38 protein-coding genes are annotated in these 45601 nt (G+C 74.2%); 19 read left to right on the forward strand and 19 right to left on the reverse strand.

Annotation, left to right across the window (positions count from 1 at the left end; all coding sequences use genetic code 11):
• The first annotated feature begins 466 nt into the window (after positions 1 to 466).
• Positions 467 to 916, forward strand: coding sequence for a PTS sugar transporter subunit IIA (locus tag IF89_RS0129615; protein WP_030774641.1), 450 nt, complete (start codon positions 467 to 469; stop codon positions 914 to 916).
• Between the two features lie 81 nt (positions 917 to 997).
• Positions 998 to 2668, forward strand: a complete 1671-nt coding sequence (gene ptsP / locus IF89_RS0129620) for a phosphoenolpyruvate--protein phosphotransferase (RefSeq protein ID WP_030774643.1) — start codon at positions 998 to 1000, stop codon at positions 2666 to 2668.
• A 75-nt stretch (positions 2669 to 2743) separates the two neighbouring features.
• Here the strand turns inward: ptsP and IF89_RS0129625 are convergent, their stop codons facing one another.
• On the reverse strand, positions 2744 to 3676 hold the full coding sequence (locus IF89_RS0129625) for a hypothetical protein (protein WP_030774645.1): 933 nt from the start codon (positions 3674 to 3676) through the stop codon (positions 2744 to 2746).
• A 64-nt stretch (positions 3677 to 3740) separates the two neighbouring features.
• Positions 3741 to 5732 (reverse strand): acetoacetate--CoA ligase, encoded by a 1992-nt coding sequence (locus IF89_RS0129630; protein WP_030774646.1) that lies wholly within the window; start codon positions 5730 to 5732, stop codon positions 3741 to 3743.
• 308 nt (positions 5733 to 6040) lie between these two features.
• Between IF89_RS0129630 and IF89_RS0129635 the strand changes: the two genes are divergently transcribed.
• Complete coding sequence (locus IF89_RS0129635; protein WP_030774648.1) at positions 6041 to 8620, forward strand: glycoside hydrolase family 31 protein; 2580 nt, start codon at positions 6041 to 6043, stop codon at positions 8618 to 8620.
• 129 nt (positions 8621 to 8749) lie between these two features.
• Here IF89_RS0129635 and IF89_RS0129640 read toward each other — a convergent pair whose 3' ends face one another.
• Positions 8750 to 9259 carry an NUDIX domain-containing protein gene (locus IF89_RS0129640; RefSeq protein WP_030774650.1) on the reverse strand — a complete coding sequence of 170 codons (510 nt, stop codon included), beginning with the start codon at positions 9257 to 9259 and terminating at the stop codon, positions 8750 to 8752.
• Positions 9260 to 9282: 23 nt separating this feature from the next.
• Here IF89_RS0129640 and IF89_RS0129645 point away from each other — a divergent pair, with 23 nt between their 5' ends.
• From IF89_RS0129645 to IF89_RS0129660, 4 genes are all read left to right on the forward strand, one after another.
• Positions 9283 to 9975, forward strand: coding sequence for a M15 family metallopeptidase (locus IF89_RS0129645; protein WP_051807814.1), 693 nt, complete (start codon positions 9283 to 9285; stop codon positions 9973 to 9975).
• A gap of 13 nt (positions 9976 to 9988) precedes the next feature.
• Positions 9989 to 10327, forward strand: coding sequence for a DUF962 domain-containing protein (locus IF89_RS0129650; protein WP_030774654.1), 339 nt, complete (start codon positions 9989 to 9991; stop codon positions 10325 to 10327).
• Positions 10328 to 10397: 70 nt separating this feature from the next.
• The gene (locus tag IF89_RS0129655) at positions 10398 to 10856 is read left to right on the forward strand and encodes a Zn-ribbon domain-containing OB-fold protein (RefSeq protein ID WP_030774656.1); all 459 of its coding nucleotides are present in this window, start codon (positions 10398 to 10400) and stop codon (positions 10854 to 10856) included.
• Entirely contained in the window at positions 10853 to 12043 is a 1191-nt protein-coding gene (locus tag IF89_RS0129660) for a lipid-transfer protein (RefSeq protein ID WP_030774657.1), read from the forward strand. The genes IF89_RS0129655 and IF89_RS0129660 overlap by 4 nt, the downstream gene beginning before the upstream one ends.
• Before the next feature lie 167 nt (positions 12044 to 12210).
• Here the strand turns inward: IF89_RS0129660 and IF89_RS0129665 are convergent, their stop codons facing one another.
• The 4 genes from IF89_RS0129665 to IF89_RS0129680 are packed head-to-tail and all read right to left on the reverse strand — an operon-like array spanning position 12211 to position 16528.
• The gene (locus IF89_RS0129665) at positions 12211 to 12837 is read right to left on the reverse strand and encodes an ATP/GTP-binding protein (protein ID WP_030774659.1); all 627 of its coding nucleotides are present in this window, start codon (positions 12835 to 12837) and stop codon (positions 12211 to 12213) included.
• Positions 12818 to 13219, reverse strand: a complete 402-nt coding sequence (locus IF89_RS0129670) for a DUF742 domain-containing protein (RefSeq protein ID WP_030774661.1) — start codon at positions 13217 to 13219, stop codon at positions 12818 to 12820. The genes IF89_RS0129665 and IF89_RS0129670 overlap by 20 nt, the downstream gene beginning before the upstream one ends.
• Positions 13220 to 13274: 55 nt before the next feature.
• Entirely contained in the window at positions 13275 to 13712 is a 438-nt protein-coding gene (locus IF89_RS0129675; protein WP_030774663.1) for a roadblock/LC7 domain-containing protein, read from the reverse strand.
• The gene (locus IF89_RS0129680) at positions 13709 to 16528 is read right to left on the reverse strand and encodes a nitrate- and nitrite sensing domain-containing protein (RefSeq protein ID WP_030774668.1); all 2820 of its coding nucleotides are present in this window, start codon (positions 16526 to 16528) and stop codon (positions 13709 to 13711) included. The genes IF89_RS0129675 and IF89_RS0129680 overlap by 4 nt, the downstream gene beginning before the upstream one ends.
• A gap of 385 nt (positions 16529 to 16913) precedes the next feature.
• Between IF89_RS0129680 and IF89_RS0129685 the strand changes: the two genes are divergently transcribed.
• Complete coding sequence (locus IF89_RS0129685) at positions 16914 to 17348, forward strand: hypothetical protein (RefSeq protein WP_030774670.1); 435 nt, start codon at positions 16914 to 16916, stop codon at positions 17346 to 17348.
• Between the two features lie 146 nt (positions 17349 to 17494).
• Here IF89_RS0129685 and IF89_RS0129690 read toward each other — a convergent pair whose 3' ends face one another.
• The 3 genes from IF89_RS0129690 to IF89_RS0129700 all read right to left on the reverse strand — a co-directional run bounded on the left by IF89_RS0129690 (position 17495) and on the right by IF89_RS0129700 (position 25102).
• Positions 17495 to 22189 carry a hypothetical protein gene (locus tag IF89_RS0129690; RefSeq protein WP_030774672.1) on the reverse strand — a complete coding sequence of 1565 codons (4695 nt, stop codon included), beginning with the start codon at positions 22187 to 22189 and terminating at the stop codon, positions 17495 to 17497.
• A 53-nt stretch (positions 22190 to 22242) separates the two neighbouring features.
• The gene (locus IF89_RS0129695; RefSeq protein ID WP_030774674.1) at positions 22243 to 23145 is read right to left on the reverse strand and encodes a hypothetical protein; all 903 of its coding nucleotides are present in this window, start codon (positions 23143 to 23145) and stop codon (positions 22243 to 22245) included.
• A gap of 454 nt (positions 23146 to 23599) precedes the next feature.
• Entirely contained in the window at positions 23600 to 25102 is a 1503-nt protein-coding gene (locus tag IF89_RS0129700) for a hypothetical protein (RefSeq protein WP_030774676.1), read from the reverse strand.
• 211 nt (positions 25103 to 25313) lie between these two features.
• Between IF89_RS0129700 and IF89_RS0129705 the strand changes: the two genes are divergently transcribed.
• From IF89_RS0129705 to IF89_RS0129725, 5 genes are all read left to right on the forward strand, one after another.
• On the forward strand, positions 25314 to 26081 hold the full coding sequence (locus IF89_RS0129705; protein ID WP_030774677.1) for a LamB/YcsF family protein: 768 nt from the start codon (positions 25314 to 25316) through the stop codon (positions 26079 to 26081).
• Positions 26078 to 26698, forward strand: a complete 621-nt coding sequence (locus tag IF89_RS0129710; RefSeq protein ID WP_030774678.1) for a 5-oxoprolinase subunit B family protein — start codon at positions 26078 to 26080, stop codon at positions 26696 to 26698. Before IF89_RS0129705 ends, IF89_RS0129710 begins: the two co-directional genes overlap by 4 nt.
• A 1-nt stretch (position 26699) precedes the next feature.
• Positions 26700 to 27557 carry a biotin-dependent carboxyltransferase family protein gene (locus tag IF89_RS0129715; protein ID WP_030774680.1) on the forward strand — a complete coding sequence of 286 codons (858 nt, stop codon included), beginning with the start codon at positions 26700 to 26702 and terminating at the stop codon, positions 27555 to 27557.
• A gap of 92 nt (positions 27558 to 27649) precedes the next feature.
• Positions 27650 to 28222, forward strand: a complete 573-nt coding sequence (locus IF89_RS49120) for an RNA polymerase sigma factor (RefSeq protein ID WP_051807819.1) — start codon at positions 27650 to 27652, stop codon at positions 28220 to 28222.
• A complete protein-coding gene (locus IF89_RS0129725) occupies positions 28219 to 28902 on the forward strand; it encodes a hypothetical protein (protein WP_030774684.1) in 684 nt (227 codons plus the stop codon). The genes IF89_RS49120 and IF89_RS0129725 overlap by 4 nt, the downstream gene beginning before the upstream one ends.
• A gap of 97 nt (positions 28903 to 28999) precedes the next feature.
• Here the strand turns inward: IF89_RS0129725 and IF89_RS0129730 are convergent, their stop codons facing one another.
• Together IF89_RS0129730 and IF89_RS0129735 are read right to left on the reverse strand one after the other, a co-directional pair.
• A complete protein-coding gene (locus tag IF89_RS0129730; protein ID WP_030774686.1) occupies positions 29000 to 30397 on the reverse strand; it encodes a hypothetical protein in 1398 nt (465 codons plus the stop codon).
• Positions 30398 to 30718: 321 nt separating this feature from the next.
• Complete coding sequence (locus IF89_RS0129735) at positions 30719 to 31135, reverse strand: ankyrin repeat domain-containing protein (protein ID WP_030774688.1); 417 nt, start codon at positions 31133 to 31135, stop codon at positions 30719 to 30721.
• 303 nt (positions 31136 to 31438) lie between these two features.
• Here IF89_RS0129735 and IF89_RS0129740 point away from each other — a divergent pair, with 303 nt between their 5' ends.
• Together IF89_RS0129740 and IF89_RS0129745 are read left to right on the forward strand one after the other, a co-directional pair.
• Complete coding sequence (locus IF89_RS0129740) at positions 31439 to 31633, forward strand: hypothetical protein (protein ID WP_030031218.1); 195 nt, start codon at positions 31439 to 31441, stop codon at positions 31631 to 31633.
• Positions 31634 to 31698: 65 nt separating this feature from the next.
• A complete protein-coding gene (locus IF89_RS0129745; RefSeq protein WP_030774690.1) occupies positions 31699 to 33288 on the forward strand; it encodes a membrane protein in 1590 nt (529 codons plus the stop codon).
• 51 nt (positions 33289 to 33339) lie between these two features.
• Here the strand turns inward: IF89_RS0129745 and IF89_RS0129750 are convergent, their stop codons facing one another.
• Positions 33340 to 34842 (reverse strand): PLP-dependent aminotransferase family protein, encoded by a 1503-nt coding sequence (locus IF89_RS0129750; RefSeq protein WP_030774692.1) that lies wholly within the window; start codon positions 34840 to 34842, stop codon positions 33340 to 33342.
• 173 nt (positions 34843 to 35015) lie between these two features.
• On the opposite strand from IF89_RS0129750, the gene IF89_RS0129755 reads away from it, so the two are divergent.
• The 3 genes from IF89_RS0129755 to IF89_RS0129765 all read left to right on the forward strand — a co-directional run bounded on the left by IF89_RS0129755 (position 35016) and on the right by IF89_RS0129765 (position 37962).
• Positions 35016 to 35786, forward strand: coding sequence for a glycerophosphodiester phosphodiesterase (locus IF89_RS0129755; protein ID WP_030774694.1), 771 nt, complete (start codon positions 35016 to 35018; stop codon positions 35784 to 35786).
• Between the two features lie 148 nt (positions 35787 to 35934).
• The gene (locus tag IF89_RS0129760; RefSeq protein WP_043194576.1) at positions 35935 to 37263 is read left to right on the forward strand and encodes an MFS transporter; all 1329 of its coding nucleotides are present in this window, start codon (positions 35935 to 35937) and stop codon (positions 37261 to 37263) included.
• Between the two features lie 324 nt (positions 37264 to 37587).
• The gene (locus IF89_RS0129765) at positions 37588 to 37962 is read left to right on the forward strand and encodes an RNA polymerase-binding protein RbpA (RefSeq protein ID WP_007262928.1); all 375 of its coding nucleotides are present in this window, start codon (positions 37588 to 37590) and stop codon (positions 37960 to 37962) included.
• Positions 37963 to 38039: 77 nt separating this feature from the next.
• Here the strand turns inward: IF89_RS0129765 and fxsA are convergent, their stop codons facing one another.
• From fxsA to IF89_RS0129785, 4 genes are all read right to left on the reverse strand, one after another.
• A complete protein-coding gene (gene fxsA, locus IF89_RS0129770; RefSeq protein ID WP_030774697.1) occupies positions 38040 to 38630 on the reverse strand; it encodes an FxsA family membrane protein in 591 nt (196 codons plus the stop codon).
• A gap of 109 nt (positions 38631 to 38739) precedes the next feature.
• Positions 38740 to 39525 carry a polyprenol monophosphomannose synthase gene (locus IF89_RS0129775; protein ID WP_030774698.1) on the reverse strand — a complete coding sequence of 262 codons (786 nt, stop codon included), beginning with the start codon at positions 39523 to 39525 and terminating at the stop codon, positions 38740 to 38742.
• Positions 39526 to 39889: 364 nt separating this feature from the next.
• The gene (locus tag IF89_RS0129780; protein WP_030774699.1) at positions 39890 to 41518 is read right to left on the reverse strand and encodes an amidohydrolase; all 1629 of its coding nucleotides are present in this window, start codon (positions 41516 to 41518) and stop codon (positions 39890 to 39892) included.
• A gap of 90 nt (positions 41519 to 41608) precedes the next feature.
• Positions 41609 to 42049, reverse strand: coding sequence for an Lrp/AsnC family transcriptional regulator (locus tag IF89_RS0129785; protein WP_030774701.1), 441 nt, complete (start codon positions 42047 to 42049; stop codon positions 41609 to 41611).
• 216 nt (positions 42050 to 42265) lie between these two features.
• Here IF89_RS0129785 and IF89_RS0129790 point away from each other — a divergent pair, with 216 nt between their 5' ends.
• Entirely contained in the window at positions 42266 to 42736 is a 471-nt protein-coding gene (locus tag IF89_RS0129790; protein WP_030774703.1) for a hypothetical protein, read from the forward strand.
• A 56-nt stretch (positions 42737 to 42792) separates the two neighbouring features.
• Here IF89_RS0129790 and IF89_RS0129795 read toward each other — a convergent pair whose 3' ends face one another.
• Both IF89_RS0129795 and IF89_RS0129800 read right to left on the reverse strand, forming a co-directional pair.
• Entirely contained in the window at positions 42793 to 43884 is a 1092-nt protein-coding gene (locus tag IF89_RS0129795; RefSeq protein WP_030774705.1) for a phosphotransferase family protein, read from the reverse strand.
• Positions 43885 to 43978: 94 nt separating this feature from the next.
• Positions 43979 to 45112, reverse strand: coding sequence for a hypothetical protein (locus IF89_RS0129800; RefSeq protein ID WP_030774708.1), 1134 nt, complete (start codon positions 45110 to 45112; stop codon positions 43979 to 43981).
• Between the last annotated feature and the right edge of the window lie 489 nt (positions 45113 to 45601).

Raw genomic sequence — 45601 nt, forward strand, 5'->3', positions numbered from 1 at the left:
CTGTCCTGCGTTTCCGACTCTATCAGACTCTTTCGGGCCCGATTTCCTCGGTGCTTTCCAGGTTCTCGCTTTCGCGATTCCCTTTCCGGCGATTCCGACCCTACCAGCCAAATTCCTTCTCCCCGACCACTCGCCGCATTCCCGAATGGGCATACGAAGGAGGCTGGAGATCGAGAGGTGAGCTGATGGGAGGGTTCCCGTCCATCTGCCGTTCGTGAGATGTTCACGCGGGGCGTCCTGGCGGGAGTCACGACAGTACAGCCCCGGGGGTGCCCAAGCAAATCGATTCAGGCGTATGGTCTAGTCCACCGGTCTAGTCCACTAGTCTCCGTGCTGAAGGACCCCGTCCGGATCAGTACCTACATCGGACGAACCCGAACATACAGTGACTTATCCTTCTGACGAGTACGCCGTTCGCAACAGGCTGTGACGGCGACACAAGAGCCCCACCCCTGGGAGGCCCCTCATGACCAGCGTGACGTCCCCTCTTGCCGGGCGCGCCATCGGACTCGCGGCTGTGCCGGATCCGGTGTTCTCCGGCGCGATGGTGGGACCGGGCACTGCCATCGATCCCGTGCGCGAGCCCTCGGAGGCGGTCTCCCCCGTCGACGGTGTGGTCGTCTCCCTGCACCCGCACGCGTACGTCGTCGTCGACGGCGAGGGGCACGGTGTACTCACGCACCTCGGCATCGACACGGTCCAGCTCAACGGCGAGGGCTTCGAGCTGCTCGTGAACAAGGGCGACACCGTGACCCGCGGCCAGGCGGTCATCCGCTGGAACCCCGCTGCCGTCGAGGCCCTCGGCAAGTCACCGATCTGCCCCGTCGTGGCGCTGGAGGCGACGGCCGAATCGCTGTCCGGCCTCGTCGAGTCCGGCGACGTCAAGGCCGACGACCTTCTCTTCAGCTGGCAGTGAGCCGTCCGCCCCGTACGGGCGTGACGGACGGACATCCATCGCGGCGAGGCCGGGCCCGCCGCTCAATCGGAGACGGGTGAAATGGAGACAACGCTGCGAGGCGTCGGCGTGAGCCACGGGGTGGCGATCGGCGAGGTGCGGCACATGGGCACGGCGGTCCTCGAACCGCCGGCCAGGCAGATCACCGCCGACGAGGCGGCGCGCGAACAGGGGCGCGCCCGCCAGGCCGTGAGTGCCGTGGCGGCCGACCTGATCGCGCGTGGCCAGCTGGCCGGTGGCGAGGCCCAGCACGTGCTGGAGGCCCAGGCGATGATCGCCGAGGACCCCGAGCTGATGGCGGATGTCGACCGCCGGATCGCGGTGGGCAGCACCGCCGAGCGCGGGGTGTACGACGCCTTCGCCGCCTACCGCGACCTCCTCGCGGGCGCCGGCGAGTACATGGCGGGCCGGGTGGCCGACCTGGACGACGTACGCAATCGGATCGTGGCCCGGCTGCTCGGTGTGCCGATGCCGGGTGTCCCCGACAGCGACGAGCCGTACGTATTGATCGCGCGGGACCTGGCCCCCGCCGACACGGCCCTGCTCGACCCCGCTCTCGTCCTCGGTTTCGTGACCGAGGAGGGCGGGCCGACCAGCCACAGTGCGATCCTCGCCCGTGCACTGGGCGTACCGGCGATCGTGGCTCTGCCCGGCGCATGCGAGATCGCCGAAGGGACGATGATCGCGGTGGACGGCAGCACGGGTGACCTCTTCGTCGACCCGTCGGCGGAGAAGCGGGCCGGACTGGAGGCCGCGGCCGCCGAGCGGAAGGCGGCGCTGGCGGCCTCGTCCGGTCCGGGTGCGACCTCCGACGGGCACAAGGTGCCGCTGCTGGCCAACGTCGGCGGTCCCGCGGACGTGCCGGCGGCGGTCGAGGCCGGGGCCGAGGGCGTGGGCCTGTTCCGTACGGAGTTCCTGTTCCTGGACGACAGCAAGAAGGCTCCGTCCGAGGAGAAGCAGGTCGAGTCGTACCGCAAGGTGCTCGAAGCCTTCCCGGAGGGGCGGGTCGTCGTGCGGGTCCTGGACGCGGGCGCCGACAAGCCGCTGGACTTCCTCACCCCGGCGGACGAGCCGAACCCGGCGCTGGGCGTGCGGGGCCTGCGCTCCTTGCTGGACCACCCCGAGGTGCTGCGCACGCAGCTCACCGCGCTGGCGAAGGCCGCCGAGGGCCTGCCGGTGCACCTGGAGGTCATGGCCCCGATGGTCGCCGACCGCGCCGACGCGAGGGCTTTCGCCGACGCCTGCCGCGCGGCCGGCCTGCAGGCCAAGTTCGGCGCGATGGTGGAGATCCCCTCCGCCGCGCTCCGGGCGCGCTCGATCCTGCAGGAGGTCGAGTTCCTGTCGCTGGGCACGAATGACCTGGCGCAGTACGCCTTCGCAGCCGACCGGCAGGTCGGGGCCGTCTCCCGGCTCCAGGATCCGTGGCAGCCCGCCCTGCTCGACCTGATCGCCCTGTCCGCCGAGGCGGCGAAGGCGGAGGGCAAGAGCTGCGGCGTCTGTGGCGAGGCGGCCGCCGACCCGCTGCTCGCCTGTGTGCTGACCGGCCTGGGTGTCACCTCCCTGTCGATGGGTGCCGCCTCGATCCCCTATGTCCGGGCGACTCTCGCGAAGCACACGCTGGCGCAGTGCGAGCGTGCCGCGGCGGCGGCGCGGGCGGCGGACAGTGCCGAGGAGGCGCGCGTGGCCGCCCAGGCGGTGCTCTCCGGCGAGTAGCCGGACAGCCGGCGACCGGACGCTGCGTCGTGCGGACCGTGGGGCTCCCGCCGGTGGCGGGGGCCCCACGGTCTTTCAGTGGTGCGGGCCGGGAGTGTCGACGTCGTAGCCGGGGCAGTACTCGACGCCCGGTTCGGGGGCGACGAGGTCTCCGGTGTCGGCGTCGGTGCAGTACGCGTTGAAAACGGCGGCCGCCGACAGCGCCGTGAGGCGGCCGCGGTCCAGGCGCCAACCGTGCACCCGGTCGCGATGGCCCTCGGTGGTGCTGCGCACGACCAGTCCCCCGGGTCCTCCGAGGGCGAGGCCCGCGGCGAGGACCGTCACGAAGTCGAGGCTCTCTCGGCCGTCGACGCGCGGCGGGGCCGGGTCGTCCGGGTCACCGGTGGTGTCGGCGTGGAGGACCGCTACGAGCTGCTCGTCCTCGGTCGGGACGCTGCAGACGAAGTGGTGGTGGCCGGGGCCGGCGCCGGCGACGAGCCGTTTCACGGCGTCGGTGGCGCGGTCGAAGGAGGCGTGGCCGATGTCCTCGCCGCAGTCGGCGCAGCGGCCCACGCCGGCGAGGACGGCGGTGGCGTACTCCCAGGTGGCCTGGCGGACGGCCTCGTCGACGAGGAGCGGGACCAGCTCGTCCATGGGCTGGCCGGTGTACGGCAGGGCGGTCCCGCTGCCGGCGAGCTCGGCGGTGAAGCGCGTGCGGGTCTGCGCCGTGTCCGGATCCAGGCCGTTCTCCCCGCAGTACTCGGCGTACTCGTCGGGATCGAAGAGGGCGACGGTGGTGTGCAGGCCCCGGGCCGCGAAGGAGCGGAGCAGGCCGTCGACGTGGTGGAGGTAGTCGGCATAGTCGGCGTGCTGGTCGAACCCGAAGCTGCGGTATCCGCACATGGCCGCGAAGTCCCCGGCGTCGGCCAGGAGGCCGACGGTGCCGGGGACCTCGCGGCGCAGTGCGCGGCGCCGGCGGGTGCTGCGGGTGCGGTGGGCACCGGTGGTTCGGTCGTCGTTGCGTGGCATGGCTGGCTCCCCCTGAGTGCGATCACTTGCTCACTCAGAGTAACCATCGCCACTGACAGTGACCTCAGTCGTTGCCGTGTGTACGCGTGCGGGCCAGGTCCTCGTAGAAGCCGAGGAGCTCGATGTTGTCGACGGACCCCGCGTTGACCGCCTTGGCCAGCGGCGTGCCCTGGAGCAGCCGCTTGACCGGGACCTCGATGCGCTTGCCCGTGAGGGTGTGCGGGATGCCCGGTACCTCGATGACCTCGTCGGGGACGTGGCGCGGGGAGAGTTCCTCGCGGATCGTGGCCTTGATCCGCGCGCGCAGGTCGTCGTCCAGGGCGGCGCCGGGGGCGAGGTGGACGAAGAGCGGCATCCAGTAGCCGCCGTTCGGCTCCTCCAGGCCGATGACGAGGGATTCCTTGATCTCGGGGAGTCGCTCGACGGCCTCGTAGATGTCGGCGGAGCCCATCCGGACGCCCTGGCGGTTCAGCGTGGAGTCGGAACGGCCGTGGATGACGACCGATCCGTGGTCCGTGATCGTGATCCAGTCCCCGTGCCGCCAGACGCCCGGGAACATCTCGAAGTAGCTGTCGCGGTAGCGGCTGCCGTCCGGGTCGTTCCAGAAGTGGATCGGCATGGACGGCATGGGGTTGGTGACGACGAGCTCCCCCACCTCGCCGGTCAGCGGCTTGCCGGACGGGTCCCAGGACTGGAGGTCCGTGCCGAGGCAGGCCGCCTGGAGTTCGCCGATGTGCACGGGGAGCGTGGGGACGGCGCCCGCGAAGCAGCTGCAGACGTCGGTACCGCCGCTGACGGAGGCGATCCACAGATCCTCGGCCACCTCGTCGTGGAGCCAGCGGAAGCCGTCGGGCGGGAGCGGGGAGCCGGTGGTGGCCACGCACTTCACGGCGGAGAGGTCGAAGTCCCGGGAGGGGTGGACCCCGGCCTTGCGGCAGGCCATGACGTAGGCGGCGGAGGTGCCGTAGAGCGTGGCGCCGGTCCGCTCGGCGATGCGCCACTGGGCTCCGGTGTCGGGGTGGCCGGGACTGCCGTCGTAGAGGACGACGGTGGTGCCGGTGAGCAGGCCGGAGACGAGGAAGTTCCACATCATCCAGCCGGTGGAGGTGTACCAGAAGAACCGGTCCTCCGGGCCGAGGTCGCAGTGCAGGCCGAGCTGCTTGAGGTGTTCGAGGAGGATGCCGCCCTGGGACTGGACGATGGCCTTGGGCAGACCGGTCGTACCGGAGGAGTAGAGCACCCAGAGGGGGTGGTCGAAGGGCACCGGCTCGAAGACGGGCTCGGTGTCGGCCGCCGTGAGCGCCGACCAGTCGAGGGCGCCCTCGGGTGCCGGCGTCCCGAGGAGCGGGATGTGGACGACGGCGCGCAGGGAGGGGAGCTCCGCGCGGAGCTCGGCGACGGCGTCGCGCCGGTCGTGCTCCTTGCCGCCGTAGCGGTATCCGTCGACGGTGAACAGGACGACGGGCTCGACCTGCTGGAAGCGGTCGAGGACGCTGCGGGCGCCGAAGTCGGGAGCGCAGGAGGTCCACACGCCGCCGACCGCGGCGGTGGCGAGCAGGGCCACGGCCGCCTGGGGGATGTTGGGGAGGTAGCCGCTGACGCGGTCGCCGGGGCGTACGCCGAGGGCGCGCAGCTCGGCGGCGAGGGAGCCGACCTGGCGGCGGAGTGCGGCCCAGGTGACGGGGACGGGCTCGTGGGTCTCGTCGACGTACAGCAGGGCGGGCTCGGCGGCGCGGGCCGGGTCCTCGGCGGCGCGCAGCGCGTGCTCGGCGTAGTTGAGGGTGGCGCCGGTGAACCACTGGGCCCCGGGCATGGAGCGGTCGGCGAGGACGGACTCGTACGGGGTGGTGAAGCGGACGTCGAACCATTCGGCGACGGCCTGCCAGAAGGTGTCCAGCTCATCGACGGACCAGCGGTGCAGGGCCGGGTAGCCGCCCTCGGCCGGGGCTCCGAAGCGCGTGGCGGCCCAGGCCTGGAAGGCGGTGATCCGGGCCGCGGAGATCCGGTCGGGGCCCGGCGCCCAGAGGGGTTCCGGCTGGGTGGCTGACGTCGTCATGGATCGGCTCCCGGTCAAGTCTGCGGCTCGCGCTTCGTGTGCGTACGGTGCCGTCGCGCGGGGGTGCGCGCGCCGGCTCACAGGGACGATGCCATGTGATTGACGGCTGCACCAGGGTCGACCTGGCCGGTCGGGTGAGCGGCGGCGGGCGGCGGGTCCGGGGCGGGCGGACGCGGTCGGCGGGCGGGCGGCGCGGGCGAACCGCACGGGGTCGGGGCCGCCCGGGGCGCGTCCCCGGCAGCACCCCGCGGGTGAACGGCAGTTGAACGCCGTCCCTGGGGGCGGGGGCCGGTGGCAGGGTGATCGACATGGACGGTCGTGATCTGGTGCGTGCGGTGATGGACATCGGTACGGAGCGCGGTCGGCGTGCCTGGCTGTCGGCGTGGCGCCGGCGGCGCGCGGACGCGCTGGGGCTCCCGCGCCGGGGTGGGGAGCGGGCGCGGGTGCCGGGTCTGCTGGTCGGTACGGAGCCCCGGCCGGGCGGGGGCGTGCTGCGGTTCGCGCGCTCGGAGCTGGTGGTGCGGGTGATGACGGGCGGGGTGGTGTTCTGGGCGTGGGACGGGGCCGGGGCGGCCCCGTCCTACGCGGTCGTGGGCAGCGGGCCCGCGCCGGACCTGCGGGCCGTGCTGGAACCGGACACCGGCGGCGGCTGGCGGGTGGTGTCGGAGCGGGTGACGGTGGCGGTGTCCCGGCACGGGATGGTGGAGGTGCGCACCCCGGGGGGCGCGGTACTGCGGCGGGAGGCACCGCCGCGGTGGTGGGACCCGGTTCCCCCGGCCGGGGACGGGACCGGCGGGCGGCCGGGCGCGGGCGGCCGGGGGCCGGGCTCGGGCGGTCCGGGGGCGGTCGGCGCCGGTGCGGGTGCCGGGGCGGCCGCCGCGCCCTTCGGCCTGAGCCTGGGCCTGGGCCTGGGCCTGGACGGTACGGTCACCGGCCCGGGCGCGGAGCGCGCCGCCGACCCGGCGGAGGTGGACGCGGAGGTGGACGCGGCGGACGTTCGCGAAGCCGGCGCCGGCGGAGGGCGGTGGGTGCTCCGGAGCGAGGTACCGGCGGACGCGCGGTTCTTCGGACTGGGCGGGCGGGCCGCCGGGCCGCGGCTGCGCGACGGCGTGTACCGGCTGTGGAACACCGACCCCAAGGGGAGTTTCGGACCGGGCACCGATCCGCTGTACGTGACCATGCCGGTGCAGATGGTCGTGGCGGATGCCGGGACGCATCTGGTGTTCCACGACAACTGCTGGGACGGCCGGGTGGTGCTGCGCGAGGGTGAGGAGGGCGGGGGCTCGGGGCAGGACCGGCCCGGAGCGTGCGAGCTGCGCATGGAGGGCGGGCCGGTGCGGTGCTGGGTGCTGGTGGGGACACCGGCCCGGGTGCTGCGGGCCTGGTCCGGGTTGACGGGCCCGACCGCTGTGCCGCCGGAGTGGGCGCTGGGGTACCAGCACGCGCGGTGGGGGTTCGGCAGCGCGGCCGAGGTCCGCCGGGTGGTCGCCGGGTACGCGTCGCGCGGGCTCGCGCTGTCGGCCGTACATCTGGACATCGACCACTACGACGGGCACCGGGTGTTCACGGTGGACGAGGAGCGGTTCCCTGATCTGCCGGGGCTGGCCGGGGAATTGCGGGAGCAGGGGGTGCGGCTGGTCTCGATCGTGGATCCCGCGGTCAGGGCGGGGGACGCGTTGCACGCCGCGGGGCAGGCCGTGGGGTCGGCCGGCGCCTTCGTACGGGACGCGCGCGGCCAGGAGGTGCGCGGGGAGGTCTGGCCGGGCGAGTGCGTCTATCCGGACTTCACGGACCCGGCGGTGCGGCAGTGGTGGGGCGGGCTCTACCGGGAGCGGCTCGGGCAGGGCTTCGCCGGCTTCTGGCACGACATGAACGAGCCGGTGTCCTTCACGGCGTTCGGGGACAACACGCTGCCGCGGTCGGCACGGCACGCGATGGACGGGGCGGGCGGTGACCACCGGGAGGGGCACAACGTGTACGCGCTGGGGATGGCGCGAGCGGGGTGGGAGGGACTCGTCCGGCTGCGGCCGCAGGAGCGGCCGTTCCTCTTCTCCCGGTCGGGCTGGGCGGGCATGCAGCGCTACGGGGGCACCTGGTCGGGTGATGTGGAGAGCAGCTGGGAGGGGCTGCGGGCCTCGTTGGCCCTGGTCCTGGGGCTGGGGTTGTGCGGGGTGCCGTACTCGGGGCCGGACGTGGGCGGGTTCGGCGGTTCGCCCTCACCGGAGCTGTACGTGCGTTGGCTGCAACTCGGCGCCTACCTGCCGCTGTTCCGTACGCACTCGGCGCTCTGGGCCGGGCGGCGGGAGCCCTGGGAGTTCGGGCCGGAGGCCGAGGAGCAGGCCCGGACGGTGCTGGCGGAACGGGAGCGGCTGCGGCCGTACTTCGTGACGCTGGCGCACATGGCCCAGCTGACGGGGGCTCCGTACGTGCGGCCGGTGTGGTGGGGGGCGCCGGAGGACCGGCGGCTGCGGGACTGCGAGGACTCCTTCCTGCTGGGCGACGCACTGCTGGTGGCGCCGGTGCTGGAGTGCGGGGCGGACCGGCGGGCGGTGCGGCTGCCACGGGGCCGGTGGTACGACACCGCGACCGGGGTGGCGTACGAGGGGCCGGGCCAGATCCTGCTGGACGCCCCGCAGGGCCGTATCCCGGTGCTGGCGCGGGCGGGCGCGGTGCTGCCGGTGCGGTCCGCGGGGGACGGCTCGGTGGAGCTGGAGGCCTGGGCACCGGCCCGCGGCCGCACGGGCGGCGGGGTGGTGGTCCGGGACCCGGGACCGGGGTTCGGGGCGGGCCGGGTCGAGCGGTACACCTCACGGTGGGCCGGGAATGCGGTCGTGGTGGAGGACGAGGCGGGGGCGCCGGTGGAGGGCGTGGTGGTGCGGGGGGTGTAGTGGAACGGTGCGGGCGGCTGCGGCTTCAGGAACGGGGCTCCGTCCCGGACCCCCCGGCGCAAACGCCGGCGAGGCGGAGAGTGGTGGCCGACAAGGCCCCGCGCCTTCACCGTCGACCGGGGCGGTGGATCAGGCGTAGCGGCCCGCGAACCAGGATGCCGCCGCTCGGGAGTGGAGGGGGAAGGCGAGTTCCGTGGGGGTGTGCAGGAGGTGCCAGCCCGTGGTTTCGTCCGTCGGCTTCGAGGCGGGAAGGGTGGCGGCGGGGCGGGGCGGGAGGAGGCCGAAGAGGAGGAGGTGGCCGGCCGGGGCGCTGAGGGCGTCGGCCAGGGTGACGTCCGCGGCGGAAGCGGTGATGCCGGTCTCCTCGCGCAGCTCGCGGACGACGGCGTCGCGCCAGTCCTCGCCGAAGTCGATGAAGCCGCCGGGGAGGGCGATGCCGCCGCGGGCCGGTTCTGTCGTGCGGGTGATGACGACGAGGCCGGTGCCGTCCGCGTCCTCGACGGGGAGGAGGGTGACGGCCACGGGGAGGGGGTTGCGGTAGGCGGTGGCTCCGCAGGACGGGCAGGTGCGGGGCCAGGTGGTCGTACCGTACGGCGCTCCGCAGGTGGAGCAGTGCGAGTCCCTCAGGTGTGGCGGCATGCGGTGATGGTATGCCAAGGGGTATGCGCATGACGGTCGTTGCGGGTCTGGTCGGACTCGGGGTGCTGATGGGCGGGGCGTCGGCGCCGCCGGGGTTCGCGGCGCTCCGGGAGGTGGATCCGAGCATCCGGCAGGACATGCGGTACGCGGGCGGGCACAACTTCACGGGCGCGGTGGTCGACGGGTACGAGGAGCCGGAGTGCCTGCTGGCCCGACCGGCGGCCGAGGCGCTGCGGCGGGCCCAGCGGGTGCTGCTGCGGCAGGGCTACGTGCTGCGGGTGTACGACTGCTACCGGCCACAGCGGGCGGTCGACCGGTTCGTGCGGTGGGCGCGGGTGCAGGACGGCCCGGACGACATGGCGCGGAAGGCGGAGTTCTATCCGCGGGTGGAGCGCGGCCGGCTGATCGCCGAGGGCTACATCGCGGAGCGGTCCGGGCACAGCCGCGGCAGCACGGTCGACGTGACGCTGGAGGGGCTCTCCGGCGGGGAGGTCGACATGGGGACCGCGTTCGACTTCTTCGACCCGCTGTCGCACACGGACGATCCACGGGTGGCGGGCGCGGCACGTGCCCACCGGCAGCTGCTGAAGCGGGTGCTGGGCGAGCAGGGGTTCGTGAACCTTCCCGAGGAGTGGTGGCACTTCACCCACAGGCCCGAGGCGTACCCGGACACGTACTTCGACTTCCCTGTCGCTGTCGCCGAGGTCCGCCCGTGAGTACCGTGCCCGCATGACTTTCAGCTCGTACGAGGAATTCTGGCCGTACTACGTCGCGATGCACTCCCGGGCCGCCACCCGCTGGGTCCATCTCGCCGGCACGCTCACCGGACTGGCGCTGACCGCGTACGGGGTGGCGCGCGGCCGGGCGCGCTACCTGGCCGCCCTCCCCCTCATCGGGTACGGGACCGCCTGGCCGGCGCACTTCCTGATCGAGGGGAACAATCCGGCCACCTTCGGGCACCCGGCGTGGTCGCTGCGCGGCGACGCGCAGATGATCCGGATGATGCTGGCCGGGCGGGACGCGGAGCTGGACGAGATCGCGCGGAAGTGGCTCGCCGAGAACGGGTGACCGGGGCGGGCCGGGCGTGGCAGACTCCTGATTTCTGACCCTGCGTCAGACATGGCTTCCGGGAGGGGTCTTGGCACGCACACGCACGCCCGTCGTGAGCGGGTGGTTCACCGAGGACGCGCCCGACGGCGGCGGCTTCCGGCTGCTGGGCACCCGGTGCTCGGCCTGCACCGCGGTGTTCTTTCCCCGCGAGGACGCCTACTGCCGCAACCCGCACTGCCCCGGGGGCGGTGACCTCGCCGAGGTCCCGCTGTCCGCCCGGGGCCGGGTCTGGTCCTACACCGACGGGCGCTACCGGCCGCCGGCGCCGTACGTCAGCGACCCGGCCGGGCCCTGGGAGCCGTACACCCTGGTCGCGGTCGAGCTCGAGGCGGAGGGGATGGTGGTGCTGGGGCAGGCGGCGCCCGGGGTCACGGTGGCCGATCTGGCGGTGGGCATGGAGGTCGAGGTGGTGGCCGGGGTCCTGAACGAGGACGCCGGGACCACGTGGACCACGTGGTGGTTCACGCCGGTGGGAGGGGCCGCGTGAGCGCGGAGGTGGCCGTCCTCGGAGCCGGCATGCACCCCTGGGGGAAATGGGGCCGCAGTTTCGTCGAGTACGGGCGGAGCGCGGCGAGGGCGGCGCTGGCGGACGCCGGCCTGGACTGGACGGACGTGGGGTCGGTCGTCGGCGCCGACACCGTGCGCTCCGGGTACCCCGGCTACGTGGCCGGTGCCACCTTCGCCCGGGCCCTGGGCTGGCAGGGTGCCCGGGTGACCAGCGTGTACGCGGCGTGCGCGTCGGGGGCCCAGGCGATCGGGACGGCCCGCGCGCAGATCCTGGCGGGGTTGGCGGACGTGGTGCTCGTGGTCGGCGCGGACGCGGCGCCCAAGGGGTTCTTCGCACCGGCGGGCGGTGACCGGCCGGACGATCCGGACTGGCTGCGCTTCCGGGTGCTGGGCGCGACCAACCCCGCCTACTTCGCCCTCTACGCCCGCCGCCGGATGGCGCTCCACGGGGACACCCTGGAGGACTTCGCCCGGGTCAAGGTGAAGAACGCGGCGGCCGGACGGCTCAATCCGTACGCCCGCTACCGCGAGGCCGTCACCGCCGACGACGTCGCCGCCTCGGCGGTGGTCGCCGATCCGCTCCGGCTGCTGGACATCTGCGCCACCTCCGACGGCGGTGCGGCGCTGGTGCTCACCAGCATGGGCTTCGCCCGCTCGCGCGGGGTGGCCGACCCGGTGCGGATCCGGGCCGTGTCGACGGTGACGCCCACCTATCCGCGCACGGTGCTGGACCTGCCGGACATCGCCACCGACGCGACGACGGCCCTGGGGCCGGCGGCCGGGTCCTTCCGCTCGTCGATCGCGCGCGCCGCGTACGAGGAGGCGGGGCTCGGGCCGGAGGACCTCTCGCTCGCCGAGGTGTACGACCTGTCCACCGCGCTGGAGTTGGAGTGGTACGAGGACATCGGGCTGTGCGCCGAGGGCGAGGGGGCGAAACTGGTCCGGGAGGGGGCCACGGCCCTGGGCGGGCGGATTCCCGTCAACCCCAGCGGCGGTCTCGCCTCGTTCGGGGAGGCCGTGCCGGCCCAGGCCATCGCCCAGGTGTGCGAGCTGACGTGGCAGTTGCGCGGTACGGCCGGGGAGCGGCAGGTGCCCGGGGCACGGGCGGGGATCACCGCGAACCAGGGCCTGTTCGGCCACGGGTCGGCGGTCGTCGTCGTCCACTGACAACCCGTGTCGTCATGGCGCTTGACGGCTCCTGGCCGCAGGTTCACACTCGCTCCACGGTCCGTGCCGCATCCGGGCCCGGAAACCCCCCGTGAGAGCTGCGGCCCGTACCCCAGTCGGCGGGGGTACGGGCCGCGCCCGTGCCGTCGTCGCGCGGACCGGCCGGTTCAGGCTCCCGCGGACAGGCTCCGGCGGCGTTCGCGGGCCATGGACATGGCGTGTTCCACGACCCCCACCAGCACGTCCTTGACGGACTCCCGGTCCCGGGCGTCGCACAGCAGCACGGGGACGCCGGGGTCGAGGTCGAGTGCCGTGCGCACGGTCACCACGGGGTGGCGGTCGGCACCGTCGAAGCAGTTCACGGCGACGACGAACGGGATTGCGCGCCGCTCGAAGTAGTCGATGGCCGCGAAGCAGTCGGCGAGGCGGCGGGTGTCCGCGAGGACGACCGCGCCGAGGGAGCCCTGGGCGAGCTCGTCCCACAGGAACCAGAAGCGGTCCTGTCCGGGTGTGCCGAACAGGTACAGCACCAGGTCCTCGCGGAGCGTGATGCGCCCGAAGTCCATGGCCACGGTCGTGGTGCTCTTGCCCTCCACTCCCCCGGTGTCGTCGACGCCGACGCCGGGCTCGGAGAGTCGTTCCTCGGTCCGGAGCGGTCTGATCTCGCTGACCGCGCTGACCAGGGTGGTCTTGCCCACCCCGAAGCCGCCGGCGACCAGGATCTTCAAGGTCAGCGGCTCGACCGGCGACACCGCGTGCATGGCACCGGTGCGGCTAAAGCGCCCGAAGGCCATCGATCACCTCACGCAGAATGGATTCATCGGGCAGTTCTGCCGGGGGTACCGGCCTGGTCACGTGGACCAGTTCCTGATCGACGAGGTCGCCGATCAGGACGCGTACGACCCCGACCGCGAGGTCGAGGTCGGCCGCGAGTTCGGCGACCGACTGGGGCCGCTCCCGGCACAGCCCGAGGATGTGGGCGTGTTCCGGGGAGAGGGTCATGTCCCAGACCGGATCGTCCGCGGCCGGTTCGGCGACGACGAGGGCGATCAGGTCGAGGCGGTGCTGGCCCGCGTGGCTGGTCCGGCCGCGGGTCATGGCGTAGGGGCGTACGACGGGGCCCGCGTCGTCGTCGAACCAGTGCGCGTGGTCCTGGTCGGACGGGTCCGCGGACATGCCGGCGGGGGCGTCGGCGAGATGTTCCTGGCCTGGGTCGCTCATGCCTTCCGACTCACCCTCCGGCTGGCAGCCCGGTGCGTGGCGCGGTCGCCAGGTGGTCCCCCACCCGCTTGACCATCAGCGTCATCTCGTACGCGACCTGCCCGACGTCGGAGTCGGCGTCGGCCAGGACGGCGAGGCAGCTGCCGTCGCCCGCGGCCATGACGAAGAGGAACGCCTCGTCGAGCTCGACCACGGTCTGGCGGACCCGACCGGATTCGAAGTGCCGGCCGACGCCCTTGGCCAGGCTGTGGAAACCGGACGCGACCGCCGCGAGGTGTTCGCTGTCCTCGCGGGTCAGGTCCCTGGAGCTGCCCGTGGGCAGGCCGTCGCCGGAGAGGACCACCGCCTTGCGGATGGACCCGACCCGGTCGACGAGCTCGTCGAGGAGCCAGTTGAGCGGGCCGGAGCCGCGGCCCCTGCTGTCGTTGCCGGTCTGCGGTGCGGTCATCGACCGTCCCCTTCGTTCTCGTTCGCCGGACCGCCGGCGGGGGATGTGCCCGCCTCGGTCTCGGACTGCTGCTGTGCGTGCCGGTTGCGGCCCGCCGTCCAGCCACGCTGGAGGGCGGACATGCGCGTGCGTACGTCCTCCGCGTCGCGGTCTGCCACCTGGTCGGGGGCGGCTTCGGCGGACGTGGACGGCGCGGACTTCTTGAGCTGCGGCGCCAGGCTGGCCTGGCGGATGCGGCGGGGCAGCCCGCCGGTGTCAGGGGCGACGGCGGTGTCCGTATCGTCGGATCCGGCGCCGGGGGCGTGCTGCGGGACCACCGACACCGGGCGGGGGTCCACCCGGCGGCCGTGCTCGGCGACCAGGGTCGGGGTGGGGCGGCGGCGCGGCAGCGGTACCGCTCCCCCGGAGCGGGGACCGTCGGAACGGGGGGCGTCCAGGCGCTGCGTGTCCAGCCGGACCGGCCCGGTGGGGGCGAGCGGCTCGCGTTCCCGGCCGCGGTCCGCGGTGCGGGAGCCGGGACGGGAACCGTTGCGCTCGGCATGGCGGTCGGCGTGCGGCCGGTCCGCCGGGCGCAGGCCGAGCAGGGCGCTGCGCGGGGTGCCGTTGGGCGGGGTCTCGTCGTCGAGCGTCGCCATGGCCGGGCGGCCGCCGGCTCCGGGGCGGCCCGCGACGGGCGCCGGGTCCTCGCCGAGGACGGCGGGGTCGTCCAGCGCGTCCAGCCCGCGGCCGCCGAGCGGGGCTTCCAGCTCGACCGGGCCGCGCAGCTCGCCGGTGGGCAGGGGGCGGCCGGCGGTGGCGCGCTCCACGGCGGAGGTCACGGGGCGCTCGGAGTGGGTCCGGCCGATCTGGCCGGCCTTCGCGGCCCGGCCGGACCCGGCAGCCCGGGGGCCGTCCAGCCGTACGCCGCTGCCGCTCGTCTCGGGGGCGTCGGTGAGCAGGGCGGACGGGAGGAAGACCACCGCGGTGGTGCCGCCGTACGGGCTGGGCTGGAGGACGACCTTGACGTTGTGGCGCTGCGCGAGGCGGCTGACGACGAACAGGCCGAGCCGGTCGGTGTCGGAGAGTTCGAATTCGGGGGTCTCGGCGAGCCGCAGGTTCGCGTCGAGCAGTGCCTCCGGGGTCATCCCGAGGCCGCGGTCGTGGATCTCCAGGGTGAAGCCGTTGGCCACGCGCTCGCCGTGCACCTGGACCGCGGTGTGCGGCGGCGAGAACACGGTGGCGTTCTCCAGGAGTTCGGCGATCAGGTGGGTGACGTCGGCGACGGCCGGGCCGACGATCCCGAGGCGGGTGAGGCGGCGTACCTCTATGCGCTCGTAGTCCTCGACCTCGGCGACGGCTGCCCGTACGACGTCCATGAGCTGGACGGGCTTGCGCCACTGGCGGGAGGGGGCGGCTCCGGAGAGGATCACCAGGCCCTCGGCGTGGCGGCGCATGCGGGTGGTCATGTGGTCGAGGCGGAAGAGGTCGGCGAGCTCCTCGGTGTCCTCGGTGCGGCGTTCCATGGTGTCGAGGAGGGTGAGCTGGCGGTGCAGCAGCACCTGGTTGCGCCGGGCGAGGTTGACGAAGACCTCGGAGACGCCGCGGCGCAGGTCGGCCTGCTTGACGGCGGCCTCGACGGCGGCGCGCTGGAGGGTGTTGAGGGCCTGGCCGACCTGGCCGACCTCGTCCTTCTCGTATTCGAGGTGGGGTGCCTCGGTCTCGACGTCCACGTGCTCGCCGGCGGCGAGGCGCCGCATGACACTCGGCAGTCGGACGCCGGAGGCCTCGTGGGCCTCCTTGCGCAGCCGCGACAGGTCGCGGACCAGGTCGCGGCCGATGCGCACGGAGAGGATGAGGGACACGACGAGGGCGAGGAAGCCGAGGATGCCGGCGACGGCGGCCTGGATCATGACGTCGGTGGCGACGGGCTCGATGCGCCGCTGGTAGCGGTCGCCGGCGTCGGTGTTCATGCTCGCCAGGTCGTCGAGGACCTTGGAGGAGGCCTCGTCCCACTGCGCGGCGGTGAGGTTGCGGGGCTTGTTGACGGCGCCGCCGGCGATGAAGCGCTCCTCGGCGTCGCGCAGGGGGTGGGTCTGGGGGTCCTTCCAGAACTGCTCGAAGCGTTCCCGGTCGTCGGCGGGGAGGGTGACGAGGTTGAACTCGTAGAGCAGCGTGCGGTTGGCGGCGAAGTCGGAGACGCGGCGGACGTCGCCGGCGGTGATGTTGCGCGCGGCGAGGGCCGAGGCGATCACGGCGTCCTCTCGGGAGAGGAGCTCGCGGGCGCGGCTGATGCCGACGAGGGCCCGGCCCTCCTTGTCGACCTCGACGTTGTCGAGGCCATGGAGGTTCATGAGGAAGTCGTAGCAGGGGTCGACCAGCCGGTTGTACAGCTCCAGGGCCTGGCCGGGGTCGACGGCGTTCTGGTCGACGGAGCGGCGCATGGCGCCGATGCCGTGGAAGGCGGAGACGATCGAGCGCAGGCGCTGGGCGCTCGCCGGGCTGAGCTCGTCGATCACCTTGGGGTCGCGGGCACTGACGCTGATCTTCTCGACGGCCTCGTCGGTCTCGGCGCGGCGCTTGGCGAGCTCGGCGGTGGCGGTGGCGGCCCGGGGGTCTCCGAGGACCACGAGGGTCTGGCGGCGCTCCTTCTGGATGACGCGGGCGACGTCCTCGATGGGGTAGCCGACCTTGTCGATGACGTAGGCCACGTCGAAGAGCTGGAGGGCCTGGCGGCCCGTGATGACGGTGGCGAAGCCCCAGAGGGCGGTCAGGGAGACGAGCGGCACAAGGAGCAACGCCACGATCTTCCGGCGGATGGACTTCCCGCGAAAGCGCATGGCCTCCCCAGCCTCCCCCAGGTCAACCCCGTTGCCGGGGGTCGGTGTTCCGTCATTTAAACGGCGTGAGCCTACTACTGCTGGGGAGTAGGTTCGAAGGCGTGTCCGGACGTTTTCGGCCTGACTCCTGGGCGAAGATCAGCAGTTGTCCGACACATCCGGTCAAGTGCAGCCCGATATGTGGCAGATGACACTCGGTGGGGTGCCGATTCCCGCACCTGGATGGATGGCTGGAATTATCCGTTCCGCGATCTTCGAAGCCGGTGGAAGGCTTCCGGCATTCGGGAATCTCCGGGCGCCGTCGGACGTCTGTCTGTACGAGGGGCACGTCGGGGTAGACGTGTGGGGACAGGCAGGACGGACCGCGGTGGGGAGTGAGCGGACCATGAGCAGTGACGAGGGCGGCGGCGCCGGTGCGGCGCGGCGCGGCCTGTGGGTGGAGGAGCCGGCGCGCCGGCGCCGGATGCCGGATCCGGTGCGGGTGTCGGCGGTGCGGTCGGTGCTGGTCGTGGCCGTGACGCTGACCCAGGCGACGATCGCGTTCTTCCTGAGCCTGACCGGCTCCTGGCTGGCCTTCCCGATGGTGCTGGGCGCGGTCGCCGCGACGGTCCTGGCCACCTGGGCCGTGCTGGACGTGTGGATCACCCGGCAGGCGTGGAACCAGCGGTACGGGGTGGTGTCGGAGCCGAGCAGTACGGCACGGCTGCGCCGCCGTGAGGCCCGCCGGGCGGAGCGGGCCGCGCGGGCGGCGCGCAAGCTCGCCGGACCGCGCCGAATAGCCCGCGAGGACGGGCCCCTCGCGGGCTTCGGCCGCCACTGAAGGACGCCCGGGCGCCGGGCGGGCGGGGCGCCCGTACGCGCGGTCGCCCGACGCGCCGTCGCCGGACCTCCGGCAACCGCCCGGGCACCGGTGGTGAGTGGTGCCCGGGCGGTGCCGGGAGCGGCGCCGCGGCCGGTACCGGGACGTCAGGCGGTCGATGCGCCGCTGCGGCGGAACATCCGCGTGGCGGTGATCTCGCCGTGGATGGTCTCCCCCTCCGGGGACTGCTGCGGCAGGCCCGGGCGGAGGTGCTCCTCGACACTGATGTACTTCAGGCCCGCCCGCAGGTCCGCGTCGTTGCGCAGGCGGATCACCAGCGGGAACTCCGCCAGGGCGGTCGTGTCGAACAGCCCGGTGGTGTACAGCAGCTGCACACCGAGCGCGTCGGACACGGCCCGCTGGAGCTCCAGCAGGTAGGTGGCGTTCGCACGGCCGATCGGGTTGTCCAGGAACAGCGTGCCGGCGTGCCGGTGCTTGTCGCGCCCGCGGTCGTTGCTGCGCAGGGCCGCCATCGTGCAGTACAGCGCGATCGCGGCGGTGAGCAGCTGGCCGCCGGAGAACACGTCGCCCATCTGTCCCACCGGCACCCGCTCGGCGCGCAGCACCGCGTCCGGCTTGAGGATCTCCACCGAGATGCCCTTGGGCTCCAGAGCCGCCTGGACGCCCCGCAGCAGCAGGGACATGCCGTCGCGGCGGCCCTCCCCGAAGGCCGCGGCGCCGTTCTTCCTCACCGCCGTGCGCGTGGCCTCGTCGATGACCTCGCCGAGCCGCTCGGTGAGGGTGGCCGTGTCGGGCTCCTCGAAGCGGATCCGCAGGAACTCCTGCCCGGACCATTCGCCGAGGCCCTCGGGGAGCTGCGAGAGGCGCTGCGCGGAACGGAGCGTGGCCAGCGCGGACTCGACCAGGCCGCGCAGCCGGTCGACGATGCTGTCGCGGTTGCGCTCCAGCTGTGCCAGCTCGTCGGTCAGGACGCGCAGCCGGGGGGCGAAGGCCGCGGCCCAGGCCGCCGCGTGCTCGGGCAGGGCGGCGGCGGGCAGTTCGCGGATCTGCTGGCGCGCGGGAGTGCGTACCTGCTCGTAGCGGGTGGCGTTGGCGTGCCGGACCAGGATGTCGCTCGCCTCGCGGACCGCGGACTCCGCCGCCGACAGGTCGGCGGCGCAGCCGCGCAGGGAGCGGCGGGCCTCGGTGGCCGACTGGCGTGCCTCCTCCAGGGTGCCGGGGTGCGCCACCGGCTCCTGCTCGTCGTCCTGGTGCGCGTGGTCGCGCAGCAGGTCCCGCAGGAGCGCCGCGGTCTCGTCGAAGCCGCCGGCGCCGTCCTCGGCGGTGCGGTGGGCGCGCAGCAGGTCCGCATGGGCCGCGCGGGCACCCTCCACGGCCGCGGTGTGCGCCGCGAGCTGGGCGGTTGCGGTGCGCAGCAGGGCCTGTGCCTGGTCGACGTCCGCGGGGATCAGCTCCTCGGGCAGGTCGGTGTGCGCGTCGCCCTCGGCGGGGGCGTGCCGTTCCGCCTCGCCGCGCAGCCGGCCGAGCTGCTCGCTGGCGGCCGAAGCGCGGGTCTCCAGCATCTGCACGAGGGATTCTGCGCGGGCCGCCGCGGCCTGCCGGGACGGCCCGTCGGCGCCGTCGGTGCCCTCCAGGAGCTGGGCGGCGCGGATGCGGACCTTGTTGGTGAGGCGGTCCAGTTCGGCGAGGGCGGCGCTCTCGTCGCTCTCGGCGCGGGCCTGTTCGGCGCGCAGGTCGGCGCCGACGCCGACCTTCTCGTAGAGCCGGGACGCCGCCCGGTAGGCCTCGCGGAGGTCGGGGAGGGGTACGCGCGGGCCGTCGTCGCCGTCCGGCAGCTGGTCGGGGGCGCCGGCGATCTCAGCGCGCTCGGCACGCAGGGCGCGGGCGGTGCGGCGGGCGTCGTCGGCGGCGCGCTGGGCAGCGCGGCGATCCTCGTCGGCGGCGCGCGCCCGCTCCAGGCAGGCCTCGGCGCGGGCCTCGGACTCGGCGGCCTCGTCGGCGAGTTCACGGACGCGTGCCTGCCAGCCGGCGCGCTCGCGCAGACGGAAGGCGAGGCCAGCGAGGGCGTCTGCGGCGCGGCGGGCGCGCTGGGCGGCGTCCTGGCGCTCCTCGCGGACGCGGGCCGCGTCGGCGGCCGCCTCGTCGGCCTCGGCGCGTACGGTACGGGCCTCCGCCAGCTCGGCGTCGGTCTCCTCGGCGAACATCCGGGCCGCTGCGGCCTGCTCCGCCAGCTCGGTGAGCCGGCCGGGCGGGCAGCCGGTGCGCCAGGAGGCGAGCCGGGCGGCGAGCTCGCGGTCGCCCGCCAGGCGGGCGGCGAGCTCGCGGATCTCGGCGTCGCGCGCGCCGGCGCGGCTGCGCAGGGCCTGGCGCTCCTCGTCCGCGGCGTGCTCGTCGTGCATGGCCGGGTTCGGCGGCACGAGGAAGACGGCGGCGTCCTCGTCCCCGGGGCCGGCCGGGGGAACGGGTGCCAGCAGGGCTGCGGCCGTGCCGACGGCGACGGTGGACCGGGGCAGCAGCGCCGCGCCGGAGAGGACCTCACGGGCCCGGCTGTGGGTGTCGGGGTCGGTGATGACGACGCCGTCGACGAGTTCGGGGCGGGCGGCGAGGACGGCGGCGTGGTCCGCGGGGTCCACGGCCTGGGCGAGGTAGCGCCAGCCGGGGAGCGCGGGGATGCCGTGTTCACCGAGGTACTCCACGGTGGCCAGGACGTCCGGGCCGGGGGGCAGCAGGCCGCCGTCGCCGAGCGCGCCCAGGATGCGGGCGTCGTCGGCGGCCGCGGTGCGCAGGTCGAACAGCTGGCGTTCGGCGGAGGCGACGCCGTCGGCGAGCAGGTCGCGCAGCTCGTCGGCGCCCCGGTCGAGGTCCTCGACGGTGAGTCGGCCGACGGCGGTGGCGACGGCGGTGCGGGCGGCGCCCTGCGCCTCGCCGTGGGGTCCGCCGGTGGAGCCGTCGCCGGTGCGGGGCGCGGGGACCGCCACGTCGGCGGTGTCTGCCGCGGCGGGGAGTCCGAGGAGTTCGGCGAGGCGCGGGGCTGCGGCGAGCGAGGCCGCGGCGCGGTGCTCGGCGTCGTGGGCGGCCTCGGCGGCCTCGGCGGCGTCCGCGGCGCGGGCGGCGGTCAGCTCGGCCCGGGATTCGGCGACGGCGGCCTCACGGGCTGCTTCGGCGGCGGCCCGGGCGGCCTCCCGGGACTCCTCCCAGGCGGCCACGGCCGCCTTCTCGGCGTCGGCGGCGGCAAGGGCGGCGCGGGCCGGGTCGGCGTCGGGGGCGGAGTCGTCGAGCCAGCCGGCCCGGACGGCCTCGGCGGTCTCCTGCTCGACCTCGCTGAGCCGGGCCCTGAGATGTTCGGCCTCACTGCGGGCGCGCTGCGCGGCCGTGGCGGCGGCGGTGGCGTCGCGGTGGGAGTCCTCGCCGGTGGCCTGCAGGGCGGCGGAGCGCTCCTCCTCCTCGTTGGCGAGGCGTTCGCCCTCCTCGGCGGCGGAGTGCAGGGCGCGTACGAGCTCGCCGGCCGCGGTGGCGCGGGCGGCCAGGGCGGGGGCGGCGTCGCGCTCGGCCTCGCGGATCGCGGCGGCGACGCGGGCGGAGCGGTCGGCGGCGGCGCGGTGGCGCAGTACGGTCTCGGCGGCCTGCCAGGCCGAGTGCAGGGTGCGGGCTTCGAGGAGTTCGCGGCGCTGCGCGGCGGCGGCCTTGTCGGCGACGGTCAGGGCCAGGGAGGCGTGCCGGTAGGCGAGTTCGGCGGAGACGGCCGCGCTGCGGGTGCGGGCGGCCTCGGCGGCGGTGACGTCGTGGGCGGCGGCGGTGACGCGCTGGGCGAGGTCTGCGGCCCGGCCGCGCTCCTCGGCGGCGCGGGCGGAGAGCCGGCGGGCGAGGGTGCGCGTGCGGCGTTCGGCGCCGGCGTGGACGTCGCGCAGCCGGGAGCGGGTGGCGGCGGCTTCGACGATCTTGGTGAGGAGGTCCACCGAGCCGGCGGTGAAGTCGCGTTCGGCCATGAGTTCGGCGCGGCGGCCGAGCTTGTTGCCGAAGCCGTGGACGAGGTCGGCGAGGCCGTCGGTGTCGCGGGTGTCGGTGACGGCGCGCAGCAGCAGGTCGGTGAAGTCGGAGTCCTTCTTCACCGCGAAGAGGCCGGCCGCCTCGCCCTCGTCGGCGTTCATCTCGCGCTGGTAGCGGAAGAGTTCGGGGTCGAGGCCCAGCTCGGTGAGGTGCTCGTTCCAGCGGTCGTGGATCTCCTCGAAGCAGACTTCGAGGTGGGGGTACGCCTTGCCCGCCTCGGTCAGCGCGTCGCGGAAGCCCTTCATGGTGCGGCGGCGGCCCTGCGCGCCGGAGACACCCTCGACGGGCGGGCGCACGGCGGTGGACTCGGCCACCGGCAGGCTGTCGAGGCTCATGCCGGGGCCGGGGCGGAAGGAGTACCAGGCCTCGGCGAACTTGCGCGGGTCGTTGGAGACCTGGCGGCCGCGCCATTCGCTGACCTTGCCGACGACCACGCATGCGCCGGTCTGCGTGTGCTGCCACTCCAGGGCCACGTGGCCGCAGTCGTCGGCGAGCAGGAACTTGCGCAGGACGCCGGAGCTGGCGCCGCCGAGCGTGTTGCGGTGGCCGGGGAGCATCACCGAGAAGATCAGCTTGAGGAGGACGGACTTGCCGCCGCCGTTCTCCAGGAAGAGGACACCGGCGGGCGCTGGCCGGCGCGGCGGCCCTGTCGGCTCCTCCTCGAAGAACTCCGCCTGGGCCGGCGCCGGGTGGGGCACCGGCTCGCCGACTCCGCGCAGGTCGAGCACGGTGTCGGCGTAGCGCGCGCCGGCGGGCCCGATGGAGTAGAGGCGGATCCGGGACAGCTCGTACATGGCGGCGGACTCTCGTGGTGTCTGGGTGCGGCGGGGTCTACGGGGTGGGGGGCTCAGGCGTGGAAGGGCAGCCCGGCGTCGGCGGCCAGCTCCAGGTCGTCGCCCTCGGGCGGCGGCAGGAGGGTGGCGGAGCCGTCGCTGACGGGGACCACGCCGAGTTCCAGGAGCTCGGCCATGGCCGCGCTGCCCGCCATGTCGCGGACCTGGAGCTGGTAGCGGGGGGTGGTGCGGTAGGTGCCGCCGGCCTCGTCGCCGGTGCGCTGGAGGAAGCCGGATTCGGTGAGGAAGGCGGCGGCCTTGCCGACGATGCCGGTGGTGGAGCCGGCGAGGCGGCGGGCGTCCTTGGTGGCGCCGGTGGCGCTGCGGCGGGCGTAGACGCGCCAGGCGGCCTCCAGGCCGGGGGCGTCGGAAGCCGGGTCGGTGTTCTCGCCGAGCTCCTCGGCGCGCTCCTCCAGGCGGCGGCAGGTCTGCCGGACGAAGGCGTCGACGCCGTTGACGGTGACGCGGCCGATGTAGCCGTCGTCGGCGAGGTCCTCGGGCCGCGGGAAGGCGAGGGCGGCGACGGCCAGGTGGGCGAGGCCATGCAGGAAGCGGTCGGCGGAGTCCGCGGCGGTGCGGCGGGCGTAGTCGCCCATCCGGACGGCGAAGACGGAGTCCTCGTCGGCGGCCACGGCCATGCCGGCGCGCGGGGACACCTCCAGTACGACGAGGCCGAGGCCGGTGGCCACGGCGTCGGCGAGGCGGCCGAAGGCGGGCTCCTCACGGTAGCGGCGCAGGAGTTCGGCGTACTCGGCGTCACGGGCGGGGGCGAGCTTCGGCTGGAGGCCGAAGGCGACGAGCCGGGCCGCGTCGGCGGCGTCCGCCGGGGTCACCGCTCCTGCGGTGGCGGGCGCGACGGGAGCCGACGGCGTGTCGGGCTCGCTCCACGCGGGGTGCTCGGCGTGGTGGTCGCTCACGGGCGGGTCTCCTCGGCGGTGCGGGGCGTTCGGGCGGTACGGGTGGTACGGGGGCGGTCGGGGGGTTCGCGGCGCGGCGCCGGCGGTTCCGGGTCGCCCGTACCCGTCGGTGTCAGGGGCTCGGGGTGGCCGGGGGTGATGCCCGGGGCAACCCGGCTCCGCCGGGCACCGGGCTCCGCCCGGACCCGCGCCTCAAACGCCGGCGGGGCTCGAAACGGCACCGCCTGGGCTGGCGTGAGCACGTGCCGGGCGGGGTCGCCCGCGGGCAGGGGCAGGCGCGGCCCCAGCAGGGCCCGGCCGCCAAGCGACAGCGCATGGGGCGGCCCCGGCCGGGCCCGGCCGCCAAGCGGCGAAGCCGGGCACGGCCTCAGCCGGGCAAGGCCGGCGGTCGGCGGGGCCGGTACGGGTGGGGCGGTGGGCGCCCAGCGGGCGGAGGGGGCCGGGGTGGGGCGGGTCACGAGGACTCCGCGCGGTCGGCGGCCATGCCGGCGGCGTCGAGGAGGGCGGTGCCGACGATGAGGTCGGCGCCGCCGAACTCGGGGTCGTCGAGCTGCGTGCCGTCGTCCACGGCGAAGAGCAGGCGCTCCTCGCCCTGGCGGTACGCGGTGCCCACGGCCGGGCTCGCGGCGTGCACGGCCAGCAGGGCCACCAGGTACGGCAGGTCGGCGTCGCTGCGGCGGGCCTCCGCGAGCAGTCCGGACAGTCGGCGCGGGGCGTCGTGCGGCAGGTCCAGGAGCTGCATGGCGGCGGCGAGCTGCTCCTCGGTGAAGCGGCTGTCGTCCGGGGTGGCGATGAGGTCGGGCTCCGGCATCTGCGCACCGAGGTGCTCGCGCTCCACCGGCGGGGTGAGCAGGATCTCGACGAGGTCGGCCACCCGCACCGAGACGGGCGTGCGCAGTCCCGCGCCGGCGGCGAAGAAGGCGTCGGTCACCCGGCGGGCCTCCTCCACGGGCCGCGGCAGGATCGGGGCGACGAGCTGGCCGTACAGGTCGATGCCGGTGCGCGGGGCGGGGGCGGCGAAGGCCTGGCGGTCCTGCTCGGCACGGAACAGCGGGCCGGCGTCGAGCAGTCGGGACTGGAGCTGGGTGTGGCGGCGGATGCAGTCCTTGACGATGTCGACGAGCTCGGCGGCGCGCCGCTTGTTCTCCGGCTCCTCGGCCTCGTCGCGCGCCTTGCGGATGTTGGTCAGGATGGCGTTCTCGTGGCGGTAGCGGTCGGCGACGTGCTCCAGGGCCTCGGCGATCATGTCGGGGACGGCTTGGAGCCAGTCCACCGCGCGGACGTTGCGCCGGGTCGCGTCCAGGGTGCGGCGCAGGGTCTCCGCGTACTGCACGGTCCGGTACCGGGCCTGCTCGGCGGCGAGCTGGGCATCCGCGAGGCGGCCGCGGCTGATCAGCACCTCCAGCTTGACCTCGGCGGCGATCTGGGCGCTGGTGACGTCGGTGTCGAGGGCGCCGACGAGGACGTTGACGGCCTCGTCGGTGGTGCGCAGGTAGACCGCGCCGCCGTAGGGGACCTCTTCGATCAGCTTGAAGTCGTAGTCGCGGCGCACATAGACGCCGTCCGGGCCGAAGGTGCCGTAGATCGCGCGGAAGCCGCGGTCCACACTGCCGACGTTGATCAGGTTCTCCAGCACCCAGCGGGCCACCCGCTCGTGCTCGGCCGCCGGGCGGGAGGGGGCCTGGGCCGCGACGCGCGGCAGCAGCCTGGCCACTATCTGCTCGTGGTCGGCGCCGGTGTCGAAGTCCATGTTGAGGGTGACCAGGTCGATCGCGGCGAGCGCGACCTCCGCCATCGCATAGACCCCGTACTCACCCGCCAGATTGGCCTTGCGCACGTCGAGGTCGTGCAGCGGGGCGGTGCAGGCGAGGGCGCGCAGCCGCCGGGCCAGGCCCTCGTCGGCGGCCGGGCCCGGCGCCGGGGAGGGAAGGGTCTTCGCCGGGGCGGGGAGAGTCACGGACAAAGACTAGGCGCTGACAGCGACAACATCCCAAACCGCATGGTTCGGCCGGATCGTCCCGGGCTGCGGCACCGCTGTCACCCGCCCCGCCGGCACCACTGTCACCCGCCCCGCCGGCCCCGGTGTCACCCGCCCCGCCGTGCCCTGCGGAGGGGCCTCGCGGCTGCTCTACCCTCAGCGCATGGATTCCATGATCGCACCCTCGCGCGTGATCGACCTCAACGCCGATCTCGGCGAGGGGTACGGACGCTGGGCGCTCACCGACGACGAGGCCCTGCTCTCGGTGGTCACCAGCGCCAACGTCGCCTGCGGCTTCCACGCCGGCGACCCGTCCATCATGCGCCGCGTCTGCGAGCTGGCCGCCGCGCGCGGCGTACGGATCGGCGCGCAGGTCTCCTACCGCGACCTGGCGGGCTTCGGTCGGCGCTCCATGGACGTGCCGCCCGGGGAGCTCGCCGACGAGGTGGCCTACCAGATCGGCGCGCTGGAGGTCTTCGCCCGGGCGGCCGGCTCGCGGGTGTCCTACGTGAAACCGCACGGCGCGCTCTACAACCGGACGGTGCACGACGCCGGCCAGGCCGCCGCCGTCGTCGCCGGCGTCCGGCTGGCGGCCGGCGCGGGGGCGACGGGCGGTCTGCCCGTGCTGGGCCTGCCCGGCTCGCTCCTGCTCGCCGCCGCCGAGGAGGCGGGGCTGGCCGCGGTGCCGGAGGCGTTCGCCGACCGTGCCTACACCCCGGCCGGGACGCTGGTGCCGCGCACCGAGCCGGGCTCGGTGGTGCACGACCCGGACACGGTGGTGGCGCGGGCCGTCGCCATGGCGGCCGCCGGCACCGTGACGGCCGCCGACGGCTCCGCCGTCCCCGTGGCCGCGCGTTCGCTCTGCCTGCACGGGGACACCCCGGGGGCGGCCGGGCTGGCCCTGCGCGTCAAGGAGGCGCTCGGCGCCGCCGGGGTGCGGGTGGAGGCCTTCACGTGAGGACGCTGGTGGTGGGCGCCGAGGCGCTGCTGATCGAGGTGGACTCGGCGGACGAGGTGGCGGCGCTCCATGCCGAGCTGTTGCGCCGCCGGGACGCGGGCGCGCTGGGCCCCGTGCGGGACCTGGTGCCCGCGGCACGGACCGTACTGCTCGACGGCGTACGGGACCCGGCCGGGCTCGGGGCCCGGATCGCCTGCTGGAAAGTGCCTCCCCTGACGCCCGGGGAGGGCCCGCTGGTCACGGTGGAGGTGCGCTACGACGGTCCGGACCTGGCAAAGGTGGCCCGGCTGTGGGGGGTGGGGCCCGGGGAGGTGCCGGGCATCGTCGGCGGCACGGTCTTCCGGGTGGCGTTCTGCGGGTTCGCACCGGGCTTCGGGTACCTGACGGGGCTGCCCGAGCGCCTTCGGGTACCACGCCGGGACACCCCGCGTACGGCTGTGCCCGCCGGCTCGCTGGCGCTGGCGGGCGAGTACGCGGGGGTGTACCCGCGCTCCTCCCCCGGCGGCTGGCAGCTGATCGGCTCCACCGACGCGGTCCTCTGGGACCCGGCACGGGAACCGGCGGCGCTGTTCGCCCCGGGGGTCCGGGTGCGGTTCGCGGAGGCCGGCCGTGGCTGAGCTGCTGGTGCTGCGGGCGGGCGCACTGACCACGGTCCAGGACCGGGGCCGCCCCGGGCACGCGCACCTGGGGGTCCCCCGCTCGGGGGCGCTGGACACGGCCGCGTACGCGCTGGCGAACCGGCTGCTCGGCAATCCGCCGGACGCCGCCGTCCTGGAGACGACTCTGGACGGGGTGGCGCTGCGTGCCGCGGGGCCGGTGGCCGTGGCGGTCACGGGCGCGCCCTGTCCGGTACGGGTCTCCGGCCGCCCGGTGGCCTGGGGAGCAGCAATCCGGCTGCCGGCCGGGGCGGAGCTGGAGGTGGGCCGGGCGGAGTCGGGACTGCGCAGCTACGTCGCGGTGCGGGGAGGTGTGGCCGTCCCGCCGGTCCTGGGCAGTCGCTCCACGGACCTGCTGTCGGGCCTCGGGCCGGCGCCCCTGTCGGCCGGGACGACGCTGCCGGTGGGCGCGGCCGGACCGGCTCCGCTGCCCGGGGCGGACGCGTACGGGCTGCCCGGTGCGCCGTCGGAGCTGCTGCTGCCGCTGCGGCTCGGGCCGCGGGCGGACTGGTTCACCGGAGAGTCCCTCGCCGGACTGTGGTGTTCGGCGCTGCGGGTGTCGCCGCGGTCCAACCGGATCGGGCTGCGCACGGAGGGCGGGCCCGCGCTGGTGCGTGCCCGGGCCGGGGAGCTGCCGAGCGAGGGCATGGTGCTGGGCGCCGTCCAAGTGCCTCCGGACGGCCTGCCGGTGGTGTTCCTGGCCGACCATCCGGTGACGGGCGGGTACCCGGTGGTCGGCGTGGTGCCCCCGGGGCGGGCCCTGGACGCGGCGGCGCAGGCCCGCCCGGGGACGCCGGTCCGGTTCGTACGGGCCCGGTGACCCTCGTACGGGCCCGGTGAAACGCGTTCGGGGGCTGCGGCCAAGTACGGGGTGAGGGGGCCGACCGGGTCCCCCGCGCAGGGAGGAACCGGGTGCAGAGCCCACGACACGAGACCGGGCCACCGGATCTCACCACGCCCGAGGGTTTCGGGACGTTCTACGAGGACCACATCGACGCCGTACTCGGCTTCGTCACCCGCCGGGTGGCCGATCCGCACCTGGCGGCGGACCTGACGGCGGACATCTTCCTAGCGGCGATGGGATCGGCCGGCACGTACCGGGGCCACAGGGGAGCCCCGGTCGCCTGGCTGTTCGGCATAGCGCGCAACATCCTGTCGGGCCATGCCCGTGGCCGGGCCCGCGAGAGCAGCGCCCTGGCCCGGCTGAGCGGTCGTCGCCTCCTCGACGACGAGGACGTCGCGGCGCTGGAGGAGCGGATCGACGCCCAGCGGGCCTTCCGCGACCTGGCCGAGCGTCACGCCGCGCTGTCCGAGCCGCTGCGGGCAGCGCTCGACCTGGTCGTGCTCGACCAGCTCACCCCGGCCGAGGCCGCCCAAGCCCTCGGCGTCACCCGGGCGACGGTCCGCGTCCGCCTGCACCGGGCCCGCCGCGCCCTGCGCGCCCCTGGCTCCGTGACCGAAAGCCAGTTGGAGGCAGCCCGATGAGCACTCGGCCCACCGGCTTCGAGGAGCGGCTGAAGGCCGCGCTCCTGGCCCGTCTCCCGGAAGCCCCGCCCCCGGCGCCCGCCCGGCCCTTCGCCCGGCGGTACGGCATCCCGCTCGCGGTGGGCGTCGCCACGGCCGCCGTGGTCGCCGTCATGACCATGACGGGCAGCACCCGCGCCGGCTCGCTGCCCGCCGGCACGCCGAGCCCTCCTGCCGCGGACGCGCCCAGGATCACGAAGGAGCGGGACGGGTCGCTGCGGTTCGATGTGCCCCAGCGGGCGCAGGTCCCGGCACTGGCCGACCGGCTGAAGGAACTGGGGGTCGACGCCGTCTGGGTCCAGCCGGTGCCGGAACGCGAGTGCATCGGCAAGGCGGCGACTGTCCTCGGCGGGGGCCGCGCCCCGCAGCCCGATCCCGCGGCCGGTGTGTCGCGCGGCGATGACGGACGCACCCTCAAGGTCAACCCGAAGGCGGTCCTCCCAGGACACACCCTCGTGCTCAGTTGGACGCACTACCAGCCGTGGTGGGAAGGGCGGGAGGGGCTCAGCTTCGCCATCGTGCGGAACGAGTACGCCCCGTACTGCACGGGCGACTACACGGAGGCCGCCCGGGAAGCCCAGCGGTTGGGGCCCCCCACCCGCACACCGCCCCCGCCCCCCGGCGCCACCATGGCGCCCTGATCGCGCTCCGCCGCCGCACGGCGTCGCAGCACGCGGCCCGGCCCCCCTGTCGTCAGGGGGGCCGGGCCGGGCAGGTGTCGGGGCGGTGCCGGCGGCGCTACACGGTCGACTCCGGGGCGATGCGGCTGCGGACCGCGGACTGCACGTCCTCCTCCTCGGCCGGATCCGCTGCCAGGCGGCGCAGGCGGGGGGCCACCCGGGCGTCGGCGGTCTCGGCGTGGCGGGCGGCCACCTCGCGGGTGGTCTCCTCGCAGTCCCAGAGGCATTCGACGGCGAAGCCGGCGGCGAAGGTGGGGTCGGTGCTGGCGAGGGCCCGCGCGGCCCGGCCGCGCAGGTGCGACGAGGACGTCTCGCGGTAGATGTGGCGCAGTACGGGCGCCGCGCAGCCGATGGCGAGCCGGCCCGCTCCGTCGACCAGGGCGAACAGCCGTGGTGTGTCGGGGCCCGCGCCGCGGACGGTGGAGCGCAGCGCGCTCAGCACCAGGGGTGCGTCCTCGGCGCCGCCGCGGGCGGCGAGGGTGGCCGCGGCGGCCTCGCCCAGGGCGTCGGGGCGGTGGACCCAGCGCCGGGCCCGTTCCACGGCCTCGGGTCCGCACATGCGCTCGTACGCGGCAACGGCGGGCTCGTCGGCGGCGGCTTCGATGAGGTCCAGCACGGCCGGGTTGTCCGGTTCGGCGAGGACCAGGTGGTGCAGGGCGGTCGCCCGGGCCGCCTCGCCGTCGGCGCCGGCGGCCGCCGCCAGGATGGCCGGGCGGTCCTCGGGCTGGGCCACGGCGGCGAGGCAGCGCGCGGCGGGCACGTGCAGGGGGGTGCCGCGGCTCAGGCCGTCGGCGGCCCAGTCGAAGACGGCCCGGACGCCCCAGCCGGGTCGGGGGCCGCTCGGCGTCAGCTGGCGCTGCCAGCGGTCGAAGGAGCCCTGCCGTCGGGCCGCGCCCAAGCGCTCCCCGTACAGCGGCGACTCCTCCCACAGGCACCACGGCCGGGGCTCGTAGGCGTCGCGGACGGCGGCGGCCAGCAGCGCCTCGCCCTCCGCCGTGGCGGGGAAGCGGGCGAGGACGGGTCCGGCCAGTGACCGCAGTCCCTCGTCGTCGTCGCGCAGGGCGAGCTCGTCGAGGGCCCACGCCCAGTTCGCCCCGGAGGCGGCGTAGCGGCGCAGCAGCATGAGGGCGTCGTCGCGGCCGTACGAGGCCAGGTGGCCCAGGACGGACAGGGCGAGGCCCGTGCGGTGGTCCGTGTCGTCGACGAGGTCGTCGGCGCTGAAGAGGTGGCTCTCGATCTCGCCGAGGGGGCCGTCGAGGTCGAGGTAGAGCCGGGCGTAGTACAGCGAGCGGTTCTCGACCTGCCAGTCCTGGCGCGGATCGCGGAGCACGCACTGGTTGAGGGCCGCGAGGGCCTCCGCCCTGGGCGCCGCGAGTGCGTGCAGCGTGCCGTCGCCACGGCCCCGCTGGAGGAGGCCGAGCAGGGTACCGCTCGGCGCTATGACTGGTTCGAACATGGGAGTGGCCTCAAATCAAGCTGGGGACGCAACCGGGAATCGGGATTCACAGGGCCGCGTAACAGCATGTGAGGACGTCCGCCGTCTTGTTCCGCTCGATGTAGACCATTGCCTTCTCACTCTCGTCGGTGGTTCGTGACCAGGGGTGGCCGGACCGGGCCGGGACACCCTTCGTGTCCTGGCCCTCTGCCCGTCCCCCGTGCTCGCGAATCGAATCCGACGCCATGATGACCCAGCCGGTTTGTGCACCGCGACCACATTTACGGCTGCTGTGATCAACCTGTGAGGTCCGTACCGGCCCTGGCCCGGCAAAAAAGCGGATTACTCGGCTCCGAAGAGTTCCAGCAGGTCGGCCTTGGCGAACATGCGCGCCGTGTCCACCGCGGAGGGCGTTCCGGCGTGCGGGTCGGCCCCTCCGGCGAGCAGCGCGCGGATCACCGCCTCCTCGCCCTTGAAGACCGCGCCGGCGAGCGGGGTCTGGCCGCGGTCGTTGGCCCGGTCGGCCTCTGCCCCGCGGGCCAGCAGGGCCGCGACAGTGTCGGCGTGGCCGTGGTAGGCCGCGAGCATGACGAGGGTGTCGCCGCGGTCGTTGGTGAGGTTCGCCGGGACCCCGGCGTCGAGGTACGCGGCGAGCTGTGCACTCTCACCCTGACGGGCCATGTCGAAGATCTTGGTCGCCAGCTCGATGACGTCCTCGTCGGGGCCTTCCGGGGAGGTGCCTCCGGTGTGCTCGCTCATCGCGCGTACCGCCTTTCACTCGCTGCTGGCATGAAGCTTCCCCAGGCCGTGCGGGGCAGGGGTGCGCACGGCGCTGCGTCCGTACGGGTGAAGCGCCAGGGTAGCGCCCTGGCCTGGGCATGTCGGGGTCGGGCCGAGCAGCGGGAGGGCTGTGACCCCGATACGGCGGGCGCGCCAGCCGGACTGAGCCGGTCAAGTGAAAACCCACCGGATTCACCCGTATGCACCTTTTTTCGCATTGATACTTCCTGTGAGCCTGGAACAACTGATGGTGACTGTCCCCACCAACCAGGAGAGCCCCTCATGGTCCTGTCCATCTCAGGCGTGGTCCTGCTCGGCATCATCTGCTTCCTGTTCTTCAAGAAGGACGGGATGAAGCTGACGCACGCGTTCGTCTGCTCGCTCTTCGGCTTCTTCCTCGCCGGCTCCGCCATCGCCCCGAGCATCACGGCGAGCACGGCGAGTCTGGCGAGCCTGCTCGGCGGGATCAAGCTCTAGCCGCCGCCGAGCAGGAACACCAGCCCCACCCGGAAGACCGATCACCACAACTCCAGGAGACGCCCGTGGCCCGGCGCCCACTCCCCCGCATTCTCAGCAGCGGCACCGCGTCGCTGGCCCGGGGCCGCGACTTCGCTCGCACGGCCGCCGACAGTGCCACGGACGTCCTCCATCCGCTCCTCGTCATCGGACGGGGCCTGCGCATCCTGGCCGCGGCCGGGCGGCGCAGGTGGTCCGAAACGCCTGCGGACAAGCGCGGACCCGCCCTGTTCCTGGGCGCCGCCCTGGTCCTCGTGGTCGCGCTCGTCCCCTACGGACCGCTCCTCGCCATGATCACCCTGATGGCGGCGGCGGCCTGGCGGGGACGCGACCGCACCCCGGCGAGGACCGGACCCAGCGACGCCGAGGCCGAACGGCTCGGCGCCCTCTACGAGGCCCTCGTGCCGTACTTCTCCATCCCGGAGGACCCCACCCCCCTCTTCGCCCACGGCGGCGAGTGGGACAAGGCCTTCAGCGGCTACGAGTTCGACGACGCGGGCCGGATCACCCGGCTCCACATCCGCTACCCGGCCTACTTCACCGACGGCGAGGCCGCCTCACGGGCCCGGATCGAGGCACTGCTGCACGCCAAGTCCGGGCGGGGCCGGGAGTACCTCTTCGACTGGGACGAGGAGGGCAACCAGCTCGACCTCAGCGTGCTGGCGGCGCTGCCGACGGGCATCGCCGCCCAGCCGTTCGTCACCTCGCCCGGGGAGAGCGTGCTCGGCTTCACCGACGCCCGGACCGTGCAGCGCACCCTGCCCGTACTGGACGGCGAGCAGCCCCGCGACGTCCCGCCCGTGATCTGGCGCACCGGCCCCCGCTCCACCGAACCCCACCTGCTCGCCGTCGGCCAGCCCGGCAGCGGGACCTCCACCCTGCTCCGCTCCCTCGCCCTGCAGGCCCTGCGGCACGGCGCCGACGTCCTGGTCGTCGACGGCGGCGGCAGCGGCGAGTACGCCTGCCTGACCGGCCGCGCCGGCGTCCTCGCCGTGGAGTGCGGGCCGGTCGGCGCGGTGGCCACCCTGGAGTGGGCCGCGCAGGAGACCGAACGGCGGCTCATCGCCACGCACCGGGCCCGCGAGGCCGGCCGGCCGGCGCCGGAGGACACCCGGCGCCCGCTGTGGATCCTGCTGGACCAGCCCAGCGTGCTCGCGCACCTCGCGGTCGCGGAGGGCGGTCCCGACCCCATGGGCCACCTCCAGGTGCCGCTGCGCCACGGGCGGCCCGCGCACATCACGGTGGTCGTGGCCGAACCGTTCGACCACCTGGAGATGCTCCACGACGCGGTGTGGCAGCACACCCGGGCGCGCATCGTGCTCGGGCCCGCCGCGATCCAGCAGATCACCGACGTCCTGGGGCTGCCGCCGCACACCACGCCCCCGTCGCAGGTGCCGCCGGGGCGGGGGTACGCGCGGCTCGGCACGGGGCCGGTCCACCGGCTCCAGGTGCCGGCCACGCCGGATCCCTACGACGAGGCCGCGCATCCGGCGTACCGGCAGGCCGTGCTGGAGCTCCTGCCGGAGCGGCAGCCCGGTCCTGCGGGGGCGGAGGGTCCGGCGGAGGCGGCGGAGCCTGCGTTGGTGAAGGCGCTCGACGCGCCGGAGCCGTCGTAGCACCACAACCCCCGTGGTGCGGGGCCCGTGCCGGGGCGGGTTGTCCTTCTTCTACGCCACGAACGTGCGCGGGGGTTCTCCCGAGCTGTCGCCCGCGCCGGTGCCCACGAGGCGGGCCGCCGCCGCCAGGCGGGCGGCCGCCTCCTCGGCCACCGGGCCGCCCACCGTGAACGGCAGCCGCACGTAGCCCTCGAAGGCGCCGTCCACGCCGAACCGCGGGCCCGAGGGGACCCGTACGCCGACCCGCTCGCCGACCTCGGCCAGCCGGGATCCCGAGAGGCCGCCGGCGCGGGCCCACAGGGTCAGGCCGCCGGCCGGGACCTCGAACTCCCAGTCGGGGAGCTCCCTGCGGACCGCCCTGACCAGGGCGTCACGGTTCTCCCGGGCCTGTCGGCGGCGCATGTCCACCGCCTCCTGCCAGCCGCCGGTCCGCATCAGCCAGTTCACCGCCAGTTGTTCCAGCACCGGCGTGCCCAGGTCGGCGTAGGCGCGCGCCGCGACCAGGCTGCGGATCACGTCGGGGGCCGCGCGGACCCAGCCGATCCGCATGCCCGCCCAGAAGGCCTTGCTCGCGGAGCCCACGGTGATCACCGTGCTGCCGGCCGGGTCGAAGGAGCAGACCGGGCGGGGCATCACCAGGTCCGGTTCCACTTGGAGTTCGACCATGGTCTCGTCGGCGACGAGGACCGTTCCCGCGGACCGGGCCGCCTCGACCATCGCGCGGCGCTGCTCCTCGGAGGCGAGGGCGCCGGTGGGGTTGTGGAAGTCGGCGACGACGTACGCGAGGCGGGGGGCCGAGTCCCTGAGGACCTGGCGCCAGACGTCCATGTCCCAGCCGGTGAGCCCGTCGGCCATGGCCACCGGGACGAGCCGGACCCCGGCGGCGCGCATCAGCTGGAGGATGTTGGCGTAGGAGGGGGATTCGACGGCGATCCGCTCCCCGCGGCCGGCGAACATACTGCAGATGGCGTCGATGGCGCCCATCGCCCCGGTGGTCACCATGATCTGCTCGGGCATGGTGGGGATGCCCTGCTCGGTGTAGCGGTCGGCGAGCATGCGGCGCAGCGCCGGCAGGCCGGCCGGGTAGTCCCCGTGCGTGTGCGCGTACGGGGGCAGTTCCTCCAGGGCGCCCTGGACGGCCCGGGTCAGCCAGGGTTCGGGGGCGGGCAGGGCGGCGCAGCCGAGGTCGATCATCGACCCGAGGGCCTCGGGCGGTAGCGGCTCCAGGCCCCGGGCGGGCAGCGGGTTCCCGGCCGGGACGGAGGTCCAGCTGCCCGAACCCCGGCGGGACTCCAGGAAGCCCTCCCCCCGCAGGGCCTCGTAGGCGGCGGCGACGGTGGTGCGGCTGACGGAGAGGGCGACGGCGAGCTCCCGCTCGGCGGGCAGCCGGGCGGCGACCGGGACGCGCCCTTCGAGGACGAGCAGCCGGATCCCGTCGGCGAGGGTGCGGTAGGCGGGCGGCTTGCGGGCACCGGGTACGGAGTTCCGCTCCTGCTGCGAGGTGATGAGGCGGGCCAGCTGAGCGGCACCGACCGCTGAGGTCCATTCGGCCATGGCGTGCGGTCCACTTTCGTCCGATTGGCCTCGTTCAAGGCCTGGATTGGATTGCTGTCCGAGGCACAGCGTGCCACGAGCCAGTCCACTTGCACCAGGGGCGTACCGGGCCGCCCGCATCCCGTTCACCCTGCGTACCACCGGCACCTGCGGACAGGGGGGATACTGCGGCCGTGACGCACGTACGCCTTCGCCATCCCTATCTGGACCACCCGGCTCCGATTCCGTTCGCGCACCGGGGAGGTGCCGCGGACGGTCTGGAGAACACCGTCGCCGCCTTCCGCCGGGCCGCCGAAGCGGGTTACCGGTATTTCGAGACCGATGTGCACGCCACGGCCGACGGCAAACTCGTCGCCTTCCACGACGCCACGCTGGACCGGGTCACGGACGGCCGGGGCCGGATCGCCGAGCTGCCCTGGAAGCAGGTGCGCGAGGCCCGGGTGGGCGGCACGGAGCCCCTTCCGCTCTTCGAGGAGCTGCTGGAGGAGTTTCCTGGAGCCCGCTGGAACATCGACGTCAAGGCCGAGTCGGCGCTGCACCCGCTGGTCAACCTGATCGCGCGGGCCGGGATCTGGGACCGCGTCTGCGTGGGTTCCTTCTCGGAGAGCCGGGTGGCCCGCGCCCAGAGGATCGCCGGCCCGCGGCTGGCGACCTCGTACGGTGTGCGCGGGGTGGTCGGGCTGCGGCTGCGCTCCTACGCGATACCGGCGGCGCTGCGCGTGGGGGCGGTGGCCGCGCAGGTGCCGGAAACCCAGGCGGGCATCCGCGTGGTCGACCGGCGCTTCGTGGAGACGGCGCACGAGCGGGGCCTGCAGGTGCACGTGTGGACCGTGAACGAACCGGAACGCATGGAGGCTCTCCTCGACCTGGGTGTCGATGGCATCATGACCGACCACATCGACTTGTTGCGCACGGTGCTGGACCGGCGCGGCGCCTGGGCCTGACCCGCTTCCGGTCGTCGCGCAGGACGCGGCGGCCGTCGCGGTACAGGACCACTGAGGGGGACGACGAGTGAGCGCGGACGAGAGCAGCCGGACCGAGGAAGCGGAACCGGGGGCGGAGGACGGCAGATCCGCCGGGGCGGACAAGGCCCTGGTGGCCGCTGCCGCCGAGCGCAAGCGCCAGCAGCGCGGCTGGTACTTCTACGACTTCGCCGTGTCGGTGTACTCGGCGAGCGTCCTGACGGTGTTCCTCGGGCCGTACCTCACCTCGGTGGCGAAGGCCGCAGCGGACGCGGAGGGCTTCGTGCACCCGCTGGGGATACCGGTGCGGGCCGGCTCCTTCTTCGCGTACTCGGTCTCGGCCTCGGTCATCCTGGCCGTCCTGCTGATGCCGCTCGCGGGCGCGGTCGCGGACCGGACCGGCCGCAAGAAGCCGCTGCTGGCGGCGGCCGCCTACACGGGGGCCGCCGCGACGACCGCGATGTTCTTCCTGGGCGGTGAGCGGTACCTGTTGGGGGGCTTCCTGCTGGTCGTGGCGAACGCCTCGCTGTCGGTGTCGATGGTGCTGTACAACGCCTACCTGCCGCAGATCTCCACCCCCGACGAGCGCGACACCGTCTCCTCGCGCGGCTGGGCCTTCGGCTACACCGCGGGCTCCGTGATGCTCGTCATGAACCTGGCCCTCTATCTGGGCCACGAGGCCTTCGGCGTCTCGGAGGGCATGGCCGTCCGGATCTGCCTCGCCTCGGCGGGCCTGTGGTGGGGCGCCTTCGCCCTGATCCCGCTGCGCCGGCTGCGGGACCGGGCCGTGGTCCGGGACCCGGGGGCGGCGCCGGCCGTCAGCGGCTGGAAGCAGCTCGTCGCCACTTTCAAGGACATGCGCCGCTACCCGCTGACCCTGTCCTTCCTGCTGGCGTACCTGATCTACAACGACGGCGTGCAGACGGTGATCTCCCAGGCCTCCATCTACGGTTCGGAGGAGCTGGAGCTGGAACAGGGCACCCTCATCGGGGCCGTGCTGCTGGTGCAGGTCCTGGCGGTCGGCGGCGCGCTGGGCATGGGGCGGCTGGCCCGCATCTACGGCGCCAAGCGGACGATCCTGGCATCGCTGGCCGCGTGGGCGGTGACGCTGGGAGTCGGCTACTTCCTGCCGGCGCGGACGCCGGTGTGGTTCTTCGCCCTCGCCGCCATGATCGGCCTGGTGCTGGGCGGCAGCCAGGCCCTCTCGCGCTCGCTCTTCTCGCACCTGGTGCCCGCGGGCAAGGAGGCCGAGTACTTCTCGGCGTACGAGATGAGCGACCGCGGCCTGAGCTGGGTGGGACCGCTCGTCTTCGGCCTGACCTACCAGGTGACGGGGAGCTACCGGGACGCCATCATCTCGCTGGTGGCCTTCTTCGCACTGGGGTTCCTGCTGCTCGCGCGAGTGCCGGTGCGGCGCGCGGTGGAGGCGGCGGGCAATCCTGTACCGGAGCGGATCTGAGCGCGGGTCCGAGGCCCGGGCCCACCCGCTCCCGGTCCGGATCCACGAACGAATTCCGAACGGATTTAGACGTTGCAGCGAAGGGCCGGTAGTGTACGCCTTTGGCCTGCCAGGCGGACCGTTACTGCGCGCCAAAGAAGTCTAGACGTTGGGTGACATCTGCTGCCAGATGTGACAAAACGGGCACTGGTGGGTACAACAAGGGGCGGTACGACGGGCGACGCACGACCCGGAGCGGGAATCTATACCGCCGACCGGACGTTGACCGGATGACGACGACAGCGACACCTGTCCTGTGGGCGACAAGCCCGGGAGGCACGATTCATGAGTGAGCGAGCTCTCCGCGGTACGCGCCTCGTGGTTACCAGCTACGAGACGGACCGCGGCATCGATCTGGCCCCGCGCCAGGCGGTGGAGTACGCATGCCAGAACGGACATCGATTTGAGATGCCGTTCTCGGTTGAGGCAGAGATTCCGCCGGAGTGGGAGTGCAAGGCGTGTGGCGCCATGGCACTCCTCGTGGACGGGGACGGGCCCGAAGAGAAGAAGGGCAAGCCTGCGCGAACGCACTGGGACATGCTCATGGAGCGACGCACTCGCGAGGAGCTGGAGGAAGTGCTGGCCGAGAGGCTGGCCGTCCTGCGCTCCGGCGCCATGAACATTGCCGTGCATCCGCGGGACAGCCGCAAGTCCGCCTGACAGCCGGACGAACGCACAAGCCGAGGGGCCCCGCCGCACATCGTGCGGCGGGGCCCCTCGGCGTGCTCCGGCGAGCCCTAGGGGGCCAGCGGCGGACGATAAGTGTCCGGGCCGGCGTCGGGGCCCGGCCGGTCCTCGCGGACGACCTCACCCTGGACGACCTTGCCGTCCGGGTAGCGGATGCGGGCCTGCTGGAAGGCGTCGCCGAAGCTGCCGACGGGCGCCGAGGCCATCTTCCGCTCCAGGGAGCGCGTGGCCCTGCGGCTGACCAGGGCCCGCACGGGCGGAAGCAGCAGGAGCAGGCCCGCCACGTCGGAGAGCAGGCCGGGCAGCATCAGGAGCAGGCCGGCCAGCATGGTCAGCCCGTTGCCCCGGCCCGGCTGCTGCGGGGCGGGCTGCCGGCCCTGCTGCGCCTGCTGGAAGGTGTCCGTGAGGTTCTTGAACGCCCGGCGTCCGGCGCGCTTGATGACCACCGCGCCCAGGACCAGTCCGCCGGCGATCAGCGCGGCCACGGCCAGCCCGCCGGCCGCGTCGGCGACCAGGCCGAGCAGCCAGATCTCCAGGATCAGCCAGGCGGCGATGGCGAGGGGGAGGAAGGTACGGGCGGGCGAGCGCCGACGGGGAGCCGTCGAGGTGCCCGTCCGCAGGGATCCAGTGCCGGTCGTCATAGCACCCAGTGTGCCTGGGGCCGGATAAAAGTGTCCTCAGCCGGAGGTACGGGACGCCCCCCCTAGGGGGGCGTCGTACCGATCGGGCCCGATCGGGCCGTCGTGCGGGTCAGGCGGTGCCGCCCCGCCTGCCGGTGTCCTTGCCGAGCAGCTTGGCCGCCTGGGTCTTCAGGCCCCACTGGGTGACCCGCCAGAGGGCCTCCACCACGATGTCCTTGCTCATCTTGCTGTCGCCGAACTCGCGCTCCACGAACGTGATGGGCACCTCCACCACGCGGAAACCCTTCTGCACGGCCCTGCGGGCCAGGTCCACCTGGAAGCAGTAGCCCGCCGAGGCCACCTCCTCCAGGCCCAGGCCCTCCAGGGTCTCGCGCCGGAAGGCCCGGTAGCCGCCGGTCACGTCCCGGATCGGGACGTCCAGCATCAGCCGGGAGTACGTCGAGCCGCCGCGCGAGAGGAACTCCCGCGTCTTGGGCCAGTTCACGACGCGGCCGCCCGGCACCCACCGCGAGCCCAGCACCAGGTCGGCGCCGGCCAGCGCAGTCAGCAGCCGCGGCAGCTCCTCGGGCTGGTGGGATCCGTCGGCGTCCATCTCGACGATGACGCCGTAGCCCTCCTCCAGACCCCAGACGAAGCCGGCGAGGTAGGCGGCGCCGAGCCCCTCCTTGCCCTTGCGGTGCAGCACGTGCACGTGGTCGTCACCGGCCGCCAGCTCGTCGGCGAGCTTGCCGGTGCCGTCGGGGCTGTTGTCGTCGGCGACCAGGATGTGGGCCTCGGGCACGGCCGCCCGGACACGGCCGACGATCAGCCCGATGTTCTCCGCCTCGTTGTAGGTCGGAATGATCACCAAGGCTGTACCGAGCGGCCCGTAGGCCCGCTGTCCGCCGTCGCTCACTGAGTCCCCTTTTGTGCGTGTGCACGTCCTGTACGTCTGGTCGCAGAGAACGACTCTAGAACATCGGCCGCGGCCCGCCCCGGCGGTGCGGGTGCCGCGGGCCTCCCCGCCCGGCCCGGTCGGGCGGTCGGGGCCCGCGGTCCTTCGGGCCGATCCGGCGCCCGCTGGCTGCGGGCCGCCCTGACCGTTGTCTACTGGACCGCCGGACCCCGACCTCGGGCCACCCGCCGCCCGGCGAAACCTTCACTCGCCCCCGAGGCGCGGGCGCGCTGAGCAGACGGATCCGTCCGGCACGACGTCCTGTGGTGGACCCGGCCGAACCTATCCGGGTCCGAGCGCCCGTACCGAACCGAGGCCGACCGGATCACCCCTGTGGGCGTACGAATACCTCCCGCCCGCCGACCACGGTCGCGAGGCACACCGGCAGATCGGATCCGGGGGTCAGATCGGGCAGTCCGGGAGTGCCCGAGCGCGGGTCGGTCGACCAGCGGGCCACCCGGTCGTCCGGCGCCTGCACCACCAGTTCCCCGGTCCGCCAGACCGCGTAGTCGGCGGGGGCGCCGGGGACGAGGGTCCCCGCGTCGTCACGGCCCAGCGCCCGCCAGCCGCCCCGCGTGTGGGCGGTGAAGGCCGCCCGCACCGAGATCCGGTGCTCCGGCGTCCGGTGGAAGGCGGCCGCGCGGACGGTCCCCCACGGGTCGAGCGGGGTCACCGGCGCGTCCGAGCCGAAGGCCAGCGGCACCCCCGCCTTCAGCAGGGCCGCGTAGGGGTTGAGGGTGCGGGCGCGCTCGGCCCCGAGCCGGTCGGCGTACATCCCGTCCTCGCCGCCCCAGGCCGCGTCGAAGGCCGGCTGCACCGAGGCGGTGAGCCCCAGCTCCGCGAAGGCGGCGATGGTCGCCGGGGTCATCATCTCGGCGTGCTCGACCCGGTGCCGGGCCGCCCGGACCCGCGCCAGGCCGACCTTCTCGGCCGCCGCCCGGACCCCCTCGACCACCGCGGTGACCGCCGCGTCGCCGATCGCGTGGAAACCGGCCTGCAACCCCTCCTCGGTACAGGCCGCCACGTGCTCGGCGACGGCGACCGCGTCCAGGTACTCCGTCCCCGTGTGCGAGGCGTCGGCGTACGGGTCGTGCAGACAGGCGGTGTGCGAACCGAGGGCGCCGTCCACGAACAGGTCGCCCGCGGCCCCCACGGCGCCCAGCTCCCGGGCCAGGGCGAGGTCCCGGTCGGCCCAGTACCCGAACACGCGCGGCCCCGGCCGCTCCGCCGCCAGGGCCAGCAGCCCGGCGAAGTCCTCGGCCGAGGAGATGTCGGGCCCGCCGCACTCGTGCACCGAACCGATGCCGAGCGAGGCCGCCCGGTCCAGCGCCGCCCGCTGCGCCTCCGCGCGCTGGGCCGGGGTGATCGCGGCGAACGCCGCCCGCCGTACGGCGTGGTGGTCGTCGGCGGTCAGCGGCCGGTCCCCGTCGGGGCGCACCCCGGGCACGAGGTCGAGCAGGGCGGTGGTGACCACCGCGGAGTGGACGTCGACGCGGCTGAGGTAGAGGGGACGGCCTCCGGCGGCCTCGTCGAGCTCGGCGCGGCGCGGCGCGCGGCGCTCGGGCCAGCGGGCGGCGTCCCAGCCGTGCCCGAGCAGCACCCGGTCGCCGGGCCGGCTCGCGGCGTACGCGCGCACCAGGTCCAGCGCGGCGGCCAGCGAACCCGCTCCGGTCAGGTCCAGCCCGGTCAGGGCCAGACCCGTGGACGTCGTGTGGACGTGCGCGTCGGTGAAGGCCGGCGTGACGAGCGCGCCGCCCAGATCGACGACCTCGTCGACGCCCTGCGCGAAGGCGTCGGCCGCGCCTTCGGAACCGACCCAGGCGATGTGGCCGCGTTCGACGACCATCGCCGTGGCGAAGGGGTCCGCGGGGCTGTGTACCTCGCCCCCGCGGAGGAGGACGGTCCTGGTGGGTGCTCCGACGGCTTCGGCGGAGGGGGCGGTGCGGTCAGTCATGCCCACCAGTGTCCCGCGTCGCCCCGCACCCCCTGACCTCCGGGTACCCCGTAGGGGGTGCCGGACGCGGGGCGGACGTGCTGCAGGGGGTCAGACGCGGGGCGGTCGTGCTTCGTAGGGCGTGGACAGGACCACCGTCGTCCGCGTCGCGACGTGCGCGAGGGCGCGCAACCGGCCGAGGAGGTCCTCCAGCTCCAGCGGGGTGGCGACGCGCACCTTGAGGATGTAGTTCTCGTCGCCCGCCACGCTGTGGCAGGCCTCGATCTCGGGTACGCCGGACAGCCGCTCGGCGATGTCGTCGGGGGCGCTCGGGTCGAAGGGCTTGACCGAGATGAACGCGGTCAGCGGCAGGCCCACGGCCTCCGGATCCACCACGGCCGCATAGCCGCGGATCACCCCGCGCTGCTCCAGACGGCGTACCCGCTGATGGACTGCCGATGTGGACAGTCCCGTGGCCTTGCCCAGATCCGTGTAGCTCATCCGCCCGTCCCGCACGAGCAGATCCACGATCTGGCGGTCCAGCTCCTCCATTGCGCTCATAGCCGCTCAACTTACGGCCAAAGGCACTCCAGGCCCAGTGCTGTCCGCCCACTGGAGGCATCTGCGCCGGGCATGTGACCAAGGCCACAGGGGTATGCAGGTGGAGGCTGGTCTGTTGTGGTTACTCGTGACGCGCGACGGGAAGTGGTTGCTGTGGCCGAGGCCGAAGTACCTGCCCGCCCGGCCCACCCAAGGGGGAGTACATCCATGCTGAACACCAAGCGCACCGGTCGCAGCGAACCGGAGCCTCTCGCATCCCTCGACTCCGGGGACGACGCCTACCCGGAGGACGGCGAATACCCCGACGACGTCGAGGGGTTCGAGATTTACCACGCGGTGTGCCCCGACTGCGGCCAGTCGATCGCGCTCGTCGCGGACGAGGAGTACCTCCCGCAGCACGCGCTCTGCCTGACCCCGTGGAACCCCTTCGGACTCACCGTGTGCGCGGGCACCGGCCGGCCCGCCGCCGACGCCCTCCCCTCCGTCGGGGCTCCCCAGACGGCGGAGGCCCAGGAGCCGGCTCCCTTCGCCCTTCCCGCCCTGCCCCAGGGCCTGGACTGGCGGACGCAGCCGTTCTCGCACGTGGGCGGCCCGGGTTCGCGTCCGATCCGCGTCGTGCGGCCGGTCCTGCCCCAGCCGCAGGCGCAGACGCGCCAGCAGCACGCCCAGGCGGCCTGAGCGGCAGCACCGCCCGGACGCGCCCGCCGCGCCCGGAAGCCCGTTGCCCCGCTCGCCTACCAGTACGTTCCCTGCACCATGGCGGCCAGACCGACGTGGTGCAGGATCAGGCCGTCCGGGTCCGCAGGGACCTCGACCTCGCCGAAGTGGGCCTGCCGGTAGGCGATGCGCAGCATCACGATCGCGTGCCGCAGGGCGGCGTAGAGGGTGTGGAACTCCATGTCCCGCGGTACGTGGCCGGTCAGTTCGGCGTAGCGCCGCTCAAGGTCGTCCCGGCGCAGGAAGTCCGGCAGACCGGGCTGGCCGAAGCTCACGGTGAGGTCCTGGAAGAACCGGTGGAGGTAGACGGTCCAGCCGAGGTCCACCTCGCGCGGGGCGTACGCCGCCATCTCCCAGTCCAGGACCGCCACCGGTGTGAAACCGTCGTAGACGACGTTGCCGATCCGGGCGTCGCCCCAGTTCAGGACGGAGGGGCCCTCGTCGGCCGGCCACAGCTCCTCCAAGCGGTCGAAGGCCCGCTCGATCAGCGGGGACGGTGCGAGGCCGCGCACCACCCAGGCGTAGTAGGCGCGTTGGGACTCCACGTGCCGGCGCAGCGGGCTGCCTGCACCCTCGGGCAGCAGGAACTCGGCCTCCTTGGCCGGGAACTGGTCGTGCAGCCGGGCCAGCAGCGAGATGCTCGCCTCCTGGAGCGCGGCGCGTTCGGAGTCCGACGCCGCGTGCAGCCAGTTGCCCTCGTAGGTGTAGGGCATGACGTCGGGCGGGACCCGGCCCTGCGCGCGGGCCATCACGAAGAACGGGGCGCCCAGCGGCCCGGGGTCCTCCTCCAGCCACTGCACACGCGGGACGGGCACGTCCGTGTGCTCGGCGACCAGGCTCATGACGCGGTGCTGACGCGGCATGTCATAGGTCGGGAAGACGGTGTAGGCCGCCGGGTCGGCGGCGAGCCGCAGTGCGCAGGCGCGCAGCGGGGTGTCCGGGTGCTCCAGGTCGAAGAGCAGGGTCTCGCTGGACATCCCGTTCGAACCGGGGACGCAGACGTTGGTGACCCGCGCCCCGGGGAGCCGGGGCGCGAGCCAGGCGGCGACGCGCCGGCCGAGCTCCTCGGGCTCTCGGGTGGAGGTGCGCGGACGCGGTGCGGTGGCCATGGGGACCCCTTCTCCTGCTCGGACATGGACCTGCGAGGGCTGCGCGGTACGGGGATCGGCGGCCATGCGGCTCGGGGGCTACGGGGCTACGGGGCTACGGGGCTACGGACGAATAGTCGGCGAAGCCGCTGGGGTCGTGGCGGCCGAAGCTGCCGTGCTCGAAGATGCCGTGCCCGGTCTGCCCGTCGAGCGTGAAGCGGGCCGAGTGGTCGGTGACCCCGAAGGCGGCCATGGGATGGGCGGCCGGATGGGAGAGGTCGTAGACGCGCCGGTCGCTCCAGCCGCGCCCCTGCCAGGTGCCGTGCTGCCAGTCCCCGGCGGGCGGATAGCCGGCGCCGACGGCCAGCGGGGAGGAGTTGAGTATCTCCACACCCAGTTCCAGGGGCTTGCGCGACGGGTCGGTGAGGTGGACCACGGCGCTCTCGGGGTGCCGGGTGCCGGGGCGGTAGCGGATGTCGGTGTGCGGCCAGCCGAGCTGGACGTCGGCCCGGCCGCTGTCCTCGGGGAAGACCTGCACGGCCTCGTTCAGCGTGCGGTGGCCGTCCGCGTCCTCCTGGGCGATGACCATGACGAAGCGGTCGGCGAACCGGACCGGGATCCAGAGCCAGTGGAAGCCGTCGGGCCGGTACTCCTCGGCCGCCCGGCCCCCTTCCTCGCCGGGGATCGGCCGCACGCCCCAACTCCGGTCGCGGGTACCGCTCCACTCCCCCGCCGTCAGGGTGAACTCCTCGCCCTTGGCCCGGATCGTGCCGGTGACGTTGCCGGCCTGCACGAAGCGGCGCCCTTCCAGCATGAGGCGGTCGCCGCGCCGCTGGATGTGGTGGGGCTCCCAGACGGCGGGGAACTCCGCGGTCCAGGTGATGTCGTACGAGAGCCCGAGCGCGTCGCCGGCATCGGGGGCGCAGCGCAGCGTGAGCTGCCTGAGCGGCACGTCGACGACGATCGACAAGGGTCCCACCGAGAGGTTCATGCGGTCGTCGGTGAGCGCGTCGGAGGCCCGGACGGCGAGGAGTTCGTCACCGAGGCGGAGGGTGGCGTAGGCGTCGATGACACCGGCGTTGGGGTAGACCCCGAGGCCGAGGATCAGGACGGCACGGCCGGCGTGGTCGAAGACGTGGAAGATACACCGGTCATAGGCGTTCCGGTCCCCGCTCACGAGGTGCTTGATCGACAGGGGGGCCTGGTGGACGGGGTACTCGTCGAGCGCGACGGGCCGGTCGACGGCCATGGCGGACCTCCAGGTCGGCTTGCATCGGGGCGGGGGCCAGGGCGGGCGAGGACAGGGCGGGCGGCGGTGCGGTGCGGTGCGGTGCGGTGCGGTGCGGTGATGAACGGATATGACGGTACGTCAGAAACGCTGGTCGGCAACAGAGTTCTGACACTCCCTGCCAACCCGACACAGGATGGCGGCAGACGCCGCGGGGTAGGGCGGCAGCAGGGCGATGGCGGGACGAGCGGACCACGCGGGCGCTCCGCCGGGGGAACGGGGGCCGGAAGACGCCTGGACGGGGACGGGCAGCGCGGGGCGGCTTCGGTGGGGCGGGAGCCGTGTGCTCGGTATCAGGAACGGTCTGGGGGTTTCCCGTCAGTCCCATCGTCCTTCCGTGCCGGGTCGGTCCGTCAAGGGCGCTTCCTTCGGTCGCGTCGCTTCGCGATGGAGCTTCGCTCCACCCTTGACCGACCGCCCCGTCCCGGAAAGCCGAAAGACTGCCGGGAA

It is taken from the genome of Streptomyces sp. NRRL F-2664 (assembly GCF_000719345.1).
Classification (GTDB): Bacteria; Actinomycetota; Actinomycetes; order Streptomycetales; family Streptomycetaceae; genus Streptomyces.

What these genes read in the sequence shown, in the direction of transcription:
- IF89_RS0129615 (WP_030774641.1), top strand. Translation starts at nt 467, where the DNA reads ATGACCAGCGTGACGTCCCCTCTTGCCGGGCGCGCCATCGGACTCGCG.
- ptsP (WP_030774643.1), top strand. Translation starts at nt 998, where the DNA reads ATGGAGACAACGCTGCGAGGCGTCGGCGTGAGCCACGGGGTGGCGATC.
- IF89_RS0129625 (WP_030774645.1), bottom strand. Translation starts at nt 3,676, where the DNA reads ATGCCACGCAACGACGACCGAACCACCGGTGCCCACCGCACCCGCAGC.
- IF89_RS0129630 (WP_030774646.1), bottom strand. Translation starts at nt 5,732, where the DNA reads ATGACGACGTCAGCCACCCAGCCGGAACCCCTCTGGGCGCCGGGCCCC.
- IF89_RS0129635 (WP_030774648.1), top strand. Translation starts at nt 6,041, where the DNA reads ATGGACGGTCGTGATCTGGTGCGTGCGGTGATGGACATCGGTACGGAG.
- IF89_RS0129640 (WP_030774650.1), bottom strand. Translation starts at nt 9,259, where the DNA reads ATGCCGCCACACCTGAGGGACTCGCACTGCTCCACCTGCGGAGCGCCG.
- IF89_RS0129645 (WP_051807814.1), top strand. Translation starts at nt 9,283, where the DNA reads ATGCGCATGACGGTCGTTGCGGGTCTGGTCGGACTCGGGGTGCTGATG.
- IF89_RS0129650 (WP_030774654.1), top strand. Translation starts at nt 9,989, where the DNA reads ATGACTTTCAGCTCGTACGAGGAATTCTGGCCGTACTACGTCGCGATG.
- IF89_RS0129665 (WP_030774659.1), bottom strand. Translation starts at nt 12,837, where the DNA reads ATGGCCTTCGGGCGCTTTAGCCGCACCGGTGCCATGCACGCGGTGTCG.
- IF89_RS0129670 (WP_030774661.1), bottom strand. Translation starts at nt 13,219, where the DNA reads ATGTCCGCGGACCCGTCCGACCAGGACCACGCGCACTGGTTCGACGAC.
- IF89_RS0129675 (WP_030774663.1), bottom strand. Translation starts at nt 13,712, where the DNA reads ATGACCGCACCGCAGACCGGCAACGACAGCAGGGGCCGCGGCTCCGGC.
- IF89_RS0129680 (WP_030774668.1), bottom strand. Translation starts at nt 16,528, where the DNA reads ATGCGCTTTCGCGGGAAGTCCATCCGCCGGAAGATCGTGGCGTTGCTC.
- IF89_RS0129685 (WP_030774670.1), top strand. Translation starts at nt 16,914, where the DNA reads ATGAGCAGTGACGAGGGCGGCGGCGCCGGTGCGGCGCGGCGCGGCCTG.
- IF89_RS0129690 (WP_030774672.1), bottom strand. Translation starts at nt 22,189, where the DNA reads ATGTACGAGCTGTCCCGGATCCGCCTCTACTCCATCGGGCCCGCCGGC.
- IF89_RS0129725 (WP_030774684.1), top strand. Translation starts at nt 28,219, where the DNA reads ATGAGCACTCGGCCCACCGGCTTCGAGGAGCGGCTGAAGGCCGCGCTC.
- IF89_RS0129730 (WP_030774686.1), bottom strand. Translation starts at nt 30,397, where the DNA reads ATGTTCGAACCAGTCATAGCGCCGAGCGGTACCCTGCTCGGCCTCCTC.
- IF89_RS0129735 (WP_030774688.1), bottom strand. Translation starts at nt 31,135, where the DNA reads ATGAGCGAGCACACCGGAGGCACCTCCCCGGAAGGCCCCGACGAGGAC.
- IF89_RS0129740 (WP_030031218.1), top strand. Translation starts at nt 31,439, where the DNA reads ATGGTCCTGTCCATCTCAGGCGTGGTCCTGCTCGGCATCATCTGCTTC.
- IF89_RS0129750 (WP_030774692.1), bottom strand. Translation starts at nt 34,842, where the DNA reads ATGGCCGAATGGACCTCAGCGGTCGGTGCCGCTCAGCTGGCCCGCCTC.
- IF89_RS0129765 (WP_007262928.1), top strand. Translation starts at nt 37,588, where the DNA reads ATGAGTGAGCGAGCTCTCCGCGGTACGCGCCTCGTGGTTACCAGCTAC.
- fxsA (WP_030774697.1), bottom strand. Translation starts at nt 38,630, where the DNA reads ATGACGACCGGCACTGGATCCCTGCGGACGGGCACCTCGACGGCTCCC.
- IF89_RS0129780 (WP_030774699.1), bottom strand. Translation starts at nt 41,518, where the DNA reads ATGACTGACCGCACCGCCCCCTCCGCCGAAGCCGTCGGAGCACCCACC.
- IF89_RS0129785 (WP_030774701.1), bottom strand. Translation starts at nt 42,049, where the DNA reads ATGGAGGAGCTGGACCGCCAGATCGTGGATCTGCTCGTGCGGGACGGG.
- IF89_RS0129790 (WP_030774703.1), top strand. Translation starts at nt 42,266, where the DNA reads ATGCTGAACACCAAGCGCACCGGTCGCAGCGAACCGGAGCCTCTCGCA.
- IF89_RS0129795 (WP_030774705.1), bottom strand. Translation starts at nt 43,884, where the DNA reads ATGGCCACCGCACCGCGTCCGCGCACCTCCACCCGAGAGCCCGAGGAG.
- IF89_RS0129800 (WP_030774708.1), bottom strand. Translation starts at nt 45,112, where the DNA reads ATGGCCGTCGACCGGCCCGTCGCGCTCGACGAGTACCCCGTCCACCAG.